Source organism: Burkholderia sp. A2 (assembly GCF_001729305.1).
In the GTDB taxonomy this organism is placed as follows: domain Bacteria; phylum Pseudomonadota; class Gammaproteobacteria; order Burkholderiales; family Burkholderiaceae; genus Burkholderia; species Burkholderia sola.
Window position 1 is genome coordinate 225,394 of sequence record NZ_LZXX01000081.1, and the last position, 56,786, is coordinate 282,179.

Annotated in this window: 52 protein-coding genes and 1 pseudogene (2 of these 53 only partly in view); 21 read left to right on the forward strand and 32 right to left on the reverse strand. The window is 66.3% G+C overall.

The genetic code is table 11. The features are described 5' to 3' along the window. Window positions 1-134 carry the 5' end (the start) of a choline-sulfatase gene (betC, locus tag A9Z05_RS06920; RefSeq protein WP_069617429.1) on the reverse strand. Its footprint begins 1,402 nt before the window's first position, so only the first 134 of its 1,536 coding nucleotides appear in the window; the start codon lies at window positions 132-134; the stop codon falls past the left edge of the window. Window positions 135-374: 240 nt separating this feature from the next. On the opposite strand from betC, the gene A9Z05_RS06925 reads away from it, so the two are divergent. Together A9Z05_RS06925 and purU are read left to right on the forward strand one after the other, a co-directional pair. Continuing rightward, window positions 375-1,280: a LysR family transcriptional regulator gene (locus A9Z05_RS06925; protein WP_069617430.1), complete on the forward strand. Its 906-nt coding sequence runs from the start codon at window positions 375-377 to the stop codon at window positions 1,278-1,280. A 190-nt stretch (window positions 1,281-1,470) separates the two neighbouring features. After that, a complete protein-coding gene (purU, locus tag A9Z05_RS06930; protein WP_069617431.1) occupies window positions 1,471-2,355 on the forward strand; it encodes a formyltetrahydrofolate deformylase in 885 nt (294 codons plus the stop codon). A gap of 166 nt (window positions 2,356-2,521) precedes the next feature. Here purU and A9Z05_RS06935 read toward each other — a convergent pair whose 3' ends face one another. From A9Z05_RS06935 to A9Z05_RS06985, 11 genes are all read right to left on the reverse strand, one after another. Further along, entirely contained in the window at window positions 2,522-4,177 is a 1,656-nt protein-coding gene (locus A9Z05_RS06935) for an APC family permease (RefSeq protein ID WP_069617432.1), read from the reverse strand. A 225-nt stretch (window positions 4,178-4,402) separates the two neighbouring features. Then, window positions 4,403-5,266, reverse strand: a complete 864-nt coding sequence (locus tag A9Z05_RS06940; protein ID WP_069617433.1) for a glycine betaine ABC transporter substrate-binding protein — start codon at window positions 5,264-5,266, stop codon at window positions 4,403-4,405. Window positions 5,267-5,400: 134 nt separating this feature from the next. Beyond that, a complete protein-coding gene (locus A9Z05_RS06945; RefSeq protein WP_069617434.1) occupies window positions 5,401-6,549 on the reverse strand; it encodes a hybrid-cluster NAD(P)-dependent oxidoreductase in 1,149 nt (382 codons plus the stop codon). 30 nt (window positions 6,550-6,579) lie between these two features. Further along, the gene (locus A9Z05_RS06950; protein WP_069617435.1) at window positions 6,580-7,821 is read right to left on the reverse strand and encodes an SRPBCC family protein; all 1,242 of its coding nucleotides are present in this window, start codon (window positions 7,819-7,821) and stop codon (window positions 6,580-6,582) included. 53 nt (window positions 7,822-7,874) lie between these two features. Beyond that, the gene (locus A9Z05_RS06955; RefSeq protein WP_069617436.1) at window positions 7,875-8,660 is read right to left on the reverse strand and encodes an electron transfer flavoprotein subunit beta/FixA family protein; all 786 of its coding nucleotides are present in this window, start codon (window positions 8,658-8,660) and stop codon (window positions 7,875-7,877) included. Beyond that, window positions 8,657-9,826 carry an electron transfer flavoprotein subunit alpha/FixB family protein gene (locus A9Z05_RS06960; protein WP_069617437.1) on the reverse strand — a complete coding sequence of 390 codons (1,170 nt, stop codon included), beginning with the start codon at window positions 9,824-9,826 and terminating at the stop codon, window positions 8,657-8,659. Before A9Z05_RS06960 ends, A9Z05_RS06955 begins: the two co-directional genes overlap by 4 nt. A 4-nt stretch (window positions 9,827-9,830) precedes the next feature. After that, on the reverse strand, window positions 9,831-11,756 hold the full coding sequence (locus A9Z05_RS06965; protein ID WP_069617438.1) for a (Fe-S)-binding protein: 1,926 nt from the start codon (window positions 11,754-11,756) through the stop codon (window positions 9,831-9,833). 3 nt (window positions 11,757-11,759) lie between these two features. Next, window positions 11,760-13,823 carry an NADH:flavin oxidoreductase gene (locus tag A9Z05_RS06970; protein WP_006488987.1) on the reverse strand — a complete coding sequence of 688 codons (2,064 nt, stop codon included), beginning with the start codon at window positions 13,821-13,823 and terminating at the stop codon, window positions 11,760-11,762. A 68-nt stretch (window positions 13,824-13,891) separates the two neighbouring features. Then, window positions 13,892-14,425, reverse strand: coding sequence for a DUF5943 domain-containing protein (locus tag A9Z05_RS06975; protein WP_069617439.1), 534 nt, complete (start codon window positions 14,423-14,425; stop codon window positions 13,892-13,894). Window positions 14,426-14,563: 138 nt separating this feature from the next. Beyond that, window positions 14,564-15,535: a dipeptidase gene (locus A9Z05_RS06980; RefSeq protein ID WP_034186088.1), complete on the reverse strand. Its 972-nt coding sequence runs from the start codon at window positions 15,533-15,535 to the stop codon at window positions 14,564-14,566. A gap of 38 nt (window positions 15,536-15,573) precedes the next feature. Next, window positions 15,574-16,848: a serine hydroxymethyltransferase gene (locus A9Z05_RS06985; protein ID WP_069617440.1), complete on the reverse strand. Its 1,275-nt coding sequence runs from the start codon at window positions 16,846-16,848 to the stop codon at window positions 15,574-15,576. 355 nt (window positions 16,849-17,203) lie between these two features. On the opposite strand from A9Z05_RS06985, the gene A9Z05_RS06990 reads away from it, so the two are divergent. The 6 genes from A9Z05_RS06990 to A9Z05_RS34245 all read left to right on the forward strand — a co-directional run bounded on the left by A9Z05_RS06990 (window position 17,204) and on the right by A9Z05_RS34245 (window position 21,735). After that, entirely contained in the window at window positions 17,204-18,319 is a 1,116-nt protein-coding gene (locus A9Z05_RS06990; protein WP_089436939.1) for a GlxA family transcriptional regulator, read from the forward strand. A 508-nt stretch (window positions 18,320-18,827) separates the two neighbouring features. Then, window positions 18,828-19,487 carry a hypothetical protein gene (locus tag A9Z05_RS06995; RefSeq protein WP_256121874.1) on the forward strand — a complete coding sequence of 220 codons (660 nt, stop codon included), beginning with the start codon at window positions 18,828-18,830 and terminating at the stop codon, window positions 19,485-19,487. A gap of 10 nt (window positions 19,488-19,497) precedes the next feature. Continuing rightward, the gene (locus tag A9Z05_RS34235; protein ID WP_084044153.1) at window positions 19,498-20,052 is read left to right on the forward strand and encodes a PAAR domain-containing protein; all 555 of its coding nucleotides are present in this window, start codon (window positions 19,498-19,500) and stop codon (window positions 20,050-20,052) included. Next, the gene (locus A9Z05_RS07000; protein ID WP_141723384.1) at window positions 20,036-20,713 is read left to right on the forward strand and encodes a M35 family metallo-endopeptidase; all 678 of its coding nucleotides are present in this window, start codon (window positions 20,036-20,038) and stop codon (window positions 20,711-20,713) included. The genes A9Z05_RS34235 and A9Z05_RS07000 overlap by 17 nt, the downstream gene beginning before the upstream one ends. Further along, window positions 20,710-21,198, forward strand: coding sequence for a hypothetical protein (locus A9Z05_RS34240; RefSeq protein ID WP_256121875.1), 489 nt, complete (start codon window positions 20,710-20,712; stop codon window positions 21,196-21,198). The genes A9Z05_RS07000 and A9Z05_RS34240 overlap by 4 nt, the downstream gene beginning before the upstream one ends. Before the next feature lie 15 nt (window positions 21,199-21,213). Continuing rightward, window positions 21,214-21,735 (forward strand): hypothetical protein, encoded by a 522-nt coding sequence (locus tag A9Z05_RS34245; RefSeq protein ID WP_256121876.1) that lies wholly within the window; start codon window positions 21,214-21,216, stop codon window positions 21,733-21,735. A gap of 75 nt (window positions 21,736-21,810) precedes the next feature. Here A9Z05_RS34245 and A9Z05_RS07005 read toward each other — a convergent pair whose 3' ends face one another. Then, window positions 21,811-23,220: a discoidin domain-containing protein gene (locus tag A9Z05_RS07005; RefSeq protein ID WP_069617444.1), complete on the reverse strand. Its 1,410-nt coding sequence runs from the start codon at window positions 23,218-23,220 to the stop codon at window positions 21,811-21,813. Window positions 23,221-23,488: 268 nt separating this feature from the next. Here A9Z05_RS07005 and A9Z05_RS07010 point away from each other — a divergent pair, with 268 nt between their 5' ends. Both A9Z05_RS07010 and A9Z05_RS07015 read left to right on the forward strand, forming a co-directional pair. Beyond that, complete coding sequence (locus tag A9Z05_RS07010; protein WP_069617445.1) at window positions 23,489-24,925, forward strand: PLP-dependent aminotransferase family protein; 1,437 nt, start codon at window positions 23,489-23,491, stop codon at window positions 24,923-24,925. 188 nt (window positions 24,926-25,113) lie between these two features. Next, window positions 25,114-25,875 (forward strand): hypothetical protein, encoded by a 762-nt coding sequence (locus A9Z05_RS07015; RefSeq protein ID WP_069617446.1) that lies wholly within the window; start codon window positions 25,114-25,116, stop codon window positions 25,873-25,875. A 130-nt stretch (window positions 25,876-26,005) separates the two neighbouring features. Here A9Z05_RS07015 and fdhA read toward each other — a convergent pair whose 3' ends face one another. The 8 genes from fdhA to A9Z05_RS07055 form a co-directional block, all read right to left on the reverse strand. After that, complete coding sequence (gene fdhA / locus A9Z05_RS07020) at window positions 26,006-27,202, reverse strand: formaldehyde dehydrogenase, glutathione-independent (protein WP_011547090.1); 1,197 nt, start codon at window positions 27,200-27,202, stop codon at window positions 26,006-26,008. 242 nt (window positions 27,203-27,444) lie between these two features. Beyond that, window positions 27,445-28,635 (reverse strand): efflux RND transporter periplasmic adaptor subunit, encoded by a 1,191-nt coding sequence (locus A9Z05_RS07025; RefSeq protein WP_069617447.1) that lies wholly within the window; start codon window positions 28,633-28,635, stop codon window positions 27,445-27,447. After that, the gene (locus tag A9Z05_RS07030) at window positions 28,635-30,476 is read right to left on the reverse strand and encodes an efflux transporter outer membrane subunit (RefSeq protein ID WP_069617448.1); all 1,842 of its coding nucleotides are present in this window, start codon (window positions 30,474-30,476) and stop codon (window positions 28,635-28,637) included. The genes A9Z05_RS07025 and A9Z05_RS07030 overlap by 1 nt, the downstream gene beginning before the upstream one ends. 11 nt (window positions 30,477-30,487) lie before the next feature. Further along, window positions 30,488-31,426: a glycosyltransferase family 2 protein gene (locus A9Z05_RS07035; RefSeq protein WP_069617449.1), complete on the reverse strand. Its 939-nt coding sequence runs from the start codon at window positions 31,424-31,426 to the stop codon at window positions 30,488-30,490. Between the two features lie 10 nt (window positions 31,427-31,436). Continuing rightward, entirely contained in the window at window positions 31,437-33,032 is a 1,596-nt protein-coding gene (locus A9Z05_RS07040; RefSeq protein WP_069617450.1) for a DHA2 family efflux MFS transporter permease subunit, read from the reverse strand. Beyond that, window positions 33,029-34,312, reverse strand: a complete 1,284-nt coding sequence (locus A9Z05_RS07045) for a glycosyltransferase (protein WP_069617451.1) — start codon at window positions 34,310-34,312, stop codon at window positions 33,029-33,031. The genes A9Z05_RS07040 and A9Z05_RS07045 overlap by 4 nt, the downstream gene beginning before the upstream one ends. Before the next feature lie 17 nt (window positions 34,313-34,329). Further along, window positions 34,330-34,899 carry an isoprenylcysteine carboxylmethyltransferase family protein gene (locus A9Z05_RS07050; protein WP_069617452.1) on the reverse strand — a complete coding sequence of 190 codons (570 nt, stop codon included), beginning with the start codon at window positions 34,897-34,899 and terminating at the stop codon, window positions 34,330-34,332. 67 nt (window positions 34,900-34,966) lie between these two features. Then, entirely contained in the window at window positions 34,967-35,869 is a 903-nt protein-coding gene (locus A9Z05_RS07055) for an alpha/beta fold hydrolase (protein WP_069617453.1), read from the reverse strand. Between the two features lie 718 nt (window positions 35,870-36,587). Between A9Z05_RS07055 and betI the strand changes: the two genes are divergently transcribed. From betI to betA, 3 genes are read left to right on the forward strand one after another with little or no spacing between them, the layout of a single operon-like run. Continuing rightward, complete coding sequence (gene betI / locus A9Z05_RS07060; protein WP_069617454.1) at window positions 36,588-37,172, forward strand: transcriptional regulator BetI; 585 nt, start codon at window positions 36,588-36,590, stop codon at window positions 37,170-37,172. Window positions 37,173-37,204: 32 nt separating this feature from the next. After that, the gene (betB, locus tag A9Z05_RS07065; protein WP_069617455.1) at window positions 37,205-38,674 is read left to right on the forward strand and encodes a betaine-aldehyde dehydrogenase; all 1,470 of its coding nucleotides are present in this window, start codon (window positions 37,205-37,207) and stop codon (window positions 38,672-38,674) included. 16 nt (window positions 38,675-38,690) lie between these two features. Continuing rightward, window positions 38,691-40,391 carry a choline dehydrogenase gene (gene betA, locus A9Z05_RS07070; RefSeq protein WP_069617456.1) on the forward strand — a complete coding sequence of 567 codons (1,701 nt, stop codon included), beginning with the start codon at window positions 38,691-38,693 and terminating at the stop codon, window positions 40,389-40,391. Between the two features lie 71 nt (window positions 40,392-40,462). Here betA and A9Z05_RS07075 read toward each other — a convergent pair whose 3' ends face one another. The 6 genes from A9Z05_RS07075 to A9Z05_RS07100 form a co-directional block, all read right to left on the reverse strand. Next, window positions 40,463-41,566 carry a hypothetical protein gene (locus A9Z05_RS07075; RefSeq protein ID WP_069617457.1) on the reverse strand — a complete coding sequence of 368 codons (1,104 nt, stop codon included), beginning with the start codon at window positions 41,564-41,566 and terminating at the stop codon, window positions 40,463-40,465. Window positions 41,567-41,797: 231 nt separating this feature from the next. Next, a complete protein-coding gene (locus A9Z05_RS07080; RefSeq protein WP_069617458.1) occupies window positions 41,798-42,301 on the reverse strand; it encodes an activator protein in 504 nt (167 codons plus the stop codon). 121 nt (window positions 42,302-42,422) lie between these two features. Further along, window positions 42,423-43,247 carry an OmpW family protein gene (locus A9Z05_RS07085; RefSeq protein ID WP_069617459.1) on the reverse strand — a complete coding sequence of 275 codons (825 nt, stop codon included), beginning with the start codon at window positions 43,245-43,247 and terminating at the stop codon, window positions 42,423-42,425. 73 nt (window positions 43,248-43,320) lie between these two features. Continuing rightward, complete coding sequence (locus A9Z05_RS07090) at window positions 43,321-44,574, reverse strand: DUF2957 domain-containing protein (protein WP_069617460.1); 1,254 nt, start codon at window positions 44,572-44,574, stop codon at window positions 43,321-43,323. Between the two features lie 71 nt (window positions 44,575-44,645). Beyond that, a complete protein-coding gene (locus A9Z05_RS07095) occupies window positions 44,646-46,250 on the reverse strand; it encodes a DUF2957 domain-containing protein (protein WP_069617461.1) in 1,605 nt (534 codons plus the stop codon). A 643-nt stretch (window positions 46,251-46,893) separates the two neighbouring features. Beyond that, window positions 46,894-47,190, reverse strand: coding sequence for a cupin domain-containing protein (locus tag A9Z05_RS07100; RefSeq protein ID WP_069617462.1), 297 nt, complete (start codon window positions 47,188-47,190; stop codon window positions 46,894-46,896). A gap of 424 nt (window positions 47,191-47,614) precedes the next feature. Here A9Z05_RS07100 and A9Z05_RS07105 point away from each other — a divergent pair, with 424 nt between their 5' ends. From A9Z05_RS07105 to A9Z05_RS07115, 3 genes are all read left to right on the forward strand, one after another. Continuing rightward, complete coding sequence (locus A9Z05_RS07105; protein ID WP_027781348.1) at window positions 47,615-48,559, forward strand: ABC transporter ATP-binding protein; 945 nt, start codon at window positions 47,615-47,617, stop codon at window positions 48,557-48,559. Window positions 48,560-48,562: 3 nt separating this feature from the next. After that, on the forward strand, window positions 48,563-49,324 hold the full coding sequence (locus A9Z05_RS07110) for an ABC transporter permease (protein WP_069617463.1): 762 nt from the start codon (window positions 48,563-48,565) through the stop codon (window positions 49,322-49,324). Between the two features lie 161 nt (window positions 49,325-49,485). After that, window positions 49,486-50,910 carry an MFS transporter gene (locus tag A9Z05_RS07115; RefSeq protein WP_069617464.1) on the forward strand — a complete coding sequence of 475 codons (1,425 nt, stop codon included), beginning with the start codon at window positions 49,486-49,488 and terminating at the stop codon, window positions 50,908-50,910. A gap of 189 nt (window positions 50,911-51,099) precedes the next feature. Here A9Z05_RS07115 and A9Z05_RS07120 read toward each other — a convergent pair whose 3' ends face one another. Beyond that, entirely contained in the window at window positions 51,100-51,330 is a 231-nt protein-coding gene (locus A9Z05_RS07120; protein WP_050012270.1) for a hypothetical protein, read from the reverse strand. A 215-nt stretch (window positions 51,331-51,545) separates the two neighbouring features. Here A9Z05_RS07120 and A9Z05_RS07125 point away from each other — a divergent pair, with 215 nt between their 5' ends. The 4 genes and pseudogenes from A9Z05_RS07125 to A9Z05_RS07135 all read left to right on the forward strand — a co-directional run bounded on the left by A9Z05_RS07125 (window position 51,546) and on the right by A9Z05_RS07135 (window position 54,100). Then, the gene (locus A9Z05_RS07125) at window positions 51,546-51,977 is read left to right on the forward strand and encodes a YciI family protein (protein WP_069617465.1); all 432 of its coding nucleotides are present in this window, start codon (window positions 51,546-51,548) and stop codon (window positions 51,975-51,977) included. 112 nt (window positions 51,978-52,089) lie between these two features. Next, window positions 52,090-52,896 carry a DinB family protein gene (locus A9Z05_RS07130; protein ID WP_069617466.1) on the forward strand — a complete coding sequence of 269 codons (807 nt, stop codon included), beginning with the start codon at window positions 52,090-52,092 and terminating at the stop codon, window positions 52,894-52,896. Further along, window positions 52,893-53,044: pseudogene (locus tag A9Z05_RS38355) on the forward strand (alpha/beta hydrolase); the annotation flags it as partial. The gene A9Z05_RS07130 and the pseudogene A9Z05_RS38355, both read left to right, overlap by 4 nt. 180 nt (window positions 53,045-53,224) lie before the next feature. Further along, on the forward strand, window positions 53,225-54,100 hold the full coding sequence (locus A9Z05_RS07135; RefSeq protein ID WP_176730169.1) for an alpha/beta hydrolase family protein: 876 nt from the start codon (window positions 53,225-53,227) through the stop codon (window positions 54,098-54,100). 153 nt (window positions 54,101-54,253) lie between these two features. Here the strand turns inward: A9Z05_RS07135 and A9Z05_RS07140 are convergent, their stop codons facing one another. Together A9Z05_RS07140 and A9Z05_RS07145 are read right to left on the reverse strand one after the other, a co-directional pair. After that, complete coding sequence (locus tag A9Z05_RS07140) at window positions 54,254-54,490, reverse strand: hypothetical protein (RefSeq protein WP_069617468.1); 237 nt, start codon at window positions 54,488-54,490, stop codon at window positions 54,254-54,256. 207 nt (window positions 54,491-54,697) lie between these two features. Beyond that, a complete protein-coding gene (locus A9Z05_RS07145; RefSeq protein ID WP_069617469.1) occupies window positions 54,698-55,597 on the reverse strand; it encodes a hypothetical protein in 900 nt (299 codons plus the stop codon). 78 nt (window positions 55,598-55,675) lie between these two features. On the opposite strand from A9Z05_RS07145, the gene A9Z05_RS07150 reads away from it, so the two are divergent. Continuing rightward, window positions 55,676-56,014, forward strand: coding sequence for a helix-turn-helix transcriptional regulator (locus tag A9Z05_RS07150; protein ID WP_069617470.1), 339 nt, complete (start codon window positions 55,676-55,678; stop codon window positions 56,012-56,014). Window positions 56,015-56,032: 18 nt separating this feature from the next. On the opposite strand, the gene A9Z05_RS07155 is transcribed toward A9Z05_RS07150, so the two are convergent. Both A9Z05_RS07155 and pqqE read right to left on the reverse strand, forming a co-directional pair. After that, complete coding sequence (locus A9Z05_RS07155; protein ID WP_176730166.1) at window positions 56,033-56,281, reverse strand: TonB family protein; 249 nt, start codon at window positions 56,279-56,281, stop codon at window positions 56,033-56,035. Beyond that, on the reverse strand, window positions 56,269-56,786 hold the final stretch of the coding sequence (gene pqqE / locus A9Z05_RS07160) for a pyrroloquinoline quinone biosynthesis protein PqqE (RefSeq protein ID WP_069617472.1). Its footprint extends 622 nt past the window's final position; the window shows 518 of its 1,140 coding nt (coding positions 623-1,140); its start codon lies beyond the right edge, outside the window; its stop codon occupies window positions 56,269-56,271. The genes A9Z05_RS07155 and pqqE overlap by 13 nt, the downstream gene beginning before the upstream one ends.

The window sequence follows — 56,786 nt, forward strand, 5'->3', positions numbered from 1 at the left end:
TCGAACACCACGCCTTCGGCGGCGAGCCGGTCGAGCGTCGGCGTGCGGGCGACGCGGTTGCCGTACGCGGGCAGCGCGAACGGCGTGAGCTGGTCGGCCATCAGGATCAGGATGTTGGGTGTCGGGTTCGTCATCGGCGATCGTGGGGAAAGCGGTGTTCGAATGGAACGGCTCGCCGCTCGGGCAGCGAGACGTCCGGCATGACGGAGGCGATCCGCAGAAACCGCCGCGCGCCGGGGCCGCGCTGGCTAGAATCGCGGCATACGTTGCGCAGCCGCACATGAAGCGCATCTGCCGCACCGTCCGCCGCACTATCGCCCGCCCGAATTCGCGCGGGTAGCCGTCCGGTCCTTATGGGGCCATTAGAGGGACTTATGTCGAAATCCGAACCGTTACCGTCGATGCAGGCGCTGCGCGCGTTCGAATCGGCCGCCCGGCTCGCGAGCTTCACGGCCGCCGCGCGCGAGCTCGGCTCGACGCAGCCGGCCGTGAGCCAGCAGGTGTTCCAGCTCGAAGCCGAACTCGGCGTGCCACTGTTCGAACGCAGCCCGCGCGGCGTCACGCTGACGGCCGACGGCCAGTGCCTGTACGAAGCCGTGCGGCTGAGCCTCGACACGCTGCGCGGCGCGACCGCGACGCTGCGTGCGCGCCGCGAGCACGGCGCGCTCACGATCGTCACCGATTTCGGTTTCGCAACCTACTGGCTGATGCCGCGCCTCGGCGGGCTGAAGCACGTGATGCCGGACGTCGACGTGCGCGTCGTCACGTCACAGGATTACGACGCGCAGCGCGACCACGGTGACATCGCGATCCTGTTCGGCGACGGCCACTGGCCGTCGTGCACGGCCGCGCGGCTGTTTCCGGAATCCGTCACGCCCGTCTGCTCGCCCGCGTTTCGCGACGCGCACCCGGACGTCGCGCGGGCCGACCACCTGCTCGCGCTGCCGCTGCTGCACGTGCAGCCGACCCGCCCCGAGCGCTGGCTGTCGTGGTCAGGCTGGTTCGACGCACACGGGCTCGAACCGCCGGCCGCCGCCCGCGGCGTGACCTTCAACAGCTATGCGCTCGTGATTCATGCGGCGCTGCTCGGCGAAGGCGTCGCGCTCGGTTGGGCGCCGCTCGTCGACGAACTCGTCGCGTCCGGCCAGCTCGTGAAGCTGGTCGACGCGCCCGTCGTCACGTCGCGCGGCTACTTCCTGGTGCGCCCGCCGCAGCGGCCCGAGCCGGACGCGACCCACGTGTTCCGGCGCTGGCTGCTGGACGCGTGCGCGGCGGCCTGACGCGGCGCGCCCGCCCGTTCCCCTTCCCCGCTCCCGGCCCCGCTGGCGCGCCGATACCAGCCACACGGCGCGTTGGTTCTATCCGCCCCGGAATCGTCCTGATTTACTTGAGCCTCCCGCTACCCGCGCGGCGCGGCGCTGTCGTGCGCCGTCGCGCGGCCATGCGCCCCCATGCCATCCGAGGAGTCTCATGACCGCCGAGCACCGCCCCGATCAATTCGTCCTGACACTATCGTGCCCGAGCGCGGCCGGTCAGGTCGCCGCCGTCGTCGGCTTTCTCGATCGCCATCGCTGCTACGTCGATGCGCTGAACGTGTTCGACGACGATCTCAGCAACCGCTTCTTCGTGCGCTGCGTCTTTCATCCGACGGATGAGACGCTGCAGATCGACGCGCTGCGCCAGGAATTCGGGCCGATCGCGGCCGGACTTGGCGGCCACGACGGCGACATCCAATGGGCGATCCACGACGTCAACGCGCGGCCGAAGGTGCTGATCATGGTGTCGAAGCTCGAGCACTGCCTCGCGGATCTGCTGTTCCGCTGGCGGATGGGCGAGCTGAAGATGGACATCGTCGGCATCGTGTCGAACCACCCCGACTTCGAGCCGCTCGCCGCACAGCACGGGCTGCCTTTCCGCCACTTCCCGATCACGGCCGACACCAAGGCGCAGCAGGAAGCGCAATGGCTCGACTTCTTCGAATCGAGCGGCGCCGAGCTCGTGATCCTCGCGCGCTACATGCAGGTGCTGTCGCAGGAGACGAGCGCGAAGCTCGCGAACCGCGCGATCAACATCCATCACTCGTTCCTGCCCGGCTTCAAGGGTGCGAAGCCGTATCACCAGGCCCATGCGCGCGGCGTGAAGCTGATCGGCGCGACCGCACACTTCGTCACCGACGATCTCGACGAAGGCCCGATCATCGAGCAGGTCGTCGAGCGTGTCGATCATGCGCTGCGGCCGGAGCAACTGCTCGCGGTGGGGCGCGACGTCGAAAGCCTCACGCTCGCGCGTGCGGTGAAGGCGTTCATCGAGCGACGGGTGTTCTTGAACGGGGATCGGACGGTGGTGTTCCCGTAACCCGATCATCGCAGCCGCGCTCGAACGCGGTGTAAACGAACAAGGCCCAACCGGCATGCAACCGGTTGGGCCTTTTTTGTCGTCGTGTTGCGCCGGCGCTTCACGCGATGGCCCCGTGTGCGGTTTCCGAAGCCATCGCGTGCCGCGACACGCGCGCATTACCGCGTCACTTCATCCACGCGAAGTAGTACGACAACCCGATCGTCAACCCCGCACCGATCAGCGCCGCATACGGCATCAGGCTCAGCCACAGCGCGCGCTTCGGCACTTCCAGCTCCATGTCGCGCTGCATCTGCGCCGGGAAACGGCCGCGATCCTGCCAGTAGTGGCGATAGAGGAACACCGGCACGATCAGCAGCATCGCGATCAGCCCGTTGCGCAGCGTGCCTTCGCCTTGCAGGTTCGCGCCCGCGCCGACGTAGACGAGGTTTGCGTACCCGCAGATCGCGCCACCGACGAGCAGCCAGGTCGGGCAGCGGAACGGCCGATCCCAGTTGCCGCGATCCATCCGGTGGATCCAGCCCGACTGAAGATTCAGGAATACGAACAGCATGTAGCAGACGTTCGAAATCGACAGCACCGTCATGTAGTCCGACATCATCAGCAACACGAGGTTGAAACCGAGGTCGGTCCACATCGCGCGCGTGGGCGAGCCGTGCTCGTTCACGTGCGACAGGTACTTCGGCAGCCATCCGTCGACCGACGCCTGGTACAGCGTGCGCGACGAGCCCATCATCGACGTCATCACGATCAGCAGGATCGACAGCATCAGCATCACGACGACCGCATTCGCGACCCATGCGCCACCACCGACGATCTTCGCCATCGCGGCCGCGACGCCGGTGCCGTCGCCGATCGCCGGATCGAGCATCGCCTGCGTGCCGAGCGCACCCTGGAACGCGAGCGGGACGAGCGTCATCACGACGAGACACAGCGCACCCGACCAGAAGATCGCCTTGGCCGTATCGCGCCGCGGATCGCGAAATTCACGCGTGTAGCAGACGGCCGTCTCGAAACCGTACGACGCCCAGCCGGCCATGAACATCGCGCCGAGCGCCATCGTCACGCCTTGCCCGTTCCACGAGCCGAAGGTCGCGGCCGTGAGATTGCCCTGCGCGTCGTGACCGAGCGGCAGCAACGGGAGCAGGTTCGACATCGGCACGTCGCCGGTGACGAACGGCACGATGCCGACGATCAAGAGCGGCGTGAGCGACGCAATGCCGAGAATGCGCTGCGTACGTGCGGCCTTCGACGCGCCGCTGTGCTGAAGCTTGAACGTGATGAGAAGCAGAATCGTCGCGATGATGAACGTCGCGTTGATTCGCAGGGATAGACCCGGCTTGATGAACCCGAGATCCGCTACCTTGAGCTGCCAGTGCAGCACCGCCGCATTGGCGGGAAAGAGACTCGTGAGCGCATAGCTCGCTGCGAGGCCGCAGCCGAGCGCAAGCATCGGCGACCACGCGAGCCAGTTGCACCACACGGAAACCGGGGCAATCAGCTTGCTGTAACGGACCCAGCCAATCGCGCCATACACCGACGCGCCGCCCGATTTATGGGGAAATAGCCCGGATATTTCCGCATAAGTCGCGCTTTGAATCAGCCCCATCGTGATCGCGGCGATCCAGATCGCCCACGCGGGCTGGCCGATCGTCGCGCATACGCCGCCGATCGTGAACAGCACACCTGCCGGCACGCCGCTCGTCACCCAAAAAGCGTCTTTCCAGGTCAGGCCACGATGCAGCGTGTGGCCCGTCGAATCATGTGAGATGGTTGCCTCGACATCACTGGTGCGATTCGCACGCAGTCCTGCTTGACTCATCCAATTCCTCCTCTCGATCAACGTAAGCGCTTCAGCGTTTACGCTGCTCCGATGCAAAGCAGATGATTCCGCACAAGGGCGCTAGTGTAACAACTTACGCGCTTTTTTGCAGAATCCGCAAAAGAATTCCGGGATATGGCCGCATTGCATCCTGATTATTTCGGATTCCTGCATGCCATTCCCGGCGTATTTTTATGACGATTCGTACGACGTATGTCGAGGTGCTTACTGCGCGCCTTCGGTCCACGAATTCACGCGGTCGGCATGCGCTGCAATCCACGCATCCGCGGCCGCTTCCGGCTTCGAACCGTTCTGGATCGCCAGCATCACGCTGTCGATTTCACCCGGCTTCCACTGGAATTTCTTCAGGAACGCGACGACCGGCTTCGCCTTGGTTTCGAGGCCCGGATTCACGACGCTGTCGACGTGCTCGGCACCGCCGAACACCTTCTTCGGATCCTCGAGGAAGCGCAGCTTCCACTTCGCGAACATCCAGTGCGGCGCCCAGCCGGTCACGATCACCGGCTTGTTCGCGCCGACCGAACGCGACAACTCGGCCGTCATCGCGCTGCCCGAACTCGGCATCAGCGTGTAGCTCAGCCCGTAGTTCTTGATCGCTTCGTCGGTCTTGCGCATCACGCCCGCACCGGCATCGATGCCGACGATGCGGCCGCCGAAGCTGCTCTTCTCGGCGTTCAGATCCTCGATGCTCTTCGCCTTCACGTAATCCGGGACGATCAGGCCGATCTTCGCGTCGGGAAAGTTCGCGCCGACGTCGACGACCTTGCTCTTGTATTCGCTCCAGTACGAGCCGTGCGTGACCGGCAGCCATGCGGACAGCGTCGCATCGAGATCGCCGCGCGCGACGCCCTGCCACATGATCCCGGCAGCGACCGGCACGAGCTTCACCTCGTAGCCGAGCTTCTTCTCGATCACGCGGGCCGCGACGTTCGACGTCGCGACGCTGTCGTCCCAGCCTTCGACGTACCCGATTTTCAGCGTCGGCTTCGTATCGGCGAGCGCCGATGCGCTCAATGCCACCATCGCCGACAGGGTGCCGGTCCAAAACAGTTTTCCGAACAATTTCATGGTCGATCTCCTTGGTCTGCGCACCGTGCGCGTTGTCTCTCTAGGTTCTTCAACCACAAATCCGCGGTATCGTTGTTTTCCGACAGATGCTTGTCCGGACGCGACGCGCCCGGACCGTCGATGGTGCATCTCGACTACTTGTCGATCACGAGATCCGACAGCGGCTTGCTGCAGCACAGCAGCACCATTCCCTGATCGATCTCGCGCTGGCGGATACCGCCGTTGTGCTTCATCTCGACCTGCCCCGACACGAGCTTCACCTTGCAGGTGCCGCACATGCCCTGCGTGCACGATGCGGGCAGCCGCACGCCCGACTGGCGCGCCGCGTCGAGCACGTGCTGCTCCGAGCCGCACGCGATCTCGCGGTTGCTCTTCGCGAAGCTGACCGTGTACTGCTTCGTCGCGGCGTCGCCGCCTTCCGCCGGCGGCACGAGTTCGGCGAGCACTTCGTCGCTCGCGGTCTGCGCGAGCGTTTCGAACGAGAAGCTTTCCTCGTGATACTGCTTGCGATCGAAACCGGCTTCGTCGAGCAGGTCGCGCACGGCCTTCATGTACGGCGCGGGGCCGCACGTGAAGATCTCGCGCTCCATGAAATCCGGCGCGATCAGCTTCAGCAGCGGCAGCGTCAGGAAGCCCGTGACGCCCGGCCAGTTGGTCCGTGCGCCGACGCGCTCGACGACGAACGACGTGCGGAAATTCGTGTGATTCGACGCGATCAGGTCGAGCTCGCGCGCGAAGATGATGTCGTCCGGCGTGCGCGCGCTGTGCACGAACAGGATGTCGCGATCTTCCGCGAGATCATGGTGCGCGCGGCTCATCGACATCAGCGGCGTGATGCCCGAGCCGGCCGACAGGAACAGGTACTTGCGCGCCGGATGGCGCGCGCACGTGAATTCGCCGGCGGGGCCGAGCACGCGCACCGATGCGCCCGGCTGCAGATTGTCGTGCAGCCAGTTCGACACCTTGCCGCCCGGCACGCGCTTCACCGTGATCGAAATCGTGTGCGGCCGCGCCGGCGACGACGAAATCGTGTAGCAGCGGTTGATCGTCTCGCCGTCGATGTCGAGCTCGAGCGTGATGAACTGCCCGGGCTCGAACGAGAACGTGCGGCCCTGCGGTGAACGGAAGAAGAAGCTCTTCACGTCGTGCGTTTCCTGCCGCACGTGGCAGCACACCAGCGTTTCCTCGACGTCGCTCGTCCAGCGCTCGGGCAGCGCGTTCCAGAAGGCCGGGTGCGTCACCCGGCTGTCCGCCGGCTCGAAATTGGCCGCATCTCGCATCATTTCTAACTCCGCTTGCTGTTCCGCTGACGACTACGCGCCGGTTTGTTCGGCGAGCCGGCCGATGTACCAGGCCGAGAATTTTTCGACGAGGCCTTCCGTGTACGGCGAATACGGGCCCGGCTCGTACGCGCTGCTGGTCGCGCCGCGCTGCGAGAATTCGACGAGCGCGCGATCCTGGTCGTTGGTCGCGTTCCACACGGCCGTCAGGTTCTTCACGTCGTAGTCGATGCCTTCCTTCGCGTCCTTGTGCACGAGCCACTTCGTGCGCACGAGCGTCTTGCCGGCCGACAGCGGGATCACCGAGAACGTCACGATGTGATCGCTCATGAAGTGGTGCCACGAGTTCGGCTGGGTCCAGAACGACAGCCCGCCGAGGTCGGCCTTGTCGAAGCCGCCGAGCAGCTTCTTCGACGCGATCTTCGCGTCGAGCGTCTGCGATTCGCCGTGACGGTCGAGCGGCAGGCGCTGCGTGCGGAAACCCGTCACGTCGAGCAGCTTTTCGATTTCGGCGGACGGCAGGCCCATCTCGGCCCACTCCTTGCCGCGCCGCACGCACGTTTCAGCGAATGCGTCCATGCCTTCGGCGTTCGCGTCGGAGCGCTGGTAGCCGAAGCCGTATTCGTACAGCGAGATCGTCAGCTCCGGATGGTTCGCGACGCAGTGATAGCACTCGCGGTTGTTCTCCATCGTGAGCTTCCAGTTGCCTTCCTCGATGATGTCGATCTGCGCGGCGATCTTCGTGCTCGGCAGATCGTGCGGCAGCAGGTACGGCTCCATCTCCGCGCGCATCTGCGCGAAATCGACCGGCGGCTCGTCGGCAAGGCAAATGAAGATCAGGCCCGCGAGGTTCTCGACGTGCACCGACTTCAGGCTGTGCTTGCAACGGTCGAACTTCTCGCCCATGTGCTCGGCGAACATCAGCTGGCCCGTCAGGTTGTACGTCCAGCTGTGGTACGGGCACACGATGTTGCCGACCGAGCCCTTGTCTTCGTTGCACAGGCGCGCGCCGCGGTGACGGCACACGTTGTGGAACGCGCGAATCGCCATGTCGTCGTCGCGCACGATCAGGATCGAATCGCTGCCGAGTTCCACGGTCACGTAATCGCCCGGCTCGGGAATGTCCGGTTCGACCGCCACCTGGATCCAGTGCTGGCGGAAAATCGCCTCCATGTCGAGCGCGAAGATGTCCTCGCTCGTGTAGAACGGCGCTTCGAGGCTGTAGCCTGCCTTGCGGCGTTCGATCAATGCACGAATGTCTGCCGATACTTTCATCGTTTGCTCCGGATTCCTTGCATCCCTGGGTTTCTTGCCGACAGGCATCAAAATCAGTAGTCGATGAGCTGATGCTCGCGCAAATACGCGAGGATCACTTGTGCTTTTTCGACCGAACTCCCTTCATTTACGACGTTGCCGCCACGGCTTTCGGTCGTCGTCGCGGACAGCATCCGGGCATGCCCGGAGCGCTTCTCGGCGGCGACCAGTTTTACGGGTTTACGCTCGACCGGGCCGACCGTCCAAGCGGCCGCATCGGCATCCGCGCCGGGCGCCGCGAGCGCCGGCCGGATCGCGCCGGCGCGCAGCCGCGCATACGCATAGCGCGGCTCGACACCGGCGAGCGGGTGGACGGCGACGACGGCCGGCAGCGCCGCGTCGACACGCCGCCGCAGCCCTTTCGGCAAAAATTGCCGGACCGCCGCGCGGCCGTCTTCGACCGTCACGTCGACGGCCGAGCCGACGAGCGGATAGCCGAGCGCCGCGGCGACGCGGTACGGCAGCATCCCGGTGTCGTACGCGCCCTCGGCGCGCGTGCCGGTCAGCACGAGGTCGTAGCCTTCGACACGCGCGGCGAGCGCGTGCACGGCATCGTCGCCGTCGCGGCAGGCCAGCACTTCGACCTCCCGTGCGCCGAGCGCGAGATATTCGGCAAGCGCCGCATTAGCGGGGTCGCCCGCGTGGATCACGTCGAGCGTCGCGCGATGCTTCTCGGCGAGCTGCCGGCCGGTTTCGAGCGCGGCCGCATCGTTGCGGCTGTAGCGCGCGACACCGCTGACCGGATGCCGGCCGACGGACACAAGCACCGCGATGCGTTGCAAGGGGCGGGGGGCGTTCATGCGGCGACTCCTTCGGGTTCGCGGGTGCCGACCGCGGCCGGCGATTCGCCGCGCGCGGCCCGCGCGGCCTGGACCTGTTCGATCAGCGCGGCGATCGTCGCCTGCGCGTCGCCGACCACCGTCAGGTTCGCGCGCTTCGCGATCGGCGCGCTGCCGTCGAGGTTCACCGCGATCACGTGGCGGCAGTCCTTGATCCCCTGCAAATGCTGCACCGCGCCCGAGATGCCGAACGCGATGTACACGCTCGCCTCGACCGTCTTGCCAGTTGCGCCGACCTGCTTGTCGCGCGTGAAGTGGCCGTTGTCGACCGCGACGCGGCTCGCGCCGATCGCCGCGCCGAACACCTCGGCCAGCCGCTCGAACGCGCCGATGTCGGACACGCCGTTGCCGGCCGACACGATGAAATCGGCTTCCTCGAGCGCGACCTGGGCCGCGTCGATTTCGTCGAGACCGAGATCGCGGTACGGCTGCGCGGCGTCATGCGCCGGGCGGATGAAATCGGCCGCCACGCGCTCGCCAGCGCCGACGAACGGCAGCTTCGCTTCCACCGCGTTCTGCGCGAGCAGGATCACGTCGGGCAGCGTGCGGGTCGCGAACGCCCGCCCGGCCTGCGCATACGTACCCACATGCTTCGCGTCGATTTCGACGACGTGAGTCGCGACGCTCGCGCCGGCGGCCGCCGCGTAACGCCGGCCGAGATCGCCGTCGCCCGTCGCGTTGTCGGGCACGAACACGTGTTTCGGCGCCAGTGCGGCAACACACGCCTGCAATGCTTGCAGTTCGCTTTCGGGATCGAACGCACGGCGATCGAAGCCGGTCAGCTCGAGCAGCTTGTCGACGCCGAGTTCGGCCACGTCGTCCTTCAATTCGCCGAACGCGAGCAGCGCGACTTCCGTCTGCGCATCGGCGAGCACGGCGGCGGCGGCAATCGCCTGACGCGAATGGTCGTCGAGCGCGCCGCGCTCGCCATGGGCGACCACCAGCATCACGTGCTTCGGGTCCTGCAGCACGCGGCGCGGCTTCGCGGCCGCGGCGCCATGACCGTGCGCGGACCACTGCGCGGCGTTCGCATCGGCGCTGCCTTCCTCGCCGAGCGTGATGCGCTTCAGGCCGGCGGCCGTGATGATGAACGGCCGGCGCGGATCGATTCGTTTGATCGTATTCATCGATTCACTCCAGCGAGGCGGCGACGAGTTCGGCGACGTCGAGCACGTCGGGGCGCGGGCCCACGACGCCTTCGAGCATGGCCGTGCAGTTCGGGCACGCAACCGCGACCACGTCCGCGCCGATCGTACGCGCGTCGGCGATGCGGATGTCCGGGATGCGCTGCTTGCCGGGGATATCGGTCAGCGGCGCACCGCCGCCGCCACCGCAGCAGCGGCCGCGCATGCCGTTGCGCTCCATCTCGACGACCTGGATGCCGATCGTCTTCAACAGCTTGCGCGGCGCTTCCGTCTCGCCGTTGTAGCGGCCGAGGTAGCACGGATCGTGATAGGTCGTGCGCTTCTCCTGCAGCGCCTCGACCGCCTTCGGCGCGATCTTGCCGCTGTCGGCCAGTTCGGCCAGATAGGTCGTGTGATGCTTGACCGTCACGCGCAGGCCGAGCGCGCGGTATTCGTTGCGCAGGCTGTGCATCACGTGCGGGTCGGCCGTCACGATCTGCTTGTACGACAGCGTGCCGAGCGTGCCGATCAGGCGCTTCGCCATCTGCTGGAACGTCGCTTCGTCGCCGAGCCGGCGCGCGACGTCGCCCGTGTCGGTTTCCGTCGGGCCGAGCACCGCGTAGTCGACGCCCGCCTTGTTCAGCACCTTCACGAACGCGCGCAGCGTGCGCTGGTAGCGCATGTCGAATGCACCTTCGCCCGCGACGAACAGCACGTCGACCGGCTTGCCCGGCTGCGCGACCGGCGCGCTCAGGTCCACCGACCAGTCATAGCGCGCGGCCGTGTCGTAGCCGCCCATCGTGCCGGTCTCGCGCAGGTTCGCGAGCACCTCCTGGCCCTTGCCCGGCACCGTGCCGTGCACGAGCGTGCGGTTGCGGCGCATGTCGACGATCGCATCGACGTGTTCGATCAGCATCGGGCATTCCTGCACGCACGCGCGGCAGGTCGTGCACGACCACAGCGTCTGTTCCTCGATCAGGCCCGACACGATCGGGCCGTTCGGCTCGCCGCGATGCTGGCCGACCGGAATGCCCGGCGACGGACTGCCCGCGTACGCCGCATCGGTGCCGCCGGCCATCCCGACGACGAGATCCTGGATCAGCTTCTTCGGATTCAGCGGCTGGCCCGACGCGAACGCGGGGCACGCGGCTTCGCACTTGCCGCACTGCACGCACGCGTCGAAGCTCAGCAGCTGGTTCCAGCGGAATTCGACCGGCTTCGCGACGCCGTACTCCTGATGGTCGATGTCCGGCAGCTTCAGCGCGGTCGGCGGCGTGGCCGTGCCGTTGCCGGTGAACGATTCGCGCGTGGCCGCGAAACGCTCCTGGCGCGGGTGGAACGCGAGGTGCAGCAGGCCGGCGATCGCATGCTTCATCGGGCCGCCCTTCGCGGCGCCGACCGTCATCGTGAACGCACCGACGCCGATCAGCAGCGCGCAGAGCACCGCGAACGCACCCGACATCGCGCCGGTCGGCACCAGCATGAACAGCACGAGGCCGAGCGCGAACGAACCGAGCAGCCAGGGCAGCGTATTCCACGGGCCGCGCGACAGGCGCGCCGGCACGTCCTTCGCCGCGCGCCGGCGCCACACGAACACCGCGCCGACCAGCATCGCGAGCGCCGCGAGGAAGATCAGCTTATCGAGCCACGGCGAGTAGATCGCGAGGCCGTAGTTGACGAACACCAGCGCGAGCGCGCCGATCGCGCCGCCGGCGGTCGCGACGTGGGTCTTCGCGATGTACGGATCGCGGGCGACCACGTGGTGCAGGTCGACGAAATAACGCTTCGGAATCGCGAACAGGTTCGCGACGCCGAACGCGCCGGGCGCCGTGGCCCGACCCAGGCGCCAGTAGGAAGAACGCTTCGCGACCGCGAACGCGAGCCCCGCCACCGACAGCCACAACAGGGCGGTAATGAGGAAGGACGGGTTCATCTTTTAGAAATCCTTCACGAGACGCAGCGAGTCGTAGATCGCTCCGTGGACGTTGTGCATCGAGATGCAGTCGCCGACACGGAACAGCAGGAAGCGGCCGTTGCCGAGTTCTTCCGACAGGCACGGCTGCGGCTCGGCCGCGAACAGCGTGTGCGGATCGATCTGGCCGCGGTTCACCGATTCCGGCTTGAGCTTCCAGTACAGTTCGTCGTTCGGCGACGAGCCGTTCTCGATCACCACCTGGTCGACCGCGCGCTCTTCCAGTTCTTCCGTGTACTCGTTGCGCAGCACGGCGATCATCTTGCCGTTCTCTTCATAGACGCGATCGAGCATCGTGTTCGGCGTCGGAATCACGCCGAACGCGTACAGGCGCCGATAGAAGATCGGGAACGTCGTGCCGCCGCAGTCGTCGGCGACCTTCACGTCCGGCGTGACGACCTCGACCTTCGAGCCGCGGCTCGCCATGAAGTCGGCCACGCCGGCGCCCGCATGCGTGCTCACGCCATCGAACAGCAGCACGTTCTGCTTCGGCTCGACCTTGCCGGTCAGGATGTCCCACGAGCTGACGGCGAGGCCTTCGGCGACGCCCCACGCCGGCACCTGCCACGTGAAGCTCGAACCGCCGGTGGCGAGCACGACGATGTCCGGCTTCTCGGCCATGATCATCTTCTCGTCGGCGGCCACGCCGAGACGCCGGTCGACGCCCAGGCGCTTCGTTTCCATGTCGAACCAGCGGATGATCCCCGACATCTGCTCGCGCTGCGGCGCCTTCGCGGCGATCATCACCTGGCCGCCGACTTCCGCGTTCTTCTCGAACAGCACGACGTCGTGGCCGCGCAGCTTCGCGACGCGAGCGGCCTCGAGCCCTGCCGGGCCGGCGCCGACCACCACGACCTTGCGCTTCGGGCCGCGCGATTTCTCGATGATGTGCGGCATCGTCGCTTCGCGCGACGTCGCCGCGTTCTGGATGCACAGCACGTCGAGGCCGTTGTACTGGCGGTCGATGCAGTAGTTCGCACCGACGCACTGCTTGATTTCGTCCTCGCGGCCGTCGCGGATCTTGATCACCATGTGCGGATCGGCGATCTGCGCGCGCGTCATGCCGACCAGGTCGATCATCCCGTTCGCGAGCAGGCGCTCGGCCTGGCCCGCATCGCGGATGCTCTGCGCGTGCATCACCGGAATCTTCACGACCGACTTGATGCCGGCCGCGAGGTGCACGAACGGCTCCGGCGGCAACGCCATCGGCGGCATGCAGTTCGCGATCGTGTTGTGCGTATCGCCACCCGAGCCGACCACGCTCAGATAGTCGATCAGGCCCGTCTCCGACATCGCCTGCGCGATTTCCTTCAGCGCTTCGTGATCGAGGCCGTCCTCGTGGAATTCGTCGCCGCACATGCGCAGGCCGACGCAGAAGTCCTTGCCGACCGCCTCGCGCACGGCCGTCAGCACTTCGATGCCGAAGCGCAGGCGGTTTTCGAGGCTGCCGCCCCATTCGTCGGTGCGGTGGTTCGAACGCTTGCTCCAGAACTGGTCGATCAGGTGCTGGTGGGCGGCGGAGATTTCGATGCCGTCCATGCCGGCCGCCTTCACGCGCTTCGCGGCCGCCGCGAAATCGCCGATGATGCGGCGGATTTCCTCGATCTCGATGATCTTCGCATTGCCGCGGTGCACCGGTTCGCGCACGCCCGACGGCGACATCAGGTGCGGCCAGTGCTCGCCGTGGAACGACGAGCGGCGGCCCATGTGCGTCGCCTGGATCATGATCTTCGCACCGTGCTTGTGCATCGTGTCGGCCAGGCGCGTGAGCGGATCGATGATCTTGTCGGTCGACAGGTTCACCGATTTCCACCAGCCTTGCGGGCTGTCGATCGATACCGGGCTCGACCCGCCGCAGATGGCCAGGCCGACGCCACCCTTCGCCTTTTCTTCGTAGTAGCGGATATAGCGGTCGCCCGGCAGGCCGCCCGGCTCGGCATACACCTCCGCGTGCGCGGTGCTGACGATCCGGTTGCGCAGCGTCAGCTGGTTCAGCTGCATGGGTTTGAACAGGTGGGGATAACGCATCGCTGGCGACCTCTGGCGTTCGAATGTCTCGTGTTGCGGGTGTTGTTCTGCTTCAGTGAATCAGTGCGTCAGTGCGCGATCGGCGACACTTCGAAGATGCAGTGGTCGTGATGCTCGGCCGCACATTGCACTTCCTTCGAGTACGCGCGCGGCGCGCCCTTGCCTTCCGGCGTCGTGTCGTTGACCCAGTCCATCGCGCCCGCGAACCAGCCCGCGAACATGTAGCAGAGCTTGCCTTCCTTGCCCGGCTGCTGGAGCACGAACGACGAGTGGCGCAGTTCGATCTTCGCGCGGGCGCTCGCCGGGTCGGCCTCGATGATCGAGAACAGGCCCCAGCCGCGCTGCGACAGGCGCTTCAGGTAGTGCTCGAACACGGCCATGCCGGTCAGGCCGTGCTGCTTGGCCTCCTTGTCGCACCAGTGGTAGGCGGACTTGTAGCCGGCCTTGTACAGGATCTCGGCATACGCATCGACGCCGAGCGCTTCCTCGACGGCGACGTGGTTGTTCGTGAAGAAGTGGCGCGGCACGTACAGCATCGGCAGCGCGTCGGTGGTCCAGACGCCGGTATCGGGATCGACGTTGATCGGCAGTTGCGGTTGCATCGTGGTGACTCCGTGAGGAAAGTGGCCGCGCGGCTCATTGCGCAGGCGCGACATCGTCCGCGTGCCCGCGCATCAAGCGCCGGCACGTCCCGATTTTTTTATGTTGAAACGACGGTAGCGGTTCGGCTCGGCGGGCGCTTATGCGCCCCACACGTCCTTGAACACGCGCACCCAGTTCTCGCCCATGATCTTGCGGATCCTCGACTCCTTCCAGCCGTGGCGTTCCATCGCCGCGGTCAGGTTCGGGAATTCGCCGATCGTGCGGATGCCGTCCGGGTTGATCACCTTGCCGAAGTTCGTCAGCTGGCGATAGCGGCCCTTGTCGTGCGTCAGCATGTCGAAGAACTCCTTCGCGAAATCCTGCGTGAAGTCCGTGCCGATGCCGACCGCGTCTTCGCCGATCAGATTCACGACGTAGTCGATCGCCTCGATGTAGTCGTCGATGTTCGCCTCGATGCCGCGCTTCAGGAACGGCGCGAACATCGTCACGCCGACGAAGCCGCCCGCATCGGCGATCTCCTTCAGCTGCGCGTCGCTCTTGTTGCGCGGATGTTCCTTCAGGCCCGACGGCAGGCAGTGCGAATAGCACACCGGCTTCTTCGAGAACGCGATCGCTTCGGAAGACGTGTTGCCGCCCACATGCGACAGGTCGACCATGATGCCGACGCGGTTCATCTCGGTGATCACTTCGCGGCCGAAGTCCGACAGCCCGCCGTCGCGTTCGTAGCAGCCGGTGCCGACCAGGTTCTGCGTGTTGTAGCAAAGCTGCACGACGCGGACGCCCATATCGGCGAACGCTTCGATGTAGCCGAGGTTGTCCTCGAACGCATGCGCGTTCTGGAAGCCGAGGATGATCCCGGTCTTGCCTTCCTTCTTCGCGCGGAAGATGTCGTCCGTCGTGCGCACGAGCGTCAGCAGCTCGCCGTTGTCGCGGATCTTCTTCTTCATCACGCCGATGTTGTCGACGGTCTTGGTGAAGTTCTCCCACACCGACACCGTGCAGTTCGCGGCCGTGATGCCACCCTTGCGCATGTCCTCGAACACCGGCTTCTCGAACTTGGAGATGTTCAGTCCGTCGATGATGATGCTGTCCTGATGCAGCGTGCTCATATCTGCTCTCGCTCGTGTGACTGTTCTTGTGGGGTCGATCAGTAGATCGGGAAGCGCTCGCAGAGCGCGAAGATCTCGCGGCGCACGCGCTGTTCGGTTGCGGCGTCGCCTTCCGGGTTCGCGCGCAGCGCGTCGAACACTTCGAGGATCAGGCGGCCGATCTCGCGGAACTCCGCGACGCCGAAGCCGCGCGTCGTGCCGGCCGGCGTGCCGAGGCGAATGCCCGACGTGACGGTCGGCTTCTCGGTGTCGAAAGGAATGCCGTTCTTGTTGCAGGTGATGCCCGCGCGCTCCAGCGCCTGCTCGACCGGCGCGCCTTTCAGGCCCTTCGGGCGCAGGTCGACCAGCAGCAGGTGGTTGTCGGTGCCGCCCGTGACGAGATCGACGCCGCCGGCCTTCAGCACTTCGCCGAGCGCCTGCGCGTTCGCGAGCACGCTGTCGATGTAGGTCTTGAAGTCCGCATGCAGCACTTCGCCGAACGCGACGGCCTTGCCGGCGATCACGTGCATCAGCGGGCCGCCCTGCAGGCCGGGGAACACGGCCGAGTTGATCTTCTTCGCGATGTCCTCGTCGTTGGTCAGCACGAAGCCGCCGCGCGGGCCGCGCAGCGTCTTGTGCGTGGTCGACGTGACGACGTGCGCGTGCTCGACCGGGTTCGCGTGGCGGCCCGCGGCGATCACGCCGGCGATGTGCGCCATGTCGACCATCAGCTTCGCGCCGACGCTGTCGGCGATCGCGCGAAAGCGTGCGAAGTCGAGCGCGCGCGGGTACGCCGAGAAGCCGGCAATGATGAGGTTCGGCTTGTGCTCGTGCGCGAGCGCCTCGACCTGGTCGTAATCGATGCGCAGCGTGTCGCGGTTCACGCCGTACTGGACCGCGTTGAACCACTTGCCGGACAGCGCCGGCTTCGCGCCGTGCGTCAGGTGGCCGCCCGCGTCGAGCGACATGCCGAGCACCGTGTCGCCCGGCTTGGCGAGCGCGAGCATCACCGAGCCGTTCGCCTGCGCGCCCGAGTGCGGCTGCACGTTCGCATAGCCAGCGTTGAAGATCTGCTTCACGCGTTCGATCGCGAGCGCCTCGACTTCATCGGCGAATTCGCAGCCGCCGTAGTAGCGCTTGCCGGGATAGCCTTCCGCGTACTTGTTGGTCAGTACCGAGCCCTGCGCCTCGAGCACGGCGCGCGACACGATGTTTTCCGACGCGATCAGCTCGACTTGCGACTGCTGACGCTCGAGTTCCTTCAGGATGGCGCTGCGCACCGGCGCGTCGCGCTCGGCAAGGGTCTGCGAGAAGAAAGGCTGGGTGTTCGACATAGTGCGTCCGTGACGAAGAATAAAGGGCTGCAACCGAAGCTCAAGGCCCGCCGTGACTGGGTTTCCCGCTCGTCCAGTGCAAGGCTGCCGACGGCTCTATTCTTGTCGTTCGGATTTTCGGCGGATTGATGAATTTAGACGCGTTCTTTGCCTTTTCCGCCATGCGCGTCCGTTTTGTACAAGTGACCGATCGTGCTTTTCGGGACGGGCGCCCGAAACGATGTCGAGGGTTCACCTATGGACACGCACACCGGCAGTGCGTTTGCCGCACGTTCGAGTGCGGCTTGTCCCGGATACGGTGCAGTGCAGCAACGGGCCGATGCCCAGACAACGTATGGGGCTAGGGTTTAGCCGTATGGCACGCTTGTTGCACTCGCTCACACAATACCGCAGCCCGATTCGTGCCTCGGGCCAAAAGCTATTAGAGATTCAAGGAACGCTCCCCATGTCGCCCGACCGCACAGCGTCGCTGTCCCACTTCGCGTTCATGCCTTTACCGAACTTCACGATGATCGCGTTCACCAATGCGATCGAGGTGCTTCGGATGGCGAACTACCTGAGCGGCCAGCCGCTCTACCGCTGGTCGGTGATCAGCCCGGACGGCGGTCCGGTCACGGCGAGCAACGGCCTCACGGTCGACACGGGGCCGGCCGAATGCGTGGGGCAACCCGACATCGTATTCGTGTGCGGCGGCGTCGACGTGCAGCGCGCGACCACGCCCGCCCATCTGTCGACCCTGCGCCGCTTCGCGCGCCTGGGGATGCCGCTCGGCAGCCTGTGCACGGGCACCTATGCGCTCGCGAAGTCCGGGCTGCTCGCGGGCTACGCGTGCGCGATCCACTGGGAGAACATGTCGGCGCTGAAGGAAGAGTTTCCGGACACGCGCTTCCTGAAGGAACTGTTCGTGATCGACCGCGACCGCATCACCTGCACGGGCGGCGTCGCGCCGCTCGACATGATGCTGAACCTGATCGCCGCGCGCGTCGGCACCGCGCGCGTCACGCAGATCGCCGAGCAGTTCATCGTCGAACACGTGCGCGACACGAGCGCGCAGCAACGCATGCCGCTCGTCGCGCGCCTCGGCTCGGCGAACAAGTCGCTCTTCGAAGTGATCTCGCTGATGGAGAACAACATCGAGGAACCACTGTCGCGCGAGGAACTCGCGCGGCTCGCGAACATGTCGCAACGGCAATTGCAGCGTCTCTTCCGCGAGCATCTCGGGATGACGCCGACGCACTACTACCTGACGTTGCGGCTGCGCCGTGCGCGCGAGCTGTTGCTGCAGACCGACATGTCGATCATGCACATCACGATGGCGTGCGGCTTCCAGTCGGCATGCCACTTCAGCAAGAGCTATCGCGACGCGTTCGGCGTCGCGCCGACGCGCGAACGCCGCAAGCAGGTCGCGCCGCTCGCGCAGGGGGCGGCGAGTGCTGCGCCGGCATTTCCGGCGCATGTGCTGCATGCGTGAGGCGGGTGCTGTGCGGCAGGAAACATGCCGAGCGACTGCGAAGGCATGATCGAAAACGCCAGGCGGATTTTCCAGCCTTTCGGCGCGATTCTTTCGCGCCGCTTCAACTGACGACATTACCGTTGTAATCGCCGACTTTCCTCTTCCCGGTCTGCTCGAGCTACAAGAACGCGTTCGCCGGAAAGCGGCCGAGGCGCACTGAAAACGCCGCCCGCCCCACCTGCCCCCCGATAGCAGACATTCCGATTCCATCGCGCAATCCGCCCGCCGTCGTCCGGCACGACAATAAGCGCGATCATGCGTTCGAAGCTGGCGGAAGCTTTCGCGAGTCGCTTATTCAAAGCACAGCACGCTTCGGAATTGAGTAGTTTATCCTACTCAATATTGCCGATTGTCACATCGCCTATTTTCAGTCGGAATCCAAACTAAAATCATACTCGTCCGATAGACACGGCGACCATTACCGGCGAACGTTCATAGCTTGTTCATGCATGAGATATCCGAGCCTATGACAGAAAAAGAACAAGCCGATTGTCCATATTTTCTTCACTCGTCGATCCGGCTTTACGCGATGGTTCAGCACCTGAGCACCACGCGGCTCTGCGCGCCCGGCACGATCAATTCAGCATATAGCGACAACATGCAAATGGTCTGCACAAGTGATCCGTTCATTTGCACCTACCTTTCACCCGTTGATGCAGTCATAGGTTCGCGGACGCTTGCGCACGACGACGACTTCTGGCCAATCGATTTCCGGCGGGTCGATACCCGTCATTTCATGGAGCAGCATGGCCGGCTGTTGATCGCCGTGAACTATGCGTATGCGGCGACCGGGGGCCGTCTGGTGGTTTCCGATGCAGGCTATCCGCTGATGACCTACACGTTTGCATCCTTCGACGTGCCGGTCGGGCATCGCGACCACTTCACCATCCGCTTCCCCGACAGCGTGGTCGATCGAATTGAAACCGCCTATTCACGAGCCGGACTATCCGAGTTCATCAAGACACTCGACATGATGGATACATGGACCACCGAGCAAATCGCCAATGCAGAGGCCGAAGCATTGGCACATATGCCACCGACCGTCGTCATTGAAGGCACGGAGATCGATCAATACGCGATTTACGATCCCGATTCGGTCGACTGGATCTTTACCAACTTCGATTGAGGAAATGACCATGAGTCGACGAGCAGCAAGAAATGGGGATCCGACGACAACGGGCGGTGTCGTCATCGCGGTGACGTCCACGATGTTCAATCACGGCAAACAGGTAGCCTTGGATGGCGACAAGGCGACATGCGGAAATTGCGAAGGGGCGTTCCCGATAGTGGGCGGCGCACAGCGCATGATTCACCACGGGCGATGTGTTGCGCTGGAGGGTGACGCCGTATTGTGCCCATGCGGTCGAAACCGACTGATCGCGGGGAGCGACAGCACGATTTTCTATAGCGACAGCGGTAGCGGAAATGCAGCGAACCGGTTCGCTGCGGGTTCGGCATTGGCGACGAGACGAGACGTGCCCGCATCGGGTGTCCATGACGAACAATACGTATTATGCGATGCGGATAGCGGGCAACCGCTCGCGAATGTCCGTTATCGGATTTTGCTGTCATCCGGAAAGGTATTTACCGGCGCGACAGACGCCACAGGACACACTCTGCGCGTTACGTCCGCATATGCGGAATCACTCAAGTTCGAGATTGCGAGGAACACAAATGGCGAATCCCGATGACGACTACGTGTTGGTACACGACACCGCCATGACCAACACGACGCCCGGCTCGAAAGTGCACGTCGATATCAATACGACGCCGATATGCCCTAACATGAGCAATACGCAGTTCGCAGAGGTCACTATGCGCGCACGCGATGCGGCGGTTGTCCTCATTAAGGATCGCATTGCAGCGGTAACGCGATGGGACGCGGATGAACAAGTCCGCGCCACAACCTATTTCGGGCGTGCTGATGCACAGATTCGCAGCACGTTATCTTCCGGCCTACCACGATTGCTTGCCGCAATGCAGGAGCTAGTTCCAGAAAAAATCGTCCGATGGGATAGCCGGGTTAGCAAGAATTTAACTTGCTCAGTCGTGCCGGATAACGGCCGAAACCACGCCGCCGTGTGCAAGCCCGACTCCCAAAAACGAGTCATTGCCATCTATTCAAAATACTGCAGCGACTCGTTCGGCGAACTTTATCACGCATCAAAAATAAAGGTACTGATTCACGAATGCACACATTACACTGACACCTTCAACGCGGACGATATCATATATGGAGACACGGAAATCGGGATGAAAGTATTTGCGATGCACAACCCGGATCTCGCCATCACAAATGCAGACAGCATCACGGGATATATTTCCACGTTTGACAGGACAGTTACGCAATGAATAAAAAACCATTTAAATCTGCTGCTTCCGCCTGCTTTTTTACGTTACTCTCGACTCTGCCCGGCGTCGCAAATGCGTGCACGGTAAGTGAAGAAGCGCAGATTCAGTTTCCATCAAATACAACAAAATTTTCAAATTCGGACAGAGTATCTATAGCAAACATCGTCATTGAGGCGAAGAAATGGCCTAATGTAGAGATTCAAGCAGTCGTAATTGCCGGCGCCTACATAAAGGAAAAAAATATTGAGAAATTGAAAGACGAACGCGCCGAAAATGCGAAGTCTTATTTACAGAACCTTGGTATCGATACAAAAAATATCTTGATCGACAAGAAAACATTTACAGATGAAATGGTCGTAAAACAGCCCGACGGTACAATCAATGTTCACCAAATGATCGTGGAGCTAACACCGATATGCAAAGGTAGCTGCGCATGGATGTGCGACGACCCGCGCGTGACACTGCGAAGCAAATCCATCAACTGACGGTCACGGAATGGAATGTGCACGTATGCGGACATTTATATTCCAATGTCGACATTATTGCGCGTCATGTCATTGACGATGACTAAATTCCTAACAGCGCTCGCGCTCGCATTGAGCTGCACACGATCGGTATTGGCATGTGATGGTCCGTCGAACTTGCCGGGTTGGGATTTTGATGTTCGATTCAGCAAGGATTCGAGCGACCTGTCCATCACCGAACTGGCGAAGCTATCAATATGGTCGACCGACATGCGCAGCCGCTTTTCCATTATCGATGCGGTGTCGATTGTCGGATTGGCGGAACCGACGGAGAAAGACCCGGAGGCTCTTTCTCAACAACGTGCCGCGAACGTCAAGGCCGCATTGGATCAATTTTCGATTCGAGGAGAGCGAAATTCCATCATCGCGCGAATCTATAAGTTGCCATTTCCCGCGAGCGAGTTCGACGATACGGGGCGTCGCGTCGAGATCACGTTCGGCCCAGGATGCCCCGATCACTGCTGCCCGAACCTGAACCCGATACCCAGGACACACTGACACGACACGGTCCATTTACCGGCCCGCGCAACGCGGGCCGTCTTCCCCGTGCCGTTCACAGCTTCCGGCTAGTGCTTACGATCCCCACACCTGCATTTCATCGAGCGAATACCCCCACTGCGTCGCCCGCTTCGTGCCGACCATCCGTACGTAACGGCCGTGCCCGTTCAGGTTCGGCAGCGTGACGTGACCATACGACACGCCGTTGCTCGTCGAGTAGATCGTCGTCCAGTTCGCGTTGTCGTTCGACGTCTGGATCTGGTAGACGAGCGCGCCTGCATCCCAGTACAGATCGATGCTGCTGATGGTCTTCGTCGCACCGAGATCGACGGAGATCCATTGCGGATCGACGCCCGCGCCCTCGGGCGAATCCCAGCGCGTGCTCGTCGTGTTGCCGTCGAACGCCTTGTCCGGCGTGAGCGACGCGTTGTAGCTCGCCGACGCCGCGGCCGGCCGCCCCTGCGACAGCAGCGTACGTGCCGCGGCCGCGCCGCCGTAGTAGTTCGCGCCGAGCTTCGCCTTCGTCGCATCGGCATTCACGCCGAACTGCGACAGGCTCCAGCGCTGGCCGGTCGTCACGTCGCCGACGTAGAGCTGATAGCCGCCCGCCGTCGTCGACGAGAAGAACAGGTAGTTCGTACCGTTGACGGGCGCCGGGTCCGAGTTGTTGCTCATGCAGTCGTTGAGCGCCAGCGCGCTCGGTGTCGAGGCCGGGTCGGCCGTCTTCGCATAGATCTGGTCGGCGCCGCCGCTGTCCTTCCAGCGCGCGTAGTACACCATGCCGTCCGCGCGCACGGCCGGGTAGTACGTCTGCAGCCCGGCCGGACGGTCGAACACGGCGGTCGCGCCGGTCGCGATCGTGCGCTTCATCAGCCCCATGTTCGAGCCGGCGCCGGTTGCGTAGTACACGGCGCTCGCGTCCGGCGCGAGGAACGGCATCGAATATTCGGCGCCGGCCGGCGCGTTCGTCAGGCTCACGACCGACGTGAACACCGGGCCCGCGCTCGTGTACGACAGCGTCGCCTGCTTGACGTCGCCGTTCTGCTTGAACACGAGCGTCTTGCCGTCCGTGCTGAACTTCGGGTCTTCGTTGCGCGTGGCGCCCGTGCTGTTCGTCATGTTGTCGGGCGGCGTGCCGGCACCGAGCTGCAGCATGAACACGTTCCATGCGCCGTTGCGGATGCCCATGAACGCGAGCCACTTGCCGTCGGGGCTGAACACGCCGTTCATCGGATCGGTGATGCCCCACGCGCTCTTGCTGAGTTGCGTCAGCGTACGGGCCGAAAAATCGTAGAGGAACAACTGGCTCGTGCCGTCGCCGTACTTGACGTAGCTGTGATAGACGAGCTTGCCGGTCAGTGCGGCGGGGAACGTCGCGTTCGGCTGGGCGGCGGGATTGTTGACGCAGGCTGCGGCGGCCACGCCGCTGAACATATTGAGGGCGATGCCGGCCACGAGGCCCGCGACGAGGGTCTTCAATGTCACGCTGGATACTTCCGGGTAAGGTGCGGACGCCGCAGAAAAGGACTCGCGCGACACGCGCGGGCGTCTCGGATTCGCGGTCGGGCAGCGTGAATTCCGTATCGGTCGGACAGCGGGAACAAAGCTTGCGGAAGGATGCCCGTTTGTCAGACGAAAGAACAGGATCAGAGCGCCGATAAAACATACGGATCAGCGGTTTTGGGGCGCGCTTGCACGTGCCGGCTGCCGTACTACTCTTTGTCATCGAGGTCCGACGGCCGGGAGAACGCGCATGAAGCGCTATGCGGTACTGGCACAGACCATCGCCGACGCCATCCGGCGCGGCGACCTGACGCCCGGCGCGCGCATCCCCACCGTGCGTGCGGCATGCCGCGCGTATCGCGTGAGCCCGTCCACGGTGTTTCGCGCGTACTACGCGCTCGAAAGCGAGGGCCTGATCGTCGCGCGGGCCCGCTCCGGCTATTTCGTTGCGAACGTCGCGGACAAGCACGTGCGGTTCGCCCGAGATCCGCCGCGCAAGCCCAGCGCCGCGCAGAACGACGTCGCGCAAGCCGGCGACGACGATGCGCTGTTCCGCCTGCTCGACTCGCTCAAATGCGACGACATCGTGCCGCTCGGCTCGGCATTCGCGAGCTATTCGCTGTTTCCGATGAGCAGCCTGTGGCGTCACGTGGCCTCGGCCGCGCGCCACATGGACCGCACGAAACTGCTGGAAGGCTTGCCGCCCGGCAACGAAGCGCTGCGCCGTCAGATCGCGCTGCGCTACCTGAACGCGGGCGCGTCGCTACCGCTGGAGGAAATCGTCATCACGACGGGCGCGACCGAAGCGCTGACGCTCAGCCTGCAGGCACTGACGCGCCCGGGCGACATCGTCGCGATCGAACGGCCGGCATTCCACGCGGTGCTGCAGGCCGTGCAGTGCCTGCATCTGAAGGCGGTCGAGATTCCGGTCGATCCGCGCACGGGCCTCGACCTCGACGCGCTCGCGGAGGCGCTCGACACGCATCCGGTGCGCGCGTGCTGGTTCATGACGTCGTTCCACAACCCGACCGGCGCGACGCTGACCGACGAGCGCAAGCGCGTGCTGATCGACCTGCTCGCGTCCCGCGGCGTACCGCTGATCGAGGACGACGTGTATGGCGAATTGCAGTTCGGCACGGCGCCCACGCGCCCCGCGAAACTGTATGACGACCGCGGGCTCGTCCTGCATTGCGGATCGTTCTCGAAATGCCTCGCGCCCGGATTCCGGATCGGCTGGGTCGCGGCCGGCCGCTTCGTCCGGCAGATCCGACAGGCCAGAGGCGCGAGCGCGCCGGCCGCCGACATACCCGCGCAGATGGCGATTTCGAGCTACCTGCGCGACGGCGCATACGATCGCTTCCTGCGCAAGCTGCGCCGCAATCTCGCCGCGCACCAGGCGCAGATGCTCTCCGCCGTGCGCGCGTATTTTCCGACGGATACCGAAGTGTTCGCGCCGCGCGGCGGGTATTTCCTGTGGATCGAACTGCCGCCGCACATGGATGCGATGCACCTGTTCGGCGAAGCGATGGAAAACGGCGTGAGCATCGCGCCGGGGCCGATCTTTTCCGCGACCGGCGGCTTCCGCCGCTATTTGCGACTCAATTACGGGCGACCGTGGACACCGGCGGTCGAGCGCGCGCTGGAGACGCTCGGCACGCTCGCGGCCCGACAGCGGCATGGCGGCTAGTACGAAACGTGCGGAACGCAACGCGAGACATGCGCCTTGCGTTTCGCGCGCGAACGACCAAGAATGAAGCGGCAGGCAGACGTGGACGAACGGGTTCCACCCGTCCGATGTTATGGAGAATCCCATGAGCACCGCATGCGAACGACCGCCGATCTCCAGCCCGACGATCGCGCCCACCGGTCGCCGACATGCGCGTCCTGCCTAGCCGGAGCGTCCGCCCGCGGGACGCCTGGCGCGCCGTGCTGAATGCGCGCGCCGAATCGCGGCACGCGACGTGCTGCCGCTGCCGCGAATGCGGGTTCGTGGCGTTCCGGGCGCTCGAGCACTGCCCCGTCTGCGGTCGATGGAACTGGCCGTTCGAACCGATCCGCCACACGCCGGCCGACGCGCACGCCTCTCATGCGCCGCGATCGTTTCACACGTGGTCGTCACGCATCGCCCGCGCGTGGCGCAACGCGGCCTTCCAGCGGCCGCGCGCGTCGAGCGCACCGATCCTGAGCATCCTCACGCTCGTGCTGCTGGTCGGCGGCTACGTGATGGTCGACCAGACCTGCAAGGCCGATCCCGTTTGTCGCGGATCCGGTGCGCCAGCCGCCATCGCGACCGAAGCCATGCTGCCCGCGTCGAACGATCCGTTGCTGCCGGTCGTGCCGGCGCCCGTCTATCCGTTTCATTCGCCTGATGAAACACAAGTGGCGGCCAGTCCGCCACAAGGCGCCCCACTCGCCGGCAAGCCCGCTCGCAAGGTGGCGGTTGCACAAGCCGCGCCATCGTTGCGCGCGCCTGACCGGACGCGCGCCGGCGCGGTCCGCGTCGCCGACTGGAAAGGCAACCGCGACACCGCCCATCGCCCCACGCGCACGATCCGCCGCGTCAGCCAGCACGCCGGGCGCACACGTCGTGTCCCAGCCAGCAACGCCGAACTCGCGAAACTCTATCGCGGCCACTGAGCGCGACTCGGGCTCGAGCTCGGCGGTCGCCGCGTTGCACTGCCTTCGCCTTCGCTCCCGCCACGAAAAAAGCGGGCGGCCCGTTTCCGGAACCGCCCGCTTCGTGTGGTGCGTGTCGAACGCTAGCGCATCACGCGGCCAGCAACCCGTGCGGGTCGATGACGAATTTACGCGGCGCGCCGCCGTCGAACTTCTTGTAGCCTTCCGGCGCCTGGTCGAGCGAGATCACTTCGACGTTGACGATCTTCGCGATCGGCAGCCGGTCGAACAGGATCGCCTGCATCAGGTTGCGGTTGTACTTCAGCACCGGCGTCTGGCCCGTGAAGAACGAATGCGACTTCGCCCAGCCGAGGCCGAAGCGGATGCTCAGGCTGCCGTGCTGCGCCGCCTTGTCCTTCGCGCCCGGATCGTCCGTCACGTACAGGCCCGGAATGCCGATCGCGCCGGCCGGACGCGTGATTTCCATCAGCGAGTTCAGCACCGTCGCGGGCGCTTCCTCCGAATGGCCCGACGAGCCGTGGCCGTGCGCCTCGAAGCCGACGCAGTCGACCGCGCAATCGATCTCGGGCACGCCGAGGATCTGCTCGATCTGCTCGCCGAGCGACGCGTCCTTCGACAGGTCGACCGTCTCGAAGCCCATCGCCCGCGCATGCGCGAGGCGTTCCGCGTTCATGTCGCCGACGATCGTCACGGCCGCGCCGAGCAGGCGCGCCGATGCGGCCGCGGCCATCCCCACCGGGCCCGCGCCCGCGATGTAGACGGTCGAGCCGGGCTTCACGCCCGCGCTCACCGCACCGTGATAGCCGGTCGGCAGAATGTCGGACAGGCAGGTCAGGTCGCGGATCTTCGCCATCGCCTGGTCGCGATCCGGGAATTTCAGCAGGTTGAAATCGGCATACGGCACGAGCACGTACTCGGCCTGGCCGCCGATCCAGCCGCCCATGTCGACGTAGCCGTACGCGCCGCCCGCACGCGACGGGTTCACGTTCAGGCACACGCCCGTATGCGTGTCCTTGCACATCGCGCAGCGGCCGCACGCGACGTTGAACGGCACCGACACGAGATCGCCGAGCTTCAGCGTCTCGACGTCGCGGCCCACTTCGACCACTTCGCCGGTGATCTCGTGACCGAGCACGAGGCCGACCGGCGCGGTCGTGCGGCCGCGCACCATGTGCTGGTCGGAGCCGCAGATGTTCGTGCTGACCACTTTCAGGATCACGCCGTGGCCGATCGCGCGGCCGCTCGGGTCGACCATCTTCGGATAATCGATTTTCTGGACTTCGACCTGGCCCGGCCCAAGATAGACGACACCTCGATTGCTGCTCATCGTATTGTCTCCATGTCTCGTTGGATGGCGCCGCGGCGCGCCGGCGCCATGCGGCGCACGCGCAACGTGCTGTTCGAGAGTAGTCCGGGAGGCAGGGGCGCCGATGTCTCAAACGCGACATGCGTTTGATCGACGCCGACATCGATGGCGGAAAGACGAAAGTCGGGCGGAAATCTACCGGGCGAGAGACGCACCGGGGTCGGACCGGCCGTGGCTGCCGGCCACGCCATGACCGGCAGCCGCTACCCGCCCTGATTCTCGCGGATGATCGCGGCGGCGGCCGCTTCCGCGTCGCTCGCGACGCCGTCGTGCACGCGCGTGCTGACGGCCGGCGTCGGCGGCTCGCTGTCGAGCGCGTGACCGTTGCGGTCGTGCGTGTCGACCGTCGCGCGCATCGACAGCCCGATGCGCAGCGGATGCGCGGCGAGATCGCGCGGATCGAGCGCGATCACGACCGGCACGCGCTGCACGACCTTGATCCAGTTGCCCGCCGCGTTCTGCGACGGCAGCATCGAGAACGCGCTGCCCGTGCCCGCCGAGAAGCCCTGCACGCGGCCGCGATAGGCGATGCGCGAGCCGTAGAGATCCGACACGACCTCGACCGGCTGCCCGACGCGCATGTGGCGGATCTGCCCTTCCTTGAAATTCGCCTCGACCCACAGACGATCGAGCTGCACGATCGACATCAGCGGCACGCCGGGCCCGACCTGCTGGCCGACCTGCACCGAGCGCTGCCCGATCGTGCCGTCGACGGGCGCGACGATCGTCGTGCGTTTCAGGTTCCGGTACGCGAGCTTGAACTGCGCGGCCGCCTGGACGACAGCCGGGCTTTCGTCGACGGGCAGCTTGCTGCCGAGCGCGCGCGCCGCGTCGAGCTGTGCCTGCGCGGCCGCGAGGCTCGCCTGCGCGCCGGCCACCGCCGCACGCGCCCGCGCCAGCTCTTCCGGCGCGACGATCTCGACCGATGCGCCGGAACGCGCGGCGAGCGCACGCTGCGCGAGCGACAGGTCGGCGCGCCGCGCATTCACGGCCTCGACGTACATCGTGTTCGAGATCCTCGCGTTCGCGACCTGGCGCACGGCCTGTGCGAGCTGCGCCTTCGCCTGCGCGAACGCGACGGACGCCTCGGTGTCGTCGAGCCGCACGAGCGTCTGTCCGGCGCGCACGGCCTGCGTGTCGGCGACCACCACGTCGGTCACGGCGCCCGGGATCTGCGCGGCGACCTGCACGATGCTGCCCGCGACGTACGCGTCGTCGGTGTCTTCGTAGTAGTGCTCGCTCAACAGCCAGTATGCGATCCATGCGAGCGCGGCCAGCAGCACGATCGCGAAGAACACGGTGAAGCGCTTGCGGCGCGTCGCGCGGCGCGCGTCGAGTGCCGGATCGTTCAGCGCGGCCGGCGGCGCGGCGGAATGAAGGTTGTCGTGGTGCATCAGTCGCTTTGCGTAACGATCAGACGATCGTGCTGGAAGACGGGAATCGCGGGCATCGGCGACAAGCCCCGCGTCGGGTTCGCCGAGGCCGTGCGTGCGAGAACGGGTGTACCGCGCGGCGTTGCGTCCGGTTGGGTCGTATCGACGGTCGACGGGCGTGCCGTGTCGGCGCGTCGTGCGGATTCGGGCGCGGGAGCATTACGCGTCGGGGCGCCGTGCGGTGACACTGCGCTGCTCCCCGCGTGTCGATCATTCGACGGACTCGCCACCCCCGACCGGTTCGCGACCAGAGCCGTTTCCGCACCGCGCCTCGCAGCCTCACTGCGCACCCGCTGCACAGCCGGCGTCTGCGCCTGCGCGACCGTTGCGCCCGCATCGAACCCGCCGCCCAGCGCGCCGATCAACGCGACGCGCAGCGTCCGCTGCTTGCCGAGCAGCGCGATCATCTGCGCGCGCTCGTCGATCAGCGTGAGATCCGCGACATCGACGTCCTTCTGCATCAGCACGCCGCGCCGATGCCTATCCGCCGCGATCTGCACGATCTTCTGCGCGGCCGCGACCGCGTCCTGCTGCTGCGCGACGAGCGTCCGCGACGTCTGCAGCGACGTGACGAGCCGCGCGACCTGCCCGAGCGCGTCGTCGACGGTCTTGTTGTACAGCCCGATCGCGACGTCGGCCTGCGCGACGTCCGCGCCGAGCTTCGCCTTCAGCCGGCCGCGATCGAAGATCGGCAGCGAGATCGCGGGGCCGACGGAGCCCGCGAGCGAATCGCGCGAGAACAGCAACGCGGGCGTCAGCGCGAACACGCCGCCGAGCGCGACGAGATTCACGTCCGGATAGAACTGCGCGCGCGTCGAGTCGGCATTCGCGAACGCGGCCTCGACCCGCAGCCGCGCGGCGACGATGTCGGGCCGGCGGCCGAGCAGGTCGGCCGGCAGCCGCGCGGGCACCGAGCCGCCCGCGAACGCGCCGACGCGCGGCCGCTGCAGCGCGAGCCCGCGCTCCGGGCCGCGGCCCGACAGCACGCCGAGTTGCAGTTGCGCGAGCTTGATCTGCTCGTCGTTCAACGCGATCTGTTCGAGCAGGCGGCTGCGCTTGATCGATGCGTCGCTCGCGTCGTACGCATTGTCGAGGCCGCGCGCGGTGCGCTCGCGCAGCACCGCCGTCACGCGCTGGCTGATCTTCAGCTTCTGCTGCAACAGATCGCGCACCGCGTACGCCTGGTCGAGCTGGCAATACACGGTGACGATCGCGACGGCGAGCGTGAGCCGCACCTGTTCGGCCTCGACACCGGCCGCGTCGCGCAACGACATCAGGCTCTTCGTCGCCGCGCGGTTCTTGCCCCACAGGTCGAGCTGGTAGTTCAGCCCGACGAAGATCGACGACGGCGACACGTTCGGATCGCCGAAAATCTGCACCGGCACGCGATAGCCACCGGCCGTCACGTCGGCGATGTCGCCGGGCTTCGGCATCCGTGCGCGGCTGATCGTCGCGCCGGCCGTGCCCGTCAGCCCGGTCAGCGAATCGAACTGCTGAAGCTGCGCCTGCGCGATCCGCAGCCGCGCCTGTGCGACCTGAAGATCGGGGTTGTTCTGCGACGCCTCGGCCACCAGGTCGTCGAGCTGCGGATCCTGCAACTGCTTCACCCAGTCAGGCGCCGGCCACGCGCCGTTCGCGCCGGGGCCGGCGGTATGCACGAGCGCATCGTCGGCCGGCGCGCGCAGCGACAGCGACGGCAAAAAGCCCGACGGCACGCATCCGCCCAAGGCGAGCAACGCCGCCACGGCCGCGATCATCGAGCCGCCCCTTACGCCGCGCGGCGTACCCGCCGCTTGCTTCATCCGCCGCATCGTCACCCCTGCCGAACGCGCTGCGCCCGCGCGGCCAGACGCGGCCGCGTGCGCTCGAGCGGGCCGAGCCGGCCGAACAGGCCGTCCGCGACGCCGAACAGGATGCCGGCCAGCTTCGCGCGCTTGTCGCGCTCGACGAGCGCGATCTGCACGACCTGCCACACGGTCAGCAGGTTCGGCACGAGCGCCACCGGAAAACGCAGCCCGTACTGCATCCCGAGCTGCACCGCGTTGCGCGCGCTGTAGTAGCGCCGCTGCCACGAGTGATTCATCGACGTCATTTCAAAAGGGCCGATCGCGTGCCGCTGCTTCGCGCCGATCCGATGCGTCAGCACCAGCGACGGCACGACATAGAGCGGCACGTTGCGCGACAGCGCGCGGAAGCTGTACTCGGTATCGACATGATCGATGAACAGCGTTTCGTCGAAGCGGCCGAGCACGTCGAACGCGTCGCGCGACACGACGCAGCCCGACGAAATCAGGAACGCGCAGCGCTGCATCGGCGTGCCCGGCTCGATGTGCAGACGGCGCACGCCGATGCCGTTCGTCGCGAGTTCGGGCAGGAAGCTGCGCGCGTTCTCGTCGAAGATGCGGGGGCCGGCCAGGAACGCGCGCCCCGCCAGTCCCGCGCAGACATCGCGCATCGTCGGGAAATACGCGGCCGGCACCGACGAATCCTGGTCGAACAGCGCGACCGCATCGATGCGGTCGCGAAACAGCGCCGCGAGTCCCGCGTTGTACGCGCCCGCGATGCCGCCGCGATTGCCGTGATGCAGCAGCGCGATGCCTTCGCGCGTGCACAGTTCGCGAGCCCGCGCATCGGGCTGCGGCGTGTTGTCGACGACGAGCAGCGCGTCGCACGCGTGCCGCCATGCGCGCAGCGCGTCGAGCTGCGCGTCGCTCGGGTGATACAGGATCACGAGTGCGCCGAGTGTCGTCATGGTCTGCTCCTCAATGCCCGAACGAAGCCGCGGCGCCACGCTTGGGCCGCGTCAGCCACATCATCGCGGCGAGCGCGAGACACGTCATGCTCGCCATCCAGAACATGTCGTTGGTCGCCATCATGTAGGCCTGCTGCATCACGACGTGATGCAGCGTCGTCAGCTCGCGCACGCCGTCCACGCCCATCGTGTTCAGCGCATGCACGAAGCGTTGCGTGTTCGCCGATGCATGCGTGACCGATTGCGACACGACGTCGTAGTGATAGGTCGCGCGGTTGTCCCACAGCGTCACGCTCATCGCGGTGCCGAACGCGGCCGACAGCGTGCGCAGGAAATTCGACAGGCTCGACGCGGCGGCGAGCCGGTCGTCCGGAATGCGCGACAGCGTCGCGGCCGTCAGCGGAATGAAGAAGCACGGCAGCCCGATCCCCTGGATCAGCCCCGGCGCGGCGATCTGTGCGAACGTCATCTTCAGCGTGAAATGCGCGTCCCATGCGAGCACGGCCGCGAACACGAGGAAGCCGAACGTCGCGAGCACGCGCGCGTCGAAACGGTGCGCATGCAGCCCGACGAGGATCGAGAACACGAGCGCGAGCACGCCGAGCGATGCGGTCGCGAGCCCCGCATGAAACGCGTTGTAGCCCATCACGGCCTGCATCCACAGCGGGAACACCACGCCGACCACGGAGAAGCTCATCATCCCGAGCGAGATGATCAGCACGCAGAACGAGAACGTGCGGTCGCGAAACAGGCTCAAATCGACCACCGGATGCGCTTCGCCCGCTTCCCAGATCAGCAGCGACACGATCGCGAGCGCCGCGACCACCGCGAGCGTGACAATCAGCGGAGAATCGAACCAGCCGCGGTCGTGGCCGAGATCGAGCATCGCCTGAAGCGAGCCGACGCCGATCACGAGCAGCACGATGCCCGGCACGTCGATCGGGCCGGCCGCGCCGCGCTGCGCGTCGGGGCGCAGCATCGCGGTGCACACCGCGAACGAGAACAGCCCGATCGGCAAATTGATCAGGAAGATCCACGGCCACGAGAAGTTGTCGACGATCCAGCCGCCCACCACCGGCCCGAAGATCGGCGCGAGCAGCACCGTCATCGCCCACAGCGCGAGCGCGACCGTGCGTTTGTCGGGCGGGAACGTGCGCAGCAGGATCGTCTGCGACAGCGGCACCATCGGCCCCGAACACAGCCCCTGCAGCGCGCGGCAGATCACGAGCACGTGCAGGTCGCGCGCGAGCCCGCACAGCAGCGACGTCAGCGTAAACAGCAGTACCGCGCCGACGAACAGCCGCAGCTCGCCGACGCGGCGGGCGAGCCAGCCGGTGAGTGGCACCGCGATCGCGGCCGCGACCGAATACGAGCTGATCACCCACGTACCCTGGCTGTTCGACACGCCGAGGCTGCCGGAGATCGCCGGCACCGCGACGTTCGTCACGGTCGAGTCGAGCACTTCGATGAAGGTCGCGAGCGACAGCGCGAACGTCAGCAGCGCGAGCCGGATGCCGCGCACCGGTTGCGCGGCGGGTGTCGGCGCCGGCGCGTCGAACGCGGACGGCGCGACGGGCCCGTCGTGCAGCGGCGACGCGGTGCTCATGCGCCGGCCACCGCGACATCGGTCCGCGCGGCCGTCCGTCCGCGCGTGGGCACGAAGCGTTCGATGAAATCGGCGGCCGCGCCGCAGCCGTCCGGCGCGGCCGCGAGCAGTGCACGCGTACGCGCCGCATGCACCGCGAACGCGGGTTCGTCGAGCACGCGCGCGAGCGCCGCGCCGAGCCGCGCGCCGTCGAGCGGGCCGTCGACCCGCACGCCGCAGCCGTTCGCGACGACGCGTTGCGCGTTATCGAACTGATCATGCGCGAACGGCGTGACGACCTGCACGATTCCGGCTTCGCACGCGAGCGCGGCCGTGCCGATCCCGCCGTGATGCACGAGCGCGCGGCAACGCGGCAGCAGCGTGCGCATCGGCACGAAGCGGCGCACGAGCAACCGGCCGCCGTCCTGCGCCGCGTCGTGAGGCGTCAACAGGATCCCGCGCGCGCCGGTCGCGCGCAGCGCGTCCGCCACCGCGCGCGCATACGCCGCGTGATCGACGAGCGTCGAACCGGCCGTAAACACGACCGGGGGCTCGCCGGCCGCGAGAAACGCGTCGAGCGCCCCGTCATCATCGGGTGTCGCGATATCGTTGAACAACGGAAAACCGCTTTGCAGATGGTTCGACGGCCAGTCCGGCTGCGGCGGCGCGAACCAGCGCGGAAACAGACACAGGACGCCGTCGGTCGAATGCAGCCAGCGGCCGAGCACGCGCCGCGCGGGCGCGAGCCCGAGTTCGCGGCGTACCGCGTCGAGCGCCGGGCCGCACACGCGGTCGAGCACCTGGCGCTCGATCAGCGTCATCAGCGCCGACTTCACCGGCAACGGCCAGCGCGCGGGAATCGTCAGGCGCGGGTGAGTCGGCGGCGCATGCGCGGACAGCAGCGTCGACGGCGATACCTGAACCGACACGTACGGCGTGCCGTGCAATTCCTGCATGAAGCGCGCGGAGAACGCCCACAGCGTGCCGACCAACACCGTGTCGGCATCGGTCAGCGCGCGCAGCGCGTCGTAATGCGGGCGCAGCGTCGGCGCGATCACCCGCCACAGCGTGCGGAACGACGTGCGCGGATCCCACAGCGCGGGGTTCGCCATCGCCGCGTCGTATTCCGCCGCGGTGCCGACCGGCACGAACGCGAACCCGCAACGGCGCACGGCCGCCTCGAACGGCGCATGCGTGCAGAACACGACGTCGTGGCCGCGCGCGGCGAGCGTGCGTGCGACGCCGAGCAACGGATGCACGTCGCCCGCCGAACCGATCGCGGTCACGATCATCTTCGCCATTGCGCGCCTCACGGGTGTCAGTAGAAGCCGGGAATCAGCGCCGCGACCTCGCGGCGGTACTGCGCATACGCCGGCCCGAAATATCCAGTCAGCCAGCTCTCCTCGACACGCACCTTGTACGCGAGCGACGCGAACACGAGCAGCACGCCGATCGCGCCCCGCCATTCGTCCCCGATCAGCGCGGCGCCGACCAACGCGATCAGGCAGCCGGTGTAGATCGGGTGACGCACGAACGCATACGGCCCCGTGCGCACGAGTTCGTGGTCTTCCTTCAGCGTGACCGATACGCTCCAGTTCGTGCCGAGATGCAGCCGCGCCCATACCGAGAACAGCAGTCCGGCCACCAGCACCGCGAGCCCGCACTGCGCCTGCAGCCCGAAGCGCTGCCAGTCGGGCGCGAGCGCTTGCCACGACGGATCGGGCAGGAGGATCAGCGCGCCGCCGACGATCAGCGGAATCGACTGCAGCGTGCGCGAGCGCGACGCCTCCTTGCGCACGGTCGTCTTGACGCCCTGCGACGTGGCGATCCAGTAAGCGAGCCACGCGGCCCACGGAACGACGATGGCGATGGTCTGAACGATATTCACGGCTGGCCTGCCTCGTTGGGATGGGAATTCGGATGCGCGGGACGCGCCCGCTGCACGACGGAGCACGTCACGACGACAGCGCGTGCATCGGCGCGGGCACGCACGCGTGCGCGGTAGCGCGTGCGATGCCGGCCGCGGCGGGCGCTTCGCCGCAGAAGAAATCGAGCAACGCGGTACGGGTGGATTCGCGCTGAGCCCGGCCTTCGATGTCGAGGAAATGGCCTGCGTCCGGCACGGTCGCGAACCGTGCGCGCGCCACGTGCGCGCCGAGCTGCCGCACGTCGGCCGGCGTCGTGTATTCGTCGCGCTCGCCGTTCAGGAACAGCAGCTCGCAGCCGATGTTCGAGAACTCGCTGAAGTAGCGCTCGGGCTGCAGCGACAGGATCTGGTCGACGTGGAACGCGACCTGGTCCTGCTCGTCGCGCGGCAGGCGCGTGAGATAGCGGTAGTTGTATAGCTTCATGATGCGCGGCAGATAGCGGCCGACCGTGTCGTTCAGCAGCTGCGCGGCCTTCAGGTTCTCGCCGGCCGCGATGTGGTCGCGGGCGCGTGTCACGTAGTCGATCATCGCGTCGTTCAGGAACGGCGAGAACGAACAGATCGCCGCGCGCCGCACGCTCGGGCAGCCGCGCGCGAGCGCGAACAGCGACGCGACGCCGCCCCACGACACCGACACGAGGAACGCCGGCGCAAAGCGCTCGACCAGATACTGGAGGATCGCGGCTTCGTCGTCCTTGGTCAGGATCGAGCAGTCGGGATTGTGCTGGCGCGACTGCCCCGCATACGGCAGGTCGAAGCAGATCGTGTTGATCCGCTCGCCGAGATACTGGACGGTCTGGCCGAACGACGCGGTCGTCGCGAGCGCGCCGTTGACGAGCATCGCCGTGTCGAAGGCCGGATCGAACACGTTCCGTTCGACGTAAACCTTCAGACCATTCGGCAGCGGGACCACGTGTTTTTCGGTCGGCATCGTCGTTCTCCGGTGGATGCGGCGTCTCGACGTCGCGGCATGCTGCAGCTGCGCAATGGCTGGCGTCGGCCCCGTGCGCGGTCGATGGACGCGCCGATTGCCGACGCACCGCGGCAATTGCCGGCGGCGCCATTCATTCCTCGTGGTGCGGCGCCATACTAATACGGTCGATATTACTTACTCAAGCCATTCCAAAAATCCCTCTACTCGGTCTGGAAATCCGGCAGATTCAAATTTATTTATCGATTTCTATGGTATGCGGAATCTCCAAAAAGACGATGGCAATCGTTTGCGAGCAATCCGAATCATCGCCAAGAAATCATTACTTATCCATTATTATCAATGAGTTACGTGGTTTAAATCGACGAATTTAAACGGTTTATACAAAACCACCCACCTTCACCATCCGACTTTATGATTTCACATCATGAATGATTTTTCATATTTCGACATTCTTTCCATTTGTAATGAAATCAAGCGTCGAAATGGTCCTTCGCATTGCATCATGTTTTCACGAACCGTTTTAAACAGATTCAAACTTTATTAATCTTCTTTCAACTCGTTTTTCCGCACCTGCACATGGCTCCGACGGCGGCGATCCTTCCCGTTTGGAACGCAGCCCGCCGTTCGGCCCCGATTTTTTGTTGATTGAACGATCAATAAAAAACCGCTAAGCTCTCGACTTCCATGACGGCCCGTCCGGGCGAAGGGAGTCGCGATGCCGAAAGTCGGAATGCGGGAGATACGCCGCGCGCAGTTGATCGATGCCACGCTGCGCTCGATCGACGAAGCGGGCCTGCCCGGCACGACGCTCGCATCGGTCGCGCAACGCGCGAACATCTCGACGGGCATCGTCAGCCATTACTTCGGCGACAAGGACGGCCTGCTCGAAGCGACGATGCGGCACGTGCTGCGCGACCTGTGGTCGGCCACCACGCGCCGCCGCGTCGCCGCACGAAAAGACCCGCGTTCGCGGCTGCGCGCGGTCGTCGCGGCGAACTTCGACGTCACGCAAGTCAGCGCGCCGGTGATGAAGACCTGGCTCGCGTTCTGGTCGCAGAGCATGCACGACCCGATGCTCAAGCGCCTGCAGCACGTGAACACGCGGCGCCTGCATTCGAACCTGTGCGCCGAATTCGCGAAAGCGTTGCCGCCCGCGAAGGCGCGCGAAGCCGCCAGCGGCCTCGCCGCGCTGATCGACGGCCTGTGGCTGCGCGGCGCACTCGCCGGCGGCCCGATCGACACCCGGGCCGCTTTGAAGCTCGCCCACGATTACATCGACCTGCTGCTCGCGTCCGACTGACGCGCGACGCAGTCGCCCTCAAGGAGATTCTCATGTCCGTATACGGTTTGCAGCGCCTCTACATCGGCGGCGGTTACGTCGACGCCACCAGCGGCAAGACTTTCGACACCTTCGATCCCGCCACCGGCGAACTGCTCGCGCAGGTGCAGCAGGCGAGCGCGGCCGACGTCGACCGCGCGGTCGCGTCCGCGCAGGAAGGCCAGCGCGAATGGGCCGCGATGACCGCGATGCAGCGCTCGCGCATCCTGCGCCGCGCGGTCGACCTGCTGCGCGAGCGCAACGACGAACTCGCGGCGATCGAAACGCGCGACACCGGCAAGCCGATCGGCGAGACGCTCGCGGTCGACATCGTCACCGGCGCGGACGTGATCGAGTACTACGCGGGCCTCGCGACCGCGATCGAAGGGCTGCAGGTGCCGCTGCGCGCCGAGTCGTTCGTGTATACGCGCCGCGAGCCGCTCGGCGTGTGCGCGGGCATCGGCGCATGGAACTACCCGATCCAGATCGCGTGCTGGAAGACGGCGCCCGCGCTCGCGGCCGGCAACGCGATGGTGTTCAAGCCGAGCGAAGTCACGCCGCTCACCGCGCTCAAGCTCGCGGAAATCTATACGGAAGCCGGCGTACCGGCCGGCGTGTTCAACGTCGTGCAGGGCGACGGCTCGGTCGGCGCACTGCTCAGCGGCCATCCGGACATCGCGAAGGTGTCGTTCACCGGCGGCGTCGAAACCGGCAAGAAGGTGATGTCGCTCGCCGGCGCGTCGTCGCTGAAGGAAGTGACGATGGAACTCGGCGGCAAGTCGCCGCTGATCGTGTTCGACGATGCGGACCTCGACCGCGCGGCCGACATCGCGGTCACCGCCAACTTCTTCAGCTCGGGCCAGGTCTGCACGAACGGCACGCGCGTGTTCGTGCACCGCTCGATCAAGGACGCGTTCACGCAGAAGGTGCTCGAACGCGTGAAGCGCATCCGCGTCGGCAAGCCGACCGATGCCGACACCAACTTCGGCCCGCTGGTGTCTGCCGCGCAGCTCGACAAGGTGCTCGGTTTCATCGCAAGCGGCAAGGCCGAGGGCGCGAAGCTGCTCGCGGGCGGCACGCGCCTGACCGACGGCCACTTCGCCAACGGCCAGTACGTCGCGCCGACCGTGTTCGGCGATTGCCGCGACGACATGAAGATCGTGCGCGAGGAAATCTTCGGGCCGGTGATGAGCATCCTCGATTTCGAATCGGAGGACGAAGTGATCGCCCGTGCGAACGACACGCACTACGGGCTCGCGGCCGGCGTCGTGACCGAGAACCTGTCGCGCGCGCACCGCACGATCCATCGCCTCGAAGCCGGCATCTGCTGGATCAACACGTGGGGCGAATCGCCAGCCGAAATGCCGGTTGGCGGATACAAGCAATCCGGTGTCGGACGCGAGAACGGCATCACGACGCTCGAGCACTACACTCGAATCAAGTCGGTGCAGGTCGAACTCGGCCGCTACAACCCGGTGTTTTAAGACTAGGAGATCCGTCATGACGACACGCGAATACGACTACATCATCTGCGGCGCGGGTTCCGCGGGCAACGTGCTCGCAACGCGCCTGACGGAAGATCCGGACGTCACGGTGCTGCTGCTCGAAGCGGGCGGCCCCGACTACCGCTTCGACTTCCGCACGCAGATGCCGGCCGCCCTCGCGTACCCGCTGCAGGGCCGCCGCTACAACTGGGCGTACGAGACCGATCCCGAGCCGCACATGGACAACCGCCGGATGGAGTGCGGGCGCGGCAAGGGGCTCGGCGGCTCGTCGCTGATCAACGGGATGTGCTACATCCGCGGCAACGCGCTCGACTACGACAACTGGTCGACGCACAAGGGCCTCGAGAACTGGACGTATCTCGACTGCCTGCCGTACTTCAAGAAAGCCGAGACGCGCGACGTCGGCCCGAACGACTATCACGGCGGCAGCGGCCCCGTGTCGGTCACGACCAGCAAACCGGGCGCGAACCCGCTGTTCGAGGCGATGGTCGATGCGGGCGTGCAGGCCGGCTATCCGCGCACCGACGACCTGAACGGCTATCAGCAGGAAGGCTTCGGCCCGATGGATCGCACCGTCACGCCGAAGGGCCGCCGTGCGAGCACCGCGCGCGGCTATCTGGACCAAGCGAAGGCTCGACCGAATCTCGAGATCGTCACGCATGCGCTCGCCGATCGCATCCTGTTCGACGGCAAGCGCGCGGCGGGCGTCACGTACCTGCGCGGCAGCGAGCGCGCGACCGCGCATGCGCGCCGCGAAGTGCTCGTGTGCAGCGGCGCGATCGCGTCGCCGCAACTGCTGCAGCGCTCGGGCGTCGGCCCCGGCGCATGGCTGAAGGCGCTCGACATTCCGGTCGTGCTCGACTTGCCCGGCGTCGGCCAGAACCTGCAGGACCACCTGGAGATGTACATCCAGTACGAGTGCAAGGAGCCGGTGTCGCTGTACCCGGCACTCAAGTGGTGGAACCAGCCGAAGATCGGCCTCGAATGGATGCTGAACGGCACGGGCCTCGGCGCGAGCAACCACTTCGAGGCGGGCGGCTTCATCCGCACGCGCGACGACGATCTGTGGCCGAACATCCAGTATCACTTCCTGCCGGTGGCGATCAACTACAACGGCTCGAACGCGATCGAGATGCACGGCTTCCAGGCGCACGTCGGCTCGATGCGCTCGCCGAGCCGCGGCCGCGTGAAGCTGCGCTCGCGCGACCCGAACGACCATCCGAGCATCCTGTTCAACTACATGGCCGAAGCGCTCGACTGGCGCGAGTTCCGCGATGCGATCCGCGCGACGCGCGAGATCATGCGGCAGCCGGCGCTCGATCGCTATCGCGGCCGCGAGCTGAATCCGGGCGCCGATTGCAAGAGCGACAAGGAACTCGACGCGTTCGTGCGCGCCCGCGCGGAAACCGCGTTCCATCCGTCGTGCTCGTGCAAGATGGGTTACGACGACATGGCGGTGGTCGATGAAGAAGGCCGCGTGCACGGGCTCGACGGGCTGCGTGTCGTCGATGCGTCGATCATGCCGATCATCACGACCGGCAACCTGAACGCGCCGACGATCATGATCGCCGAGAAGATCGCCGACAAGATCCGCGGCCGCACGCCGCTCGCGCGTGTCGACGTGCCGTACTTCGTCGCGAACGGCGCACCGGCGCGCAACGTCGCGAAGGCCGTGCGGCAACCCGAGACGGTCTGATCGATCCGGCGCCCGCACGGGGCGTCGCGATACCCCCTGCGGCTCGCGGCCTTCTCGCCGCGAGCCGCGTTTCATTGGGGCGGCTCGTTTGCGCTGCGTGGCCGGGCGGCCGACACGCCCCCCGCCCACCTCCGCTTGCCGCGCACGATCGGGTTCCAGCGCGACGTCAGGCTCATCGCGTCGCGCAGGCGCTCGAACGCGGCATCCTCCGTCGGCCCGAAGCGGCTGACCGCCGGCCACGCGAGCACGTGGTCGAGCCACGTCTGCCATGTGTCGCCATGAAACCCGCGGCCGATTCCCCGCACCGTATCCGGCGCGGCGATCGCGATGCCCGCCAACAGGTAGTAGGCCCAGAAGCTGCCCGCATCGACGAGCCGGTCGAGCCGGCACACGGCGAGCGCGGCAAGCAACCCGTCCGTCGATGCGAGATCGGCGCGATGCGTGCGGATCGCGCGCGCGACGAGATTGTGCTGACCGCCGTACGCCTGAACGGAAACGCCGTGGCCGAGGGCCAATTCAGCGGAGAACATCGCGAGCGCGGTCATCTCGTCGATACGCGCGGCGGCGTCGCGCGGGCCACAGGCGCGCAGCACGATCGCGTCGATCACGGCGCCGGGACGGGCCGGCGTTTCCGTGCTCGTTGCCGCGACCGCGGTCAGCCTTTCTCTCAGGTTCTTCGCGGGCGGCGTCTCACGCGGCCCGTCAGGTTCGTTCGCGGGGCATGCGCCCGCGTCATCGCCGCCGCGTTCGACGCCACCGGCAATCCGTTCGAGCGCGGCCCAGCCGACATCGGGATCGTCGAATGCGCACGCGTCGATCACGCCGTGCGCGGTGTCGAATACGGCGCGCGAGCCCGGGCAGCAACGTTCGGCTTCCGCGAGCTGCTGCGCGGAAGGCACGTGCGAGCATGCGCCGAGCGGGTCGGCCGGATCGCACGCGCAGCCGCCGCCGTCCGTTGCGATCCACGGGACCAGCCGGTGAAGCACGGCCGATACTTCGCGGGACAGACTCGCGCCAGCCCCCACACGTGTCGCGTGCGACGCGACGACAGCCGGGTCGCCGGCGCCAGCCGCCGCGTCGAGATGCTCGATCAGGTACTGCAGCCACGCGGCCGTGCGCAGCCGGTCGGGCGTCGCGCCGCGGGCGTCGCCATACTTTGCTGGATCGGTAAGCATGGGTCGTCCGGGATGGTTCGGGCTAATTGATCTGGTTATGTTTCAATCGAATCGGGCGGCGCAGGATGAACGGCGCCGCCCTGCCATGCCGCCCGTACCGGATCGCGACACGGGGGCCAACCGGCCGCCGCGCCGATACGCGCGACGGCTCGAACTCATCGAAGCCGCGAAAACCCGCCGCGCTTGCCGCACGGCCGTCGCGCGGCGGGTTCCGCTCCGATCGCGCGGCGCTTACTGCACGTGGAACTTCGGCGACGTCAGAACCGTGCCGCCCACCGTGCAGTCCGGCGTCAGCGTCGCGTTGTTGAACGTCAGCGACGAGTTCGCATCGCTCCACGCCGTCACGACCTTGCTCGGCCCGCACGCGCCGAGCAGCGTGACGTTCACCTTCACGTTGTTGATCGACAGCTGCGTCGTGCTGTCGGCCTGCCCCGTCCACGGCGACGTGCTGCTCGCGCTGCCGCTGATCAGCGAGCACGTCGCGCCGCCCGTGAACGTCGTCGACGTGATGTTGACGATGCCGGTCGACGTGATGGTGCCGTTGAAGGTCGCGGTACAGCCCGCCGTGATCGACCCCTTGCTCAGGTTCGTGAGGCCCGATGCGGAGAACGGCTCGCCGTTCGGGTTCATCGGCTGACCGTCCGCGCGCGAAACGGTGACCGCGAAAGCAGGCGCGGCCGAAACCGCGGTGAAAGCCACTGCAGCAACAAGCGATACGATTTTGCGAATGCTCATTTGAACTGCCCCCTCTCTTCACAAATGGCGGCACGCCGCCAGGAACGCGACCTTCCGGCCGGAACGATCCCGCCAGCCGGTCGCAGGAAGCCGCCGGCACGCGTCATGCGCGCCGGTCGGCTCAGAACTTGTAGGAAATCCCGACGAACGTGATCAACGGGTCGGCCTTCAGCCGCGTGCGCGTGGTCGCGAGCGTCGAGCCGTCGGCCGCCTTGATTACCAGCGACGAGTAGGTCTTCAGCGGCATGTACGTCAGCGTCGCCGTAAGCCCCCAGTGCTTGTCGATCGCGTAGCTCGCGCCGACGTTGTAGACCGGCGTGAACGACGACGACGCCTTGCCCTCGACCGACGTCGCCCCCGGCTTGCCGGCGCCGGCGGCGAGCACGCTGCCGAGGTTCTCGTTGATGTCCTTCGCGAAGTTGCCGTTCAGTTCGATGTTGCTGAACCAGCTGTAGGCCACGCCGATCCCGACGAACGGGCGGAACTTCGCCGTCGGCGAATTGAAGTAGTACTGCAGAATGACCGTCGGGCTCCACTGCCGCGCGTTCTTCACTGCCGGCTGGTTCGCGGACTTGTCCATGTCGACGTTGCCGAGCGCGCCGGCCGGTCCGGGCGGCTTGATCACGCCGTGCCCGGTCAGCGTGAATTCCGGCGGCACGCCGAGCACCGACGTCACCGCGATGTGATCGGTGAAGAAGTGCGTGAGCGTGAGGCCGACCGTATCGGCGTTGTTGACCGTCAGGCTCGTGCCCGGCGACGTGAACGAACCGGGCAGGCGCAGCGGCCCGTTGATCGGCATGCTCGCGAGATTCGTCGTCAGCCCGTTGGTCGAATCCTGCGGCATGATGTGCAGCCAGCCCAGCGTCGCGACGTTGTCGCCCGCCTGCTGGGCCGATGCGAGCGTCGACACGCCTGCGACGACACCCGCGACAATCAGCTTCTTCATGAAGTCTCCCCCTCATTCTGTCGGGGCGCCGCGCATTCGCGCGCGGCGCCGCCGTGTCTCCATCCACACGCGGTCACTGCACGAACGCACCGACCGTGAAGTACGGGTTGCTCGTATCGGCCATGTCGAGGAACCCGAACACGCCGCCGGTGAACACGAACTTGCCGGTCGCCGGCCCCGACGCCGCGTCCGCATGCACGGTCGTCACGACACCCGGCACCTTTTGCGTGTAGTCGAGGTTCAGCGCGCGCGTGAGCGCGGCCTGCGACGCGTTGAACGGATCGAGCAGCGTGGCCTGCGCGCCGACGAGCGCGGTTGCGCGGTAGTTGAACGCGCTGTCGACGCCCGTGTACTCGCCGTTCTGCGAGCCCTGCGCGATCGCCATCTGCGGGCTCAGGAACGAGATGCCCGATTCGTCGTCCGCGCTCGGCGGCCCTTGCGTGAGGTCCGCGTTCGCGGCGCCGGTACGGATGAAGATCGGCACGAGCTGGTTGCGCAGCTTGCCGACGATCAGGATTCCCTTGCCGGCCTTCGCCGGATCGAGCGCGGCGAGCGTCGGTGGAATCTGCGGCTGGTAGTTGAGCGACTGAAATGCCGGCGCATCGGGACGCAGCGTGAACGGCTGGTTCACGGTCGCGCTCGACGCGAGCGGCTGCCCGCCGTTCTTCTTGCCGAAGTTGTCGGTTTCCGTATAGCTGCCGTCCGCATTGATCGTCACCTTCTGGTCGAGCGCCACCGGCTGGAAGTTCTGCGACGGCACCTGGTGATAGCCGAGCTGGTTGTACGTGCCGGCGATCTTCGTCAGGTCGGTTTCGAGCGACGAGAAGCTGATGAACGGGTAGTACGGGAACGTCGTCTTCGGGATCTTGCCGACACCGATCACGCCGTCGAACTGGATCGTCGCACCGGGGATCGCGCCGCCGAGCACGCCTTCGCCGAGGAACAGCCGCGCGGGCCGGCTCGGGTCGAGGCTCGCGTTCTGCATCCGGAACGTGCACTGGTTCAGCTTCACCGTCGGCAGCCCCGTCTCGTCGGCCAGCGTGCCGTCGACCACGTTCGCGGGCGCGGTGTCGCGGGTCGGCTGCACGGTGCCCGCGGCGGTCGGCACCGGCGACGCGAGGTAGGTCATCCGGTACGTCATCTTCGTCGTGTCGAGCTGCACCTTCACGAGCTCGCCCGATCCGGAACCGCCAATGAATACCGTGTTGTAGTCGATCGTCTGCGGGCACAGCCGGACCACCGGCGCGGGCGGCGGGTCGCCGTCGCCGCCGCATGCGGCCAGCACGGGTGCGAGCGATGCCGCGGCCATCCAATGCTTCAAATTCATAGGAATCCTCTTGAAATTCGGTTCACCGGCGGCGGCGCATGCGCCGCCGGCGTTACGTGTTCAATGCCGGGTTACTGGACGAACGCGCCGACCGTGAAGAACGGGTTGACCTGGCTGTTGTTGACGACCATCGCGTAGACGTTGCCGGCCGTCACGATCCACCCCGTATCGCCCTTCTTGAAGATCGCCACGTTGCCGGCCGCGCCCTTCGCGTTGAAGTCACTGTTGGCCGTGACCTTGACCTTGCCGGGCGATACCTGCGTGTAGTCGAGCCCGAACTGCGCGGTCGGCGACGACGTTTGCGGATCGATGAACGCCGCGGTATTGCCCTGGAACAGCGTCGACGTGTAGTTCGCCGCGATGGTCGACACGGCGGTGCCATCGCTGCAGTTGCCGGCAGACGGCGTGAAGTAATTGAAAGCCGTGTTGAACGTGCCGGGCAGGTCCGGATGCGGAACGAACGGATTGAAGCTCGGCCCCTGGCCTGCCGCGCTGCTCGACGGCCCGTTGTTGGTCACCACGCCGCACGCGGATGCACTCGTCGCACCGATGAACCCGCCCTTCAGCACGTTGGGCGCGACGGCTTTGGCGGGCGCGAGCATCGAGATGCCGACCTCCGCATCGGCCACCGAGCCCAGCGGATTGCCCGGCGCCGCATACGCATACCCGACGCGGATCACGACCGGCACCAGCGCGCCGTTCAGCTTGCCGACGATCATCACGCCGTGCGCCTGGCTTGGCACGAGGATCACGAGCGGCTGTCCCTGGCCTGCCGACGGATAGGCCTGCCCGGATGGCGCATTGCTGACGAATACGTTGTCGGGCGTACCGTCCGCATTCTTGCGCAACGTCCACGGCGAACCGGTCGTCTGACACGAGTAGTCGCTGCCTGGCGTGATCGTGCAGGAGCCGTCCGCATTGAGCGTCTGGTTCCAGTTCACGACGTCCGGCTGCCAGCCCTGCGGCGTGGTGGTCTGATAGGTGGTGCCGGTCGGCGACAGATGAATGCCGACTTCGTTGTACACGCCGGCCACCTTCGTGAAGTCCGTTTCGGTGTCGGTAAAGCCGATGAACGGATAGAAGTCGAACGTGCGCGACGGCACCGAGCCGAGGAAGAAGCCGGGTGCGAGTTCGATGCCCTGGAACGCGATCGTCGCGCCCGGAATTCCGCCGCCGACCACGCCGTTGCCGACGAACAGCATCGGCGGATCGGCGCGATTGATCGTCACCGAATACGCGCCGTCGCTCGTCGCGCCGCTGTCGAGCACGAACGCACAACGATTCTGCTCGGCCGTCGGGAGATTGGTCGGATGATGGAACGCGCCGCTGATCGTCAGGCCCGCGCGCGTGTCGTTGATCTGCCCTGCCGAGGTCGGCACCGACGAGTCGATGAACTGCATCTGGTAAGTCAGCTTCGTCGTGTCGAACTTGACCTTCACGTATTCGCCGCTGCCGGCGCCGCCCGTATACGTCGTCGTGTAATCGAGCGCGTCCGGGCACAGCTTCGTCACGACCGGCGGCGTCGTTTCGGCGCCGCTCGGCCCGCATGCGCTGCCCGAGCACTGCGGCACGGTGATCGGCCCCGGATCGTCGCCGCCGCCGCAACCGGCGACGAACGGCAGCATCAGCACCGCGCACGACAGGATCGCCCTCCGCCATTCAGGAATGCAAATCATCAACCCCTCCTTTTCAGGTACGACAAGTCTCGTCCGGCCGGGCTGCATGGCCTGCCGGTTGGTATCGCGCCGCCGCACGAATGCGCGGCGCATGACGCTGCACGCGGGACCGCCGCGATGCCGGTCGGGCACATGCGGCACACGCGGCGGCGGCGGACAAACGCGCTCCCGCGGCACCGTCATGCGGCACGGCGCCGTCGGAGCGATCGAAACGGAAAGTGGCAAGCCGCTACGGCTCGCCGCTACGGCTTACCGCTACACGGCGAGGTGACGGCGCAGGCATGCGACCTGCGTCGCGCCTGCATTCAGCGAAAAATCGGGAAGCGGCAGTCCCGCCGGCCCGGCGGATAGGCGTCTCATGATGTTGGTCTCCATACGTACGCTTGATTCGTTTTCGTGATGCGTCGTGTGTCGAGACTATGATCGGACCATTCCCGCAAGTAAATGGATGCAGAGTTCCAAACGACGGGCACCGCGCGATCCTAGCGTTTATACGGTATTTAACAGATTTTCAAACGGCCTTCATTTTATTTGCTCAGACAAATAAACACCGCGTGAAACAGGCGTTTGAACGGTCCCGCGAATCCGCGCCGAGCCAAGCCGGCCGGCCTTCAGCGGCCAGCATGCATGCTGCGGCGCAACCTCACACGTCGATGATCGCGAGCGTGCCGTGGCTGCCGGGCAGCACCGCGTGGCGCGTGCCGGCGCGCGCGAGATACATCTGCCCGGCGCCGACCACGACCGTTTCCGCTTCGACCTCGAGCATCAGCGTGCCGTCGAGCACCAGCAACCCCTCGTTGTAATCGTGCACTTCCGCTTCGTAAGGCTGGGCATCCATGCGCAGCACCTTGATCCGGGCCGGACCGACTTCGCCGACGATCGTGGATTGCCATGCGCAGGCCTGCGCCTGCGCCACGGATTTCAAATCGATCAAAGACATGCGCGCCGCTCCGTATCGCCGGGAAAGGAACGCATTATCGCGAGCGCCACGCGTGGCGTCCCGGTACGGCGCGAGGGCCGGCGGGCGGCACAGTCGGCCAGCCGGCCGGGCGGCCACGCGAGCGCGGGCCGATTGACGGAAAACAACCGGAATTGTTCGCGTCACTCAAATAAAGCACCGAATCATTGAGCAATATCGCCGCAATTCACGCAAATTCGGCACCGGTACGCGCCAGCCTTTCCATCAGAATGCATTTCGATCTGCCGATTGCTAATATGGCGGTCCCGCGATCCCGCACCACCCTACCGTTCGACATGACGCCCGTTCGCCATGCCGTCCCCGGTCCCGGCCGCTGCGCAGCGGCGGCGGCGCCGGGCACGCGCGGCGCCGGCCGTCGCGCCGGCCGGCCGTGCCATCCGTGAGCATGCAACCGATCCTTTCCGTCTCCGACCTTTCCAAGACTTATGCGTCCGGCTTCCAGGCGCTGAAGCACGTGACCCTCGACATCCGCCCCGGCGAGATCTTCGCGCTGCTCGGGCCGAACGGCGCCGGCAAGACGACGCTGATCGGCTCGATCTGCGGCATCGTCACGCCGACCGAAGGCCGCGTGACGGTCGGCGGCCACGACATCCGCGATCAATACCGCGCGGCCCGCGAAATGATCGGCCTCGTGCCGCAGGAGCTGACCACCGACGCGTTCGAAACCGTCTGGGCCACCGTATCGTTCAGCCGCGGCCTGTTCGGCAAGGCGCCCGACCCCGCGTACATCGAGAAGACGCTGAAGGCGCTGTCGCTGTGGGACAAGCGCGACAACAAGCTGATGACGCTGTCGGGCGGCATGAAGCGCCGCGTGATGATCGCGAAGGCGCTGTCGCACGAGCCGCGCATCCTGTTCCTCGACGAACCGACGGCCGGCGTCGACGTCGAGCTGCGCCGCGACATGTGGAAGCTCGTCGATTCGCTGCGCGAAAGCGGCGTGACGATCCTGCTGACCACGCACTACATCGAGGAAGCGGAGGAAATGGCCGACCGGATCGGCATCATCCTCGGCGGCGAGCTCGTGCTCGTCGAGGAAAAACGCGAACTGATGCGCAAGCTCGGCAAGAAACAGCTCACCGTGCAGCTCGAGCAGCCGCTCGCCGACGTGCCGCCCGCGCTCGCGCCGTTCGGGCTCGAACGCGCGGAAGACGGCGCCGCGCTCGTCTATACGTACGACTCGCAGCGCGACGACGCGAGCATCGCGAAGCTGATCAACGCGCTCGGCTCGGCCGGCATCGGCTTTCGCGACCTGCACACGACGCAGAGCTCGCTCGAGGACATTTTCGTCAGCCTGATCGACAACCGCCGCAACGGCGTGCAAGGAGCCTGAGGCATGAACTGGCATGGAATCCGCGCGATCTACCGCGCAGAAATGGCCCGCACGCGCCGCACGCTGATGCAGAGCATCATCGCGCCGGTGATCTCGACGTCGCTGTATTTCGTCGTGTTCGGCTCCGCGATCGGCTCGCGCATCAGCGACGTGAACGGCATCGGCTACGGGTCGTTCATCGTGCCGGGCCTCGTGATGCTGTCGCTGCTGTCGCAGAGCATCTCGAACGCGTCGTTCGGCATCTATTTCCCGCGCTTCACCGGCACGATCTACGAGATCCTGTCGGCGCCCGTATCGTACTGGGAGATCGTGATCGCGTACGTCGGCGCGGCCGCGTCGAAGTCGATCCTGCTCGGCGTGATCATCCTCGCCACGGCCGGCCTGTTCGTGCCGCTGCATATCCTGCATCCGTTCTGGATGGTGCTGTTCCTGGTGCTGACGGCCGTCACGTTCAGCCTGTTCGGCTTCGTGATCGGCATCTGGGCCGACAGCTTCGAGAAGCTGCAGCTCGTGCCGCTATTGATCATCACGCCGCTCACGTTCCTCGGCGGCAGCTTCTACTCGGTCGACATGCTGCCGCCCGCATGGCGCGTGGTCACGCTGTTCAACCCGATCGTCTACCTGATCAGCGGCTTCCGCTGGTCGTTCTACGGGATCGCCGACGTGCACGTGTGGATCAGCCTCGCCGCGACCGCGCTGTTCCTCGTGATCCTGCTCGCGATCGTCGCGTGGATGTTCCGCACCGGATACAAGCTGAGGAATTGACGCCGGCGCGCGTCACGCGCGCCGCCTGACGATGACGCATTTGGGCAAGCAGGCGGCGCTTTTCCTCTGATGCGGCAGTTTGTGGTCGCGTCTACTGAATACGAAGCATCGGGGCCGTCGAGCATGCGCTGCGCGGCCCCTTTTTCATTTCAGAGGACGCCATGCCCGCCGCCACCGCTCCCGCCTCCGCCGCCGCCCGGCTCGAACGCCTGCCGTTCTCCGGCTATCACAAGCGGATCTTCTTCATCATCGCGATCGCGTTCTTCTTCGACTCGGTCGATCTCGGCACGATGACGTTCGTGCTCGGCTCGATCCGCAAGGAGTTCGGGCTGTCGACGGCCGCCGCCGGCCTCGTCGCGAGCGCGAGCTTCTTCGGGATGGTGCTCGGCGCGGCCGTGGCCGGCCTGCTCGCCGACCGCTTCGGCCGCCGGCCCGTGTTCCAGTGGAGCATGGTGCTGTGGGGCGCCGCGTCGTACCTGTGCTCGACCGCGCAGAGCGTCGACGCGCTGATCGTCTACCGCGTGCTGCTCGGCATCGGGATGGGGATGGAGTTTCCGGTCGCGCAGACGCTGCTGTCCGAATTCGTGCCGACCGAGAAACGCGGCCGCCTGATCGCGCTGATGGACGGCTTCTGGCCGCTCGGCTTCATCACGGCCGGCATCGTCGCGTATTTCGTGCTGCCGCAGTTCGGCTGGCGCACCGTGTTCGCGCTGCTCGCGATTCCGGCCGTGTTCGTGCTGGTCGTGCGCCGCATCGTGCCGGAATCGCCGCGCTGGCTCGAACATGCGGGCCGGCACGCGCAAGCCGACGCGGTGATGCACACGATCGAGGCGAAGGTGATGCGCTCGGCCGGCGTCACGACGCTGCCGCCGCCGTCGCGGCTTGCCGAACCGGCCGCCGCGCGCGGCCGCGGCGCGCTGCGCGAGATCTGGAGCGGCGCGTACCGCCGCCGCACGGTGATGGTGTGGCTGCTGTGGTTCTTCGCGCTGCTCGGCTTCTACGGCCTCACGTCGTGGCTCGGCGCGCTGCTGCAGCAGGCCGGCTTCGAAGTCACGAAATCGGTGTTTTACACGGTGCTGATCTCGCTCGGCGGCGTGCCGGGCTTCCTGTGCGCCGCGTGGCTCGTCGAGCGTTGGGGACGCAAGCCGACCTGCATCGCGTCGCTGATCGGCGGCGGCGCGATGGCGTACGCGTACGGCCAGAGCGCGCTGTACGGCGGCAGCACGACGCTGCTGATCGTCACGGGCCTCGCGATGCAGTTCTTCCTGTTCGGGATGTGGGCGGCGCTGTACACGTACACGCCCGAGCTGTACGGCACCGGCGCACGCGCGACGGGTTCGGGCTTCGCGTCTGCAATCGGTCGGATCGGCTCGCTGATCGGGCCTTACGTGGTCGGCGTGGTCTTGCCGGTATTCGGTCAGGGTGGCGTGTTCACGCTCGGCGCGCTGTCGTTCGTCGCGGCGGCAATCGCCGTGTGGACGCTCGGGATCGAGACGAAGGGGCTCGCGCTGGAGCAACTGGCGGCAGGCGACGAAGCGGGCCGTAACGGCCGGTATCCGGCGGCGGCGGCGGACGAGGCGTCCTGATCGCCGGGCGGGGTTTTCAAGCCGTTTCGGGCCGGATCCAGGCGCTCGATCTCGCCCTCATCCTGCCGATGCACAGCCCGGCGATCGCGCATGACATTCCCTGCGTGCTCGCCGGCGGATCGCCCGGTGCGAAGCCGCCGCCGAGTAAGCCGCGGCGGCGCTCATCCGGCACGGGTACAGCGGCGCCCGTCAGGCGTCGGCGACCACGAACTCTTCAGCCGCCTTGCGCTGGACCGCGGCCATCACGGCCAGTTCGCGCTTGCTGCGCGTGTCGCCGGACACGACGCCCGTCGCGTGCTTCGCCTTCGCGCCCAGCGGGAAAAAAACGAACGACGCGCCGGCCGGGGCCGCCGGCTCCGCGCGCAGGCGTTTGTTCAGGATTTTCAGGTACTTCTTCTTCGAGACTTCCTTAGCAGCCATGGCGCCCTCCGCGTGCACGTGATGCGGATCAGCATACCAGTTTTGCCGATGCGCTCCGTGACAGCGGCCGCGCGGCGCACCGACTCGATCGCGCGTGAAAATTTCTCGCCCGCGATGTCGATTTGCGTCGCCGTCGCGCGTCGTGTTGTCGTAACCGATCGTTTTGCCGTCGCACCGTCGGCAAACGCCCAGTTCCCTTTCAAGGAGAGACGACAATGCGCGTCATGGTCATCGTCAAGGCCACCGCCGATTCCGAATCCGGCCGGCTGCCCGACACCGACATGCTGGCCGCGATGGGCCAGTTCAACGAGGAACTCGTGAAAGCGGGCGTCCTGCTCGCCGCCGACGGGTTGCACCCGAGCAGCCGCGGCAAGCGCGTGCACTTTTCCGGCAAGAACCGCACGGTCGTCGACGGCCCGTTCGCCGAAACGAAGGAGCTCGTCGCCGGCTACTGGCTGTGGCAGGTCAAATCGATGGAGGAAGCCGTCGAGTGGGTGAGGCGCTGCCCGAACCCGATGCCCGGCGACTCCGACATCGAGATCCGCCCGCTGTACGAACTCGACGAATTCGGCGACGCGTTTACGCCCGAGCTTCAGGCGCAGGAAGCGCGCATCCTCGCGGAAATCGACGCGCGGCAGACGCGCTGAGCGGGGCAACCGGGCGGCGCGGGCGGGGCCCGCGGGGTGCCCGGACGGGCCGGTTGACGAGGCCCCGCTTAGTAACGTATCGTTTTGATACGTTACAAGACAGGGTTTCGACATGCATTCCCGTTTCGACCGTTTCCGCTTGACCCCGCTCGGCGCCCAACTCGAAGCGCTGATCGAACAGCCCGAACGCTATCTCGAGTTCGCGGCGCTGTCGCGCGTCGGTGTCGCCGCGATCGGCGCGATCCAGGACGAGATCGCGCGCAAATTCCCCGAAATCGAAGCCGACACGACGGCCCGCCAGTTCTGCGGCGCGATGGTCGCGGAAGTCATGCGCCGCCACGGCCATGAAGTCGCGCAGCCGCGCGGGCGGCTCGGCGGTGCGCTGTTCAGCTATGGCGCGGTGTTCAGCGCATCCCCGCACCGGCTGCCGTTCGCCGACGTCGTCGCCGCGCTGGCGCGCATGCCCGCGAGGCTCGCCGCTTACGCCGCGCACGTACCGGCCGCGCTGGCCACGCGCCGCCCGGCCGGCACCGGCTTCTCGCTCGTCGAACATGCGTGCCACCTGCGCGATCTCGATGCGGTGTTCGCCGCGCGTATCGACGCCGTGCGCACGGCCGAGCTTCCCGTGATCGAATCCGTCGACGGCACCGCGCTCGCCGCGCAACGCGACTATCTCGCCCAGCCGCTCGATCTCGCCGTCGCGGCATTCGGCAGCGGGCGCGCCGCGCTGTGCGCCACCGCGGCCGCGCTGGAGCCGGCCCAACTCGCGCGCTGCGGGCTGCGCGACGGCATCCGCCGCATGTCGCTCGACGAACTCGTGCGCGAACTGCTCGATCACGACCGCACGCACGTGCTCGAACTCGACGAACTGCTCGCCGAGCTCGAATTGCCGCCCCTGCCTTCAGCGGCGGCCGCATGATCCCGCCCGCGCCCGTCGTCTTCATTCACGGTTTCATCGGCACGTTCGACGTGCGCGGATGGAACGGCCCGCATCTGCGCCCGATCTGCTCGACTACGGCGCACATCGCGCCACGCCGCCCGACACGATCACCGGTTGCGCGCACCTGATCGCGACCGAGCGGCCCGATGCGTTGCGCGCCGCCGTCGCGCGCATCGGATGCAAGCCGTCCGGCTGACAACCCGTAGGGTTTATCGAAATATGGTTGAAAGGCGCGATTGCTAAAGTCGTCGAAACAGGGTTTTCCCGGCCCCCCCGCCCCGGACTGGATCGACACATGCAAGGATCGATGAACCTGGCACGTACTTTCTGGCTGCTACTGCTGCTCGCCGTCACGAGCCCTGCGTTCGCCTTTCATGCGCGGGTCGTCGCGATTCCGAGCGCCGCGATGAGCGAAACGCTGAAGGCCACCATCGTGCTGCCCGACGATTACGCGCGCGACAACCGCGGCGAGCGCTACCCCGTCGTCTACCTGCTGCACGGCTCGGGCGGCGACCATACCGACTGGACGTCGAACACGCACATCGCCGCGCTGGCCGACCGCTATCGCGTGATCCTCGTGATGCCCGACGGCGGACATGAAAGCTGGTACATCGACAGCCCGTTCGATTCGGGCAGCCGCTACGAGACCTTCGTCGGCGATGAAGTCGTGTCCTATGTCGACCTGCATTTCCGCACGATCGCCACCCAGCATGCGCGCGCGATCACCGGCCTCAGCATGGGTGGCTTCGGCGCACTGCGCATCGCGCTCGACCGGCCCGACACGTTCGGCGCGGTCGGCAGCATCAGCGGCGCGGTCGATCCGCGCTGCTGCACGGGCGAGCCGGGGATCGCCCACGTGTTCGGCGATCCCGATCGCCATCCGTCGTTCTGGAACCGCAACGTGATCGTCGAAAGCGCGCGGGCGTTCGTGCGCGCCCATCTCGACCTGACGATCGATTGCGGCCGCGACGATGCATTCGTCGACTCGAACCGCACGCTGCACGAACGGCTCGTCGCGCTCGGCGTGCCGCACGACTATGCGGAGCGGCCGGGCGGCCATACCTGGGATTACTGGGCGAATGCGATCCGCTACCAGATGCGGTTCTTCGCGACGTCGTTCCAGCATCGCGGCTACGCGTACCGTGCCGCGCCGCCGGCAGCGGGCACGACGCGCGCGGGCTGATGCGCGGCTGACGCTCAACGCGCCGATCCGGTTGAGGGCCGCACGGCCTCGCGTCGACAATCGAAACGGAATGATGAACCGGCCGGGCAGCGCGCCTGGCCGAAAGACGAATGCGCGTCGCCCGATGTGCGAAAAAGAGAAACGACGAAGCCGTCAGTTGCCGTGCGCGGCGTCCGCGCCGACGACGCGATCGAAGAATTCCTGTGCACGCGCCAGCTCGTCGAGCGCGCGATCGAGACGCGACATCGCGCGTGCGTATTCGGCCGACGAGCCGTCGTCGTCGCTTTCGCCGCGCACCGCGCGAAACGCCTGATCGACGTTGCGCGTGGCTTCGACGAAGCGTTGTGCGGCCCGTGCTTCCGGCGAACAGATGTGGGTCTGGGTCGACATCGACACTCCTCCGTCAGGATTGCAGTGTGAAGCACGCCGACGCTCAGTGTGCGTGGTACGCATGTCGGCGGCGTGAACCACGGCCCGTCGCGCGTCGACGCATCGGCCGCCGCACCGCGCGCTTCGTGCCGATTGTCGCTCCGCGCTCGACGATCCGCTACGGCGAGATTGCAACAAATTCTTGCGCGAACGACATCGCACCCGGCGTCACGCGCGCCCGATGCGCGGATGCGCCAGCCCGGCAAACGCGGCCGCCTCGCCCGGCGACAGGTCGAACAGATCGCCGGTGAGATCGCGCGGATGCTCGGCCGCCGGCCGGTTGCGCAGGCGCGCGACATGCGTGGGCGCCACGTACGCAGCCGCCGTTTCGATCGGCGGCACGTCGAACAGGTCGCGCGTGACGCCGCGCACGGCGTCCGTCGGCGAACGGCCGCGCAAGCGCGCGACCAGCTCGACGAAGCGATCGAAATCGCCCGCGCGCGTGGCCTTGTTCACTTCCGCGAGATCGCGCGCCTTCAGCACGCACGGCTGCGCGAGCCGCACGAAATACGGCGCCTCGAGCTCGACCGACAGCGCGAGCGGATAGCTCTTGCCCGTCTGCTCCTTCGCACGCCCGATGCAGTCGACCACGGCCGCGCCCTGCGCGGCGCCCAGCGGCCTGCCCGTGCTCACGCTGCGAAGATGGTCGGGAAACACGCGCAACTGCGTGCCGACCGTCAGCGCGGTGGACGACGCGCACACGAGCGCGTAGTGCTGCTCGCGACGCCGGCCCGACGGCAACGTCGAGCGGCTGGCGATGAACGTGTGCGGCGGCAACGGCCGCACCTGACCGCTTGCGTCGACCCACGCATTCCACAACAGCGCGTCCTTGCGCTCGCCCGCGCGCGGACGCGACGCGACCGGCGAAAACAACGCGAGCAGCGAACCCGTGCGATGCGCGGCGACTTGCGCGCTGCTGCCGAGCGGCTGGTTGATGCCCCACAGAAAACGCCCGCCCCCGAGCCTGCGCTCCCATTCCTTGCGGAGCACGACGGTCGGCAGTTCCTCGCCGGACTCGGCGCCGATCTTGGTCCAGCAGAACGTGGGAGGGAGGTGTTTCAGTGTCATCAACTTTCTCGGGATACAGCCTCGCTGCTGACAGCAAGCCCATTCAACAGCCGTAACTGTATAGGTATAATGCATCGCATGGAAGCCCCGGACCAAGATTTTCCCGTTCAAGACCTGTTGCGCCGCTTGATGGCAGACACACGCTCGTCCAGCGAAATTGCGCGACTTTCCGGGGTCAGCCAGCCAACCGTATCGCGCCTTCGGCTGTCGAACGGGCACCGGCTGCGCCGCAGCGCTCCATTCAACAAGCTATGCAGTTTCTATGGCGTCGATACCGAGCCGTCGCGCCGCCGGTACAACGATCTGCTGCGCGACGCGATCGTCGACGCGTGGGACGGGTCGGACGAGCACGGGCGCGCGCTGCTGGTCGTGATTCAGGGGCTGAAGGGTTTGCAGGCGAAGGCGGACGACGGGTGATGTCGCCAACGTGCCCGGTCATTCATCGAGATTGAACGTGATCGGCTCGCGCGCCCGCATCGGCGACGGCGCGCCGTTTTCTGCATGCGCCGCGCAGCGGCCCGCCAGCGCCGCATCGCGGGCCGCGACATCGCGGCGCGGATAGTCGCTGCCGGTCACGACATGCGCGGCGACCATCCGGCCAGCCGCATCGGTTTCCAGTTCGACGAGCGCGGTGCCGGGCTCGCCCCTGCCGTCGTCCTGGCGGCGCCCCGTCAGCCGTCGCACGCCGCGCCGCATTGCGCGAGCGAATTCTCCTTGCTGCGGAAAACCAGCGGCTGTTCGTCGCTCGGCGCGCGACGTCGCGCGAACTGCACGGCCTGTTCGACCTGCCCGTGATGGGCGGATTTCGCGCACACCGGATCGGCCTCCTTCGGATCGCCGGCCAGCAGGTAGGCCTGACACCGGCAACCGCCGTGATCCGCATGCCGCTCGTCGCACGTGCGACACGGCTCGCGCATCCAGTCGTCGCCGCGAAACGCGTTGAACGCATCGCTGTCGTACCAGATTTCCCGCAGCGACCGGTCGCGCACGTTCGGCAGCGCGAGCCCCGGCAGCGACCGCGCGGCATGGCACGGCAGCGCGGTGCCGTCCGGCGCGACGCCGAGGAACACCGAGCCCCAGCCGTTCATGCACGCCTTCGGGCGGCGCTCGAAATAGTCGGGCACGACAAACAGGATCTTGCAGCGCTCGCCGACCAGCTTGCGATAGCGGTTGACCGTTTCCTCGGCCT

Bases quoted from the DNA above. Each gene is read 5' to 3' on its own strand.
- A9Z05_RS06945 (WP_069617434.1), bottom strand. From the start codon at position 6,549: ATGATGCGAGATGCGGCCAATTTCGAGCCGGCGGACAGCCGGGTGACG.
- fdhA (WP_011547090.1), bottom strand. From the start codon at position 27,202: ATGAGCAGCAATCGAGGTGTCGTCTATCTTGGGCCGGGCCAGGTCGAA.
- A9Z05_RS07135 (WP_176730169.1), top strand. From the start codon at position 53,225: ATGAACCTGGCACGTACTTTCTGGCTGCTACTGCTGCTCGCCGTCACG.
- betI (WP_069617454.1), top strand. From the start codon at position 36,588: ATGCCGAAAGTCGGAATGCGGGAGATACGCCGCGCGCAGTTGATCGAT.
- A9Z05_RS06965 (WP_069617438.1), bottom strand. From the start codon at position 11,756: ATGAACCCGTCCTTCCTCATTACCGCCCTGTTGTGGCTGTCGGTGGCG.
- A9Z05_RS07140 (WP_069617468.1), bottom strand. From the start codon at position 54,490: ATGTCGACCCAGACCCACATCTGTTCGCCGGAAGCACGGGCCGCACAA.
- A9Z05_RS06980 (WP_034186088.1), bottom strand. From the start codon at position 15,535: ATGAGCACGCTGCATCAGGACAGCATCATCATCGACGGACTGAACATC.
- A9Z05_RS06935 (WP_069617432.1), bottom strand. From the start codon at position 4,177: ATGAGTCAAGCAGGACTGCGTGCGAATCGCACCAGTGATGTCGAGGCA.
- A9Z05_RS06990 (WP_089436939.1), top strand. From the start codon at position 17,204: ATGGCACGCTTGTTGCACTCGCTCACACAATACCGCAGCCCGATTCGT.
- A9Z05_RS06995 (WP_256121874.1), top strand. From the start codon at position 18,828: ATGACAGAAAAAGAACAAGCCGATTGTCCATATTTTCTTCACTCGTCG.
- betA (WP_069617456.1), top strand. From the start codon at position 38,691: ATGACGACACGCGAATACGACTACATCATCTGCGGCGCGGGTTCCGCG.
- A9Z05_RS07075 (WP_069617457.1), bottom strand. From the start codon at position 41,566: ATGCTTACCGATCCAGCAAAGTATGGCGACGCCCGCGGCGCGACGCCC.
- A9Z05_RS07055 (WP_069617453.1), bottom strand. From the start codon at position 35,869: ATGCCGACCGAAAAACACGTGGTCCCGCTGCCGAATGGTCTGAAGGTT.
- A9Z05_RS07085 (WP_069617459.1), bottom strand. From the start codon at position 43,247: ATGAAGAAGCTGATTGTCGCGGGTGTCGTCGCAGGCGTGTCGACGCTC.
- A9Z05_RS07130 (WP_069617466.1), top strand. From the start codon at position 52,090: ATGCATTCCCGTTTCGACCGTTTCCGCTTGACCCCGCTCGGCGCCCAA.
- A9Z05_RS07030 (WP_069617448.1), bottom strand. From the start codon at position 30,476: ATGAAGCAAGCGGCGGGTACGCCGCGCGGCGTAAGGGGCGGCTCGATG.
- A9Z05_RS06955 (WP_069617436.1), bottom strand. From the start codon at position 8,660: ATGAACGCCCCCCGCCCCTTGCAACGCATCGCGGTGCTTGTGTCCGTC.
- A9Z05_RS06975 (WP_069617439.1), bottom strand. From the start codon at position 14,425: ATGCAACCGCAACTGCCGATCAACGTCGATCCCGATACCGGCGTCTGG.
- A9Z05_RS07000 (WP_141723384.1), top strand. From the start codon at position 20,036: ATGGCGAATCCCGATGACGACTACGTGTTGGTACACGACACCGCCATG.
- betB (WP_069617455.1), top strand. From the start codon at position 37,205: ATGTCCGTATACGGTTTGCAGCGCCTCTACATCGGCGGCGGTTACGTC.
- A9Z05_RS07040 (WP_069617450.1), bottom strand. From the start codon at position 33,032: ATGAGCACCGCGTCGCCGCTGCACGACGGGCCCGTCGCGCCGTCCGCG.
- purU (WP_069617431.1), top strand. From the start codon at position 1,471: ATGACCGCCGAGCACCGCCCCGATCAATTCGTCCTGACACTATCGTGC.
- A9Z05_RS06925 (WP_069617430.1), top strand. From the start codon at position 375: ATGTCGAAATCCGAACCGTTACCGTCGATGCAGGCGCTGCGCGCGTTC.
- A9Z05_RS07100 (WP_069617462.1), bottom strand. From the start codon at position 47,190: ATGTCTTTGATCGATTTGAAATCCGTGGCGCAGGCGCAGGCCTGCGCA.
- A9Z05_RS07025 (WP_069617447.1), bottom strand. From the start codon at position 28,635: ATGCACCACGACAACCTTCATTCCGCCGCGCCGCCGGCCGCGCTGAAC.
- A9Z05_RS07045 (WP_069617451.1), bottom strand. From the start codon at position 34,312: ATGGCGAAGATGATCGTGACCGCGATCGGTTCGGCGGGCGACGTGCAT.
- A9Z05_RS06950 (WP_069617435.1), bottom strand. From the start codon at position 7,821: ATGAAAGTATCGGCAGACATTCGTGCATTGATCGAACGCCGCAAGGCA.
- A9Z05_RS34240 (WP_256121875.1), top strand. From the start codon at position 20,710: ATGAATAAAAAACCATTTAAATCTGCTGCTTCCGCCTGCTTTTTTACG.
- A9Z05_RS07095 (WP_069617461.1), bottom strand. From the start codon at position 46,250: ATGATTTGCATTCCTGAATGGCGGAGGGCGATCCTGTCGTGCGCGGTG.
- A9Z05_RS07035 (WP_069617449.1), bottom strand. From the start codon at position 31,426: ATGACGACACTCGGCGCACTCGTGATCCTGTATCACCCGAGCGACGCG.
- A9Z05_RS07115 (WP_069617464.1), top strand. From the start codon at position 49,486: ATGCCCGCCGCCACCGCTCCCGCCTCCGCCGCCGCCCGGCTCGAACGC.
- A9Z05_RS07150 (WP_069617470.1), top strand. From the start codon at position 55,676: ATGGAAGCCCCGGACCAAGATTTTCCCGTTCAAGACCTGTTGCGCCGC.
- A9Z05_RS07015 (WP_069617446.1), top strand. From the start codon at position 25,114: ATGCGCGTCCTGCCTAGCCGGAGCGTCCGCCCGCGGGACGCCTGGCGC.
- A9Z05_RS07145 (WP_069617469.1), bottom strand. From the start codon at position 55,597: ATGACACTGAAACACCTCCCTCCCACGTTCTGCTGGACCAAGATCGGC.
- A9Z05_RS06985 (WP_069617440.1), bottom strand. From the start codon at position 16,848: ATGTCGAACACCCAGCCTTTCTTCTCGCAGACCCTTGCCGAGCGCGAC.
- A9Z05_RS06960 (WP_069617437.1), bottom strand. From the start codon at position 9,826: ATGAATACGATCAAACGAATCGATCCGCGCCGGCCGTTCATCATCACG.
- A9Z05_RS07105 (WP_027781348.1), top strand. From the start codon at position 47,615: ATGCAACCGATCCTTTCCGTCTCCGACCTTTCCAAGACTTATGCGTCC.
- A9Z05_RS07090 (WP_069617460.1), bottom strand. From the start codon at position 44,574: ATGAATTTGAAGCATTGGATGGCCGCGGCATCGCTCGCACCCGTGCTG.
- A9Z05_RS07110 (WP_069617463.1), top strand. From the start codon at position 48,563: ATGAACTGGCATGGAATCCGCGCGATCTACCGCGCAGAAATGGCCCGC.
- A9Z05_RS07120 (WP_050012270.1), bottom strand. From the start codon at position 51,330: ATGGCTGCTAAGGAAGTCTCGAAGAAGAAGTACCTGAAAATCCTGAAC.
- A9Z05_RS06940 (WP_069617433.1), bottom strand. From the start codon at position 5,266: ATGAAATTGTTCGGAAAACTGTTTTGGACCGGCACCCTGTCGGCGATG.
- A9Z05_RS34245 (WP_256121876.1), top strand. From the start codon at position 21,214: ATGTGCACGTATGCGGACATTTATATTCCAATGTCGACATTATTGCGC.
- A9Z05_RS34235 (WP_084044153.1), top strand. From the start codon at position 19,498: ATGAGTCGACGAGCAGCAAGAAATGGGGATCCGACGACAACGGGCGGT.
- A9Z05_RS06970 (WP_006488987.1), bottom strand. From the start codon at position 13,823: ATGCGTTATCCCCACCTGTTCAAACCCATGCAGCTGAACCAGCTGACG.
- A9Z05_RS07080 (WP_069617458.1), bottom strand. From the start codon at position 42,301: ATGAGCATTCGCAAAATCGTATCGCTTGTTGCTGCAGTGGCTTTCACC.
- A9Z05_RS07125 (WP_069617465.1), top strand. From the start codon at position 51,546: ATGCGCGTCATGGTCATCGTCAAGGCCACCGCCGATTCCGAATCCGGC.
- A9Z05_RS07010 (WP_069617445.1), top strand. From the start codon at position 23,489: ATGAAGCGCTATGCGGTACTGGCACAGACCATCGCCGACGCCATCCGG.